This is a genomic window from Fibrobacter sp. (assembly GCA_024399065.1).
Lineage (GTDB): Bacteria > Fibrobacterota > Fibrobacteria > Fibrobacterales > Fibrobacteraceae > Fibrobacter.
Genome location: JAKSIB010000001.1, coordinates 1 through 57,671, shown reverse-complemented (window position 1 = coordinate 57,671; position 57,671 = coordinate 1). Strand labels below are relative to the sequence as shown.

Annotated in this window: 43 protein-coding genes (1 of these 43 running past the window's edge); 5 read left to right on the top strand and 38 right to left on the bottom strand. The window is 49.4% G+C overall.

Annotated elements, in window-relative coordinates:
* The 5 genes from MJZ25_00215 to MJZ25_00195 form a co-directional block, all read right to left on the bottom strand.
* On the bottom strand, positions 1–1,317 hold the 5' portion of the coding sequence (locus MJZ25_00215; protein MCQ2122590.1) for a hypothetical protein. 387 nt of this gene lie to the left of the window's left edge; the window shows 1,317 of its 1,704 coding nt (coding positions 1–1,317); its start codon is at positions 1,315–1,317; its stop codon lies beyond the left edge, outside the window.
* Positions 1,314–2,150 (bottom strand): TIGR02147 family protein, encoded by an 837-nt coding sequence (locus MJZ25_00210; GenBank protein MCQ2122589.1) that lies wholly within the window; start codon positions 2,148–2,150, stop codon positions 1,314–1,316. Before MJZ25_00210 ends, MJZ25_00215 begins: the two co-directional genes overlap by 4 nt.
* A gap of 46 nt (positions 2,151–2,196) precedes the next feature.
* On the bottom strand, positions 2,197–2,613 hold the full coding sequence (locus MJZ25_00205) for a hypothetical protein (GenBank protein ID MCQ2122588.1): 417 nt from the start codon (positions 2,611–2,613) through the stop codon (positions 2,197–2,199).
* Between the two features lie 4 nt (positions 2,614–2,617).
* Complete coding sequence (locus MJZ25_00200; protein ID MCQ2122587.1) at positions 2,618–3,946, bottom strand: GGDEF domain-containing protein; 1,329 nt, start codon at positions 3,944–3,946, stop codon at positions 2,618–2,620.
* A gap of 61 nt (positions 3,947–4,007) precedes the next feature.
* The gene (locus MJZ25_00195; GenBank protein MCQ2122586.1) at positions 4,008–5,027 is read right to left on the bottom strand and encodes a GDSL-type esterase/lipase family protein; all 1,020 of its coding nucleotides are present in this window, start codon (positions 5,025–5,027) and stop codon (positions 4,008–4,010) included.
* A gap of 143 nt (positions 5,028–5,170) precedes the next feature.
* On the opposite strand from MJZ25_00195, the gene MJZ25_00190 reads away from it, so the two are divergent.
* Positions 5,171–5,656 carry a hypothetical protein gene (locus MJZ25_00190; GenBank protein ID MCQ2122585.1) on the top strand — a complete coding sequence of 162 codons (486 nt, stop codon included), beginning with the start codon at positions 5,171–5,173 and terminating at the stop codon, positions 5,654–5,656.
* 45 nt (positions 5,657–5,701) lie between these two features.
* Here the strand turns inward: MJZ25_00190 and MJZ25_00185 are convergent, their stop codons facing one another.
* The 18 genes from MJZ25_00185 to MJZ25_00100 form a co-directional block, all read right to left on the bottom strand.
* Complete coding sequence (locus tag MJZ25_00185; protein ID MCQ2122584.1) at positions 5,702–7,585, bottom strand: hypothetical protein; 1,884 nt, start codon at positions 7,583–7,585, stop codon at positions 5,702–5,704.
* Positions 7,586–7,638: 53 nt separating this feature from the next.
* A complete protein-coding gene (locus MJZ25_00180; GenBank protein ID MCQ2122583.1) occupies positions 7,639–10,371 on the bottom strand; it encodes a 3'-5' exoribonuclease in 2,733 nt (910 codons plus the stop codon).
* Between the two features lie 17 nt (positions 10,372–10,388).
* On the bottom strand, positions 10,389–12,155 hold the full coding sequence (locus MJZ25_00175; GenBank protein ID MCQ2122582.1) for an Ig-like domain-containing protein: 1,767 nt from the start codon (positions 12,153–12,155) through the stop codon (positions 10,389–10,391).
* 7 nt (positions 12,156–12,162) lie between these two features.
* Positions 12,163–13,548 (bottom strand): signal peptidase I, encoded by a 1,386-nt coding sequence (gene lepB / locus MJZ25_00170; GenBank protein ID MCQ2122581.1) that lies wholly within the window; start codon positions 13,546–13,548, stop codon positions 12,163–12,165.
* A 15-nt stretch (positions 13,549–13,563) separates the two neighbouring features.
* Complete coding sequence (locus tag MJZ25_00165; protein ID MCQ2122580.1) at positions 13,564–14,283, bottom strand: LytTR family DNA-binding domain-containing protein; 720 nt, start codon at positions 14,281–14,283, stop codon at positions 13,564–13,566.
* 50 nt (positions 14,284–14,333) lie between these two features.
* Positions 14,334–14,831: a copper resistance protein NlpE N-terminal domain-containing protein gene (locus MJZ25_00160; GenBank protein MCQ2122579.1), complete on the bottom strand. Its 498-nt coding sequence runs from the start codon at positions 14,829–14,831 to the stop codon at positions 14,334–14,336.
* A 46-nt stretch (positions 14,832–14,877) separates the two neighbouring features.
* Entirely contained in the window at positions 14,878–15,786 is a 909-nt protein-coding gene (locus MJZ25_00155; protein ID MCQ2122578.1) for a formylglycine-generating enzyme family protein, read from the bottom strand.
* Positions 15,786–19,271 carry a hypothetical protein gene (locus MJZ25_00150; GenBank protein MCQ2122577.1) on the bottom strand — a complete coding sequence of 1,162 codons (3,486 nt, stop codon included), beginning with the start codon at positions 19,269–19,271 and terminating at the stop codon, positions 15,786–15,788. The genes MJZ25_00155 and MJZ25_00150 overlap by 1 nt, the downstream gene beginning before the upstream one ends.
* A gap of 20 nt (positions 19,272–19,291) precedes the next feature.
* Positions 19,292–20,026, bottom strand: coding sequence for a hypothetical protein (locus MJZ25_00145; GenBank protein MCQ2122576.1), 735 nt, complete (start codon positions 20,024–20,026; stop codon positions 19,292–19,294).
* 11 nt (positions 20,027–20,037) lie between these two features.
* Entirely contained in the window at positions 20,038–22,005 is a 1,968-nt protein-coding gene (locus tag MJZ25_00140) for a hypothetical protein (GenBank protein ID MCQ2122575.1), read from the bottom strand.
* A gap of 5 nt (positions 22,006–22,010) precedes the next feature.
* Positions 22,011–22,781, bottom strand: a complete 771-nt coding sequence (locus MJZ25_00135; GenBank protein MCQ2122574.1) for a PASTA domain-containing protein — start codon at positions 22,779–22,781, stop codon at positions 22,011–22,013.
* A gap of 8 nt (positions 22,782–22,789) precedes the next feature.
* Positions 22,790–23,500 carry a Crp/Fnr family transcriptional regulator gene (locus MJZ25_00130; GenBank protein ID MCQ2122573.1) on the bottom strand — a complete coding sequence of 237 codons (711 nt, stop codon included), beginning with the start codon at positions 23,498–23,500 and terminating at the stop codon, positions 22,790–22,792.
* Between the two features lie 27 nt (positions 23,501–23,527).
* Positions 23,528–24,832, bottom strand: a complete 1,305-nt coding sequence (locus MJZ25_00125; protein ID MCQ2122572.1) for an adenylosuccinate synthase — start codon at positions 24,830–24,832, stop codon at positions 23,528–23,530.
* A gap of 310 nt (positions 24,833–25,142) precedes the next feature.
* Positions 25,143–26,201 (bottom strand): hypothetical protein, encoded by a 1,059-nt coding sequence (locus tag MJZ25_00120; GenBank protein ID MCQ2122571.1) that lies wholly within the window; start codon positions 26,199–26,201, stop codon positions 25,143–25,145.
* Complete coding sequence (locus MJZ25_00115; protein MCQ2122570.1) at positions 26,201–27,184, bottom strand: MoxR family ATPase; 984 nt, start codon at positions 27,182–27,184, stop codon at positions 26,201–26,203. Before MJZ25_00115 ends, MJZ25_00120 begins: the two co-directional genes overlap by 1 nt.
* Positions 27,185–27,344: 160 nt before the next feature.
* Positions 27,345–28,256, bottom strand: a complete 912-nt coding sequence (locus MJZ25_00110; GenBank protein ID MCQ2122569.1) for a BatD family protein — start codon at positions 28,254–28,256, stop codon at positions 27,345–27,347.
* A 147-nt stretch (positions 28,257–28,403) separates the two neighbouring features.
* On the bottom strand, positions 28,404–29,858 hold the full coding sequence (locus MJZ25_00105) for a glycosyl hydrolase family 8 (GenBank protein MCQ2122568.1): 1,455 nt from the start codon (positions 29,856–29,858) through the stop codon (positions 28,404–28,406).
* 164 nt (positions 29,859–30,022) lie between these two features.
* A complete protein-coding gene (locus MJZ25_00100; protein ID MCQ2122567.1) occupies positions 30,023–30,928 on the bottom strand; it encodes a T9SS type A sorting domain-containing protein in 906 nt (301 codons plus the stop codon).
* Positions 30,929–31,352: 424 nt separating this feature from the next.
* On the opposite strand from MJZ25_00100, the gene MJZ25_00095 reads away from it, so the two are divergent.
* A complete protein-coding gene (locus MJZ25_00095; protein MCQ2122566.1) occupies positions 31,353–33,521 on the top strand; it encodes a cellulase family glycosylhydrolase in 2,169 nt (722 codons plus the stop codon).
* A gap of 450 nt (positions 33,522–33,971) precedes the next feature.
* Here MJZ25_00095 and MJZ25_00090 read toward each other — a convergent pair whose 3' ends face one another.
* Genes MJZ25_00090 through MJZ25_00065 form a run of 6 tightly spaced genes read right to left on the bottom strand, consistent with a single transcriptional unit; the run spans position 33,972 to position 43,645 of the window.
* Positions 33,972–35,030, bottom strand: coding sequence for a glycoside hydrolase family 18 protein (locus tag MJZ25_00090; protein MCQ2122565.1), 1,059 nt, complete (start codon positions 35,028–35,030; stop codon positions 33,972–33,974).
* A 14-nt stretch (positions 35,031–35,044) separates the two neighbouring features.
* Positions 35,045–35,908 carry a hypothetical protein gene (locus MJZ25_00085; GenBank protein MCQ2122564.1) on the bottom strand — a complete coding sequence of 288 codons (864 nt, stop codon included), beginning with the start codon at positions 35,906–35,908 and terminating at the stop codon, positions 35,045–35,047.
* Positions 35,909–35,919: 11 nt separating this feature from the next.
* Entirely contained in the window at positions 35,920–38,067 is a 2,148-nt protein-coding gene (locus tag MJZ25_00080; GenBank protein MCQ2122563.1) for a hypothetical protein, read from the bottom strand.
* A 15-nt stretch (positions 38,068–38,082) separates the two neighbouring features.
* A complete protein-coding gene (locus tag MJZ25_00075) occupies positions 38,083–40,344 on the bottom strand; it encodes a hypothetical protein (protein MCQ2122562.1) in 2,262 nt (753 codons plus the stop codon).
* A 14-nt stretch (positions 40,345–40,358) separates the two neighbouring features.
* Positions 40,359–42,893, bottom strand: a complete 2,535-nt coding sequence (locus MJZ25_00070; protein ID MCQ2122561.1) for a hypothetical protein — start codon at positions 42,891–42,893, stop codon at positions 40,359–40,361.
* 8 nt (positions 42,894–42,901) lie between these two features.
* Positions 42,902–43,645, bottom strand: coding sequence for a sugar-binding protein (locus MJZ25_00065; GenBank protein ID MCQ2122560.1), 744 nt, complete (start codon positions 43,643–43,645; stop codon positions 42,902–42,904).
* A 238-nt stretch (positions 43,646–43,883) separates the two neighbouring features.
* Between MJZ25_00065 and MJZ25_00060 the strand changes: the two genes are divergently transcribed.
* Positions 43,884–45,035: a glycoside hydrolase family 5 protein gene (locus tag MJZ25_00060; GenBank protein ID MCQ2122559.1), complete on the top strand. Its 1,152-nt coding sequence runs from the start codon at positions 43,884–43,886 to the stop codon at positions 45,033–45,035.
* Positions 45,036–45,063: 28 nt separating this feature from the next.
* Here MJZ25_00060 and lpxA read toward each other — a convergent pair whose 3' ends face one another.
* Positions 45,064–45,831 carry an acyl-ACP--UDP-N-acetylglucosamine O-acyltransferase gene (gene lpxA, locus MJZ25_00055; GenBank protein MCQ2122558.1) on the bottom strand — a complete coding sequence of 256 codons (768 nt, stop codon included), beginning with the start codon at positions 45,829–45,831 and terminating at the stop codon, positions 45,064–45,066.
* A 71-nt stretch (positions 45,832–45,902) separates the two neighbouring features.
* Here lpxA and MJZ25_00050 point away from each other — a divergent pair, with 71 nt between their 5' ends.
* Positions 45,903–47,006, top strand: a complete 1,104-nt coding sequence (locus MJZ25_00050; protein MCQ2122557.1) for a glycosyltransferase — start codon at positions 45,903–45,905, stop codon at positions 47,004–47,006.
* Between the two features lie 24 nt (positions 47,007–47,030).
* Here MJZ25_00050 and MJZ25_00045 read toward each other — a convergent pair whose 3' ends face one another.
* From MJZ25_00045 to MJZ25_00030, 4 genes are read right to left on the bottom strand one after another with little or no spacing between them, the layout of a single operon-like run.
* On the bottom strand, positions 47,031–48,317 hold the full coding sequence (locus tag MJZ25_00045) for a CCA tRNA nucleotidyltransferase (protein MCQ2122556.1): 1,287 nt from the start codon (positions 48,315–48,317) through the stop codon (positions 47,031–47,033).
* Positions 48,318–48,329: 12 nt separating this feature from the next.
* Positions 48,330–48,728, bottom strand: coding sequence for a hypothetical protein (locus MJZ25_00040; protein ID MCQ2122555.1), 399 nt, complete (start codon positions 48,726–48,728; stop codon positions 48,330–48,332).
* Positions 48,729–48,737: 9 nt separating this feature from the next.
* On the bottom strand, positions 48,738–50,810 hold the full coding sequence (locus tag MJZ25_00035) for a hypothetical protein (protein MCQ2122554.1): 2,073 nt from the start codon (positions 50,808–50,810) through the stop codon (positions 48,738–48,740).
* A gap of 18 nt (positions 50,811–50,828) precedes the next feature.
* The gene (locus MJZ25_00030) at positions 50,829–51,434 is read right to left on the bottom strand and encodes a sigma-70 family RNA polymerase sigma factor (GenBank protein MCQ2122553.1); all 606 of its coding nucleotides are present in this window, start codon (positions 51,432–51,434) and stop codon (positions 50,829–50,831) included.
* A 170-nt stretch (positions 51,435–51,604) separates the two neighbouring features.
* On the opposite strand from MJZ25_00030, the gene MJZ25_00025 reads away from it, so the two are divergent.
* The gene (locus tag MJZ25_00025) at positions 51,605–53,404 is read left to right on the top strand and encodes a thioredoxin family protein (GenBank protein ID MCQ2122552.1); all 1,800 of its coding nucleotides are present in this window, start codon (positions 51,605–51,607) and stop codon (positions 53,402–53,404) included.
* Positions 53,405–53,519: 115 nt separating this feature from the next.
* Here MJZ25_00025 and glgA read toward each other — a convergent pair whose 3' ends face one another.
* From glgA to MJZ25_00005, 4 genes are all read right to left on the bottom strand, one after another.
* Positions 53,520–54,749, bottom strand: a complete 1,230-nt coding sequence (gene glgA / locus MJZ25_00020) for a glycogen synthase (protein MCQ2122551.1) — start codon at positions 54,747–54,749, stop codon at positions 53,520–53,522.
* Positions 54,750–54,868: 119 nt separating this feature from the next.
* Positions 54,869–56,029 carry an alpha/beta hydrolase gene (locus MJZ25_00015; GenBank protein ID MCQ2122550.1) on the bottom strand — a complete coding sequence of 387 codons (1,161 nt, stop codon included), beginning with the start codon at positions 56,027–56,029 and terminating at the stop codon, positions 54,869–54,871.
* Positions 56,030–56,500: 471 nt separating this feature from the next.
* Positions 56,501–57,070, bottom strand: a complete 570-nt coding sequence (gene folE / locus MJZ25_00010) for a GTP cyclohydrolase I FolE (protein MCQ2122549.1) — start codon at positions 57,068–57,070, stop codon at positions 56,501–56,503.
* An 8-nt stretch (positions 57,071–57,078) separates the two neighbouring features.
* Positions 57,079–57,671, bottom strand: a 593-nt coding sequence (locus tag MJZ25_00005; GenBank protein MCQ2122548.1) for a GNAT family N-acetyltransferase, incomplete at its 5' end; no start/stop codon positions are given.

Sequence of the window (57,671 nt, the reverse complement as noted above, 5' to 3'; positions counted from 1 at the left end):
GTTGCCACGATCTTCATCCGATTCAAGATGGTCTGCAAGCTTATGATTCTTATCGTTTTGCTGAACGCCGGTTCCAAACTTGAAAGTAGTGCCCTTGTACAAGGTATCCACATCCATGTACCACAGTTCGTTATCTTGTTCGAAATCGTACAGCAACTTTGCCGGATTCAAGTAGCTCTTGCCTTCCTTCGGGGTCTTTACAGCCTGTTCAACAAAAGGCACACTATCCTTTGCATGAACGAAGTACAAGGTCAGGGAATCGTTGGCAGGAAGCGTGGGCAACACATAGGCGCCAAGGTCACTGGTCTTCACCAACACATCGAATCCATAGACTCCAACCCAGGCATAGTCTTCACCACTATCAAGTGTTACCTTGCTAGAAATGGTAGCGGAGGAGGACAGCTTGAGAGTGTCAATTTCCGTCAAGTCTTCTGCATCGTAGACTTCAGAGAAGGTGCCACTTCCGAGAGATACGGTAAGGCGATAGTCTCCAGACTCCGGCCACTCCATTGTGAATGCACCTTCATCATCAGTAACTACATCGGCAAGGACCAGGTTGTTCTGCAAAGCGAACTTTTCAACCATGGCGTCGACCTTGCGGAGAGCCACCTTTGCATTGGAGGCCGCAGAACCGTCAGCCTGCAGAACGACGATCTTCTTGCCAGAAGAATCCGTGGTATCCTTAGGAATTTCCACCTGGGTTCTGTAATCTTCGTATACAGATTCAGACGGTTCAAAGAAGACGCTCTTTTCATCCAGGACCTTGTCGTAGTCCTCGGACTTGAAGTACAGTTGGAGAGAATCGTTTGCCGGTACGTAGGGAATCACGAACACGCCGTTAGCGTCGGTAGGCACAAGAATATCTGTACCAAGGATACCCACCCAGACATTGTTGGATCCTTCCGGAATATCGACTTCACCCATCATCACAGCAGTGGAAACCAGGTTCAGGGAACCGAGGTCACTGGTTTCTACAGAGGGGTCCTTTTCAAGGGACATGACCTTGGAATAGGCGTAACCCTTATGAAGGATGGTCAAGCGGTAATCGCCATCTTCCTTCACATTCAGGTAGAAGTGGCCAGCACTGTCGGCAACAGTGTCTGCAACAATAATGGAATTTTCAACGGAGGCATCGTCAGCCATATGGTCCACAGCACGAACTGCAACCCTGGCAAAAGGAGCCACCTGGCCATCGGCCATGGCAATACCGTTGGTAGTAATGCTTCCCGGACCACCCGCAGATTCGGTAGGACCGCAAGCCCAGAACGCTCCAGCCAAGCCTAAGACCATAGGCAAAAGAAAATGTTTTTTCATCATTTCTTTTTCTCCTGAAGCGGTTTAGTGAATGCCAACGGGAAAAGCTGGACGTTTAACTGGAATACGGTGTTGTCACCGGAACCTTCCTGGGATAAACGTAGTAAATCCGAACGGAATTCTTCAATCTTTTCACGAATTAGCTGGATATCATCCATATTAAACGTCATGGTGACTGTGCTAATGTCGCGAAGGAAGGGTGCATGACGTTCCAGGGACTCGCCGGCGAGAGCGATGGTATCCTTCTGGAACTGACGGACCGCTGCAGAGCGCCAGTTTCCACCGGTACTTACGAAGGTGTCATTCACCTTCCAGAAGCCTTCACGGTCGGTAGAGATCATGTTGAGCTCATGCAGCAATTCAACAGCAGCCTTGGCCTCCTCCACGGTAATCTGAGGAGTGCAGCTTTCTGCAAGACCCTGGTAGTCGTCCTTGAACTTGCAAATACCGATAATGGAGCGGATAGCATTGTAGTACCAGTGACGATAGAATTCCAGTTCCTTCTTGGCCAGGTACTTCAAGGAAACGCCCTTGAGGGACTGCATCTTTTCGTAGTGCTGCAAAGCGTCGGCATCGGTCTTGGAACGTCCAAAAAGAACCATTTCGGTCCAGTAGGCGGTTTCCTTTTCGCCAAGTTCAAAAAATTCTGCAGTGGGCTTGATAAAATTAGTGGACAGGTGGATCTTGCCCTGGGACATTCTCAACAGGTTACCAGGATCCGCACCGATTTTCATAGCCATGTAACGCCAAGAAATAATAGACTTTCTCTGTTTAAAGTCATCAAATGCGTCTCTAAGCCATTCACGGTAATCGGTATATTCAAAAATCTGCTTCATACCTTCAAAAATAAGTCGTAACTTATTGTAAACACAGCGTTTAAGGCTAATCTCCGTTGTTGAACTTTACAACAACATTTCCCTGTCCATCACAGGTCGCAGACCAGTTACATTCAGGCAGTTTCGCAAGGGACAAATCCTCGCAAACCCCTTTAAATTCAAGGATTTCAGCGTTTTCGGCTTTTTGTCCAAAAACCACGTTGTAGGACAGATCCTCAATGGGAGAGGACTGAACGGGCTTCTCTGACATCAGACGGCTGGTGATTTTTATCACACATAAGTCTTTGTCGGTCATAGCGTTCTCGTCCTGACCAGGGGCGGCGGTCCAATGAATTTGCAGCGGACGATACTCCACTTCCAGTTCCTTTTTGGCGCACCCCGATATACAGCAAATGCCGACAACCAGCAAGGCTGCCGACATTAAGCTCCAAAGGTTCACGTTTAAGCGATCCCCTTGATTCATAAGACTAATGAGTCCGCTTGAAAGTAGCGCTCGTGACGCGGTTACGGCCATTTTCCTTGGAGGAGTAGAGGGCCTTGTCGGCACGTTCGAAGAGGCGCTTGGGATCTTCACCAGCAATCATTTCGGCAATACCGAAGGAGCAGGTTACCTTCTGCTGCTTGATAAGTTCGCCGTTTTCAATTGCCATGCGAAGCTTTTCAGCAAGGAACTGAGCATTCTGGATCGGCGTATCGCCACACAGGATCACGAATTCTTCACCACCCCAACGTACCAGGGCGTCGGTATTACGGATCTTGCCCTGAATAAGCTTGGTCAAGTTCACCAGAACTTCGTCACCCACGTTGTGACCATAGGAATCGTTGATCTGCTTGAAATGGTCGATATCCAAAATCACGAAGGAAACCGGGCTACCGTTCTTGCTCAGGTTTTCCTGTTCGCGCATGAGGATGCTGCTAAAGCCAGCGCGGTTCAAGCAACCAGTAAGCGGGTCTTCCTTACTGGACTTCTCGTATTCGCTCTTTTCGATTTCGAGAGCCAGCAAGTTCTTTTCCAACTCTTCACGCTTCTTCTTGTTGGCAGCACGTTCACGGCTGTAATCAAAGAAGCGGATAATCAAGATGATAAGGAAGGTGACAAACCACATGGCCACAAGGGAAGTGACCAGCTTTTCCTTGGCAATCTTCTTGCCCTTGAAGCAGAAACCCTTGATTTCCAAGGTGCCGTAGCCCAACGGAGCATTGGTACCAGTCTGAATTTCAATCAGGGGAACGTTGCTCAAGTCCACATGGGCCTTATGCACGTTAATTTCGTTCTGGGCAACCCACCAACCGGCAACGCGGAATTCCTTGGGAACGAACACTGCCGGATAGGTTTCTTCCAAGGGGAAGAATTCAATTTCATTGAACTTGAGGGAAGATTCGTCACCCTGGCGATAGATGGTGCTATCATAGCTGCGCATGTAAAGACGCACAGTACCTTCACCACGAGGCTTCACCCACACGAAGATGCTGTCATACTTGGAAAGATCCCTACCGCGGGTCTTGCCGTCGCCAAGGAAGATCTTGACGCCCACATACGGATAGGCATAACCTTCACGCAGTTCATAGTCTACGATAATGGAAGAGTCCGTGCGGGCCAACTGGACTGCAGAGGCTCCACCATCAGCGGAGTCCGTTTCTGCAATGACATAGGGATAATCGGACAGGTAAAGCGGTTCGATATTATCCAGGCCATTCTGGTACGCGAAAAGGGCTATGACTGTAACAGCCAAGAGCACAAAGATCAAGATATTCATCCTGAACAAGGCGTAAAGTTTCTCTAAAATCTTCGACATAGGTCAACAACCAGTAAATACTTTTGGTTTAATATATAAAATTAAGCCTAGAAACAACCTCTTAGCGGGACATCCAACGGCCCAAACGACCGATAATTGGCCTCAAAGTGTTAGCCAAATCAACCTGGGAACGTTCGCAGGGGTGACCATGGAGGGCCGTATTTTCCGTTCTTACCTCCACAAAGTCCAAATCATTGTGGCCAGAGGCCTTCTCTGCGTCAAAAACGGCCTTTACGGTAGGGGTCAAGTCGTCGTTGGGCCAAATCTTGGTAGAGACCAAAAGGAACTTGACTCCAGGATGAGCGTCACGTAATTTCTGGAGAAGCTCCGCGTAAGCCTTCTTGAAGGCAGCCTTGTCGCCATAGGGGGCATTGCCCTGGAAGTCATTGATGCCCAGGAACACCACGATAACCTGCGGGTGGAAATCATTGAAGTTCCACATGAGCTTGGTGGAATCTGCCCCCTGGCCCAAGTCGGAAGTAGCCTCACCGGGAACAGTGTACTGGTACAAACGAGGCACCAGCCATTCCGGAACTATGTTGTCATAGTTGCGGACCACTCCACGGCCGCTGAAGGCGTTCACCTGGAAATCTGCCTTGTAGCTATCAGCCAGCAGGAAGGCATAACTCTTGGAAGCGTTGGTAGCAATGAATACGTGATCATCGGGATCACCAACCTGGCCTTCTACGCCATAGCCCACGGTGAAGGAGTCTCCAATAAATTCGATACGGCGGTTAGAAGACTTGGGCGGATCCATGAACTTTCCCTTGGCGTCCAAGGAGATGCCATAAACCTTGGCACCACCCGGATTGCTTTCGCTGACCTTGATCAAGCGATAGCGATGAGATTCCCCATCACCAGCAGCCTTCACCTTCTGAACAGAGCGAGAGTCCGTCACAAAGACTGCAATCTGTTTTCCATCCTGATCTACTCGCCAACGAGCCTGGCCTTCAATATCAAATTCAAGATCACTGGCAACAGCGTTGAACTGAATCATTGCCGCCGGGGCACTTGTTCGACTATAGGAATCCGTATGTTCCCAACGACCATTAAAGGAAAACTGTTCTGTATGAACACCCATTGGACCTGCTCCAAAAGAAAATGAAGAAAAGACGGCGCAAGCCATCAATACCGAATGAAAAATCCCTGTCCCTTTCATACTTGGAATAATAGAAAAGCTTTGCGTTAACTTGTATTTTACAAAAGACTTTCTACATTATAAACATGGCTTTTAAGGGTTTTCATTTATTTGGAGTAATACCACTGGCAGCATATGGATTGCTACTGGGTGTTTCCTCCTTCGCAGAAGATCCTGCGGCACAAAACGTTGTTGAAAATCCTCCTAAGTTAGTCGCTCCCGCACCCGGTTCCGAAGGCGACACCCTGACAAAGGAAGACGCCCGCATGGCCCTCCTTATATACAAACTATTAGACAAGGATGGCAAGTTCAAGAAATACGACCTTGAACGCGGCGAAAAATTATTCCTGCAGAATTGCAGGCCGTGCCACGGAAACGACGGACGGCGCATAAACCTTGGCGGAACATTAGCCAACCCCATTTACATGGGAGAACGCGCCCGTAAAGACTTGCCTACTTTCTGGTACCAGATGAATTTCGGCGATGACGATCGCAACATGGAAGCCTACTACGACGAATTCACCGTAGACGAAATGGTGGATATCGCCGCCCACGCCCAAACCTTCGAATAAAAAAATAAAAGCAGGTTTCACCACCTGCTTTTACTGTAAAGGCCTTTACGATTCGGCGTTGCCGACAACCTTGACTTCCTGAATGAAATTCAAGTCAAGACTTTCTTTTTCATCCTTGCCACGAACCTGAATTTCAATGGTCTGGGGAGACTTCGCCAACTTCAGCGCCAGAACATGAAAGACGATTTCCGTTTCCTTTGCTCCGCGCTTGTTCGGATCCTTGACCTTGGCACCCACGAGAGTTCCCACAGTCTTTGCATAGCGAAGAACCTTCACCAGGTCAAAGGTGCTGAGCTTCTGGTAGTTACTGCCGTACTTTGTAGAATTCAAGGCGGTCTGCAAAGTATTTTCGTCGGCTTCGTCCTTAAGTTCATAGTCCGTAGACTTTGACTCGGGCCATGCAGCAACAAAGTCCTTGCGCCATTCTTCGGAAGGAGCGGCCAAACGGTCCGCAATATTACGTTCCACGTACGGACAGAAACCGAAGCTTTCCAAAATTTCAAAGGCGCGGGTTTCGCATTCCGGCTTCAAGATAAAACCGTAGTTGGGAATATACTCCTCGGTAAATTCCAGGAACTGAGGGAAATGGGAAAGATCCGAAAGAATCTTCACGTCCTCAATCTTGAGCAGGCGAACCGTCTGGACTTTTGCTCCGTAATAGGAAGCATTCCATTCATTGATGGTGGAAGCCACGTTTTCAGGAGGCTTAATCCAAGACTTAAAGTTTTCGATTTCAACCTCAGGCAAGCCGCACTTCAAACCACGAACATACGATTCCTTATCAAGAGTAAAGCGAAGGTACAGTTCGTCGTTTTCAACCTTGGCAAGGCATGCCAAGGTAAACAGCACTCGGGGAGAGGTTCCCGTAGAAGCGATCAACTCAAAGTTGGGCAAGCATGAAATATTCTGTTCGGGAATCGTCGCAATAGCCTTGGAAATCCAATCTGAACCAGACTGGGAAAGAGCGACTGCAGAAACCTTGCCATGGACCATCTGGAAATTCACAAGGCCAAGCAGCCAAAGTTCACGAAGAGGACGAGGCAAGTAATCCCACGCTACATCCCTGTTCTTTTCCTGCAGACGTGCCGTCGGGTCAAGAACCCACAACAAGTAGGATGCATCTATTACAGACTTCGGCTGAGCAAGTTCACTCAACAGCTGTGCGCAATGGGCACGGTCACCACGGAAACGTTCCTTGAGCCACCAGGACACAACATCCTGATGCAAGCGGAATCCATTCTTGCGGATATATTCCAGCGACTTTTCAGAAGGAACCAGATAAGAATCTTCCAGTTCCAGCCAACCGTTCACAACAAGGAAATTGAAAATCAGAGAAAGTTCATTTTCTGCAGCGCGTTCAGAAATCTGCTTTGCTGTTGCAAAGGAGTCTGCACAAATCTGGTAGCTACGACGATGAATGGTGCCATTGGAATTGACTTTCAATTCCTTTCGCATGGCGTAGGAGAGCACAAGACTAATGTGCCAGTCCAAAAGATTCTGGTAGGCACTATAGCCAGAGTTATTCTGCACTTCGACTTCAACAGGAATATCAAAACAGCCCATGAAATCGGCAAAACCAAAATACACTGCGTTATTTGCAGAGGCACCACGCCACAGAACATAGTCGCGGCACATGTTCAACAAGAAAGACTGCAATTCGCGATTCTTGCTTACGGGAATTGTCAAACGAAGTTCGTTGAAAGCAAGGCCACGAGAACCGCTATGATAAATCAAGTTGAGGCAACGACGCTGCCAGGATTCCATCTTGGAAAAAAGTTCAACCACACGTTTCTTATCAGAGTAATAAGAAAGGACTTCCGATTGAATCAATGCGTTATTAAGCAGGCCTTTAGGTCCAAAAGCCCTCACATGCGCAGCGCGCAGCAAAGGCTTAGACATTCCATCAAAAAACGTATTTAAATTAACCATGTAGCACCCTGAATAGGGTGCCAAATGTAGTAAAAAAACGTCCAGGGCTCAAGTTAAGCTTTAAGAAACTCAACAATGTCCGTAGTAGAATTTGCAACATTCTGCTTCATATTCCAAATTCTGGAGAACGTCTTACCGTAATGCTCGGTAACAACGCGATTATCCAAAATCAGAACCTTGCCAGAATCTTCTTCCGAACGAAGCAGACGGCCCAAGCCCTGGCGCAATTCCATATAGGCTTCCGGAACAAAGTAATCCTTAAAGGAATTCTTGCCTTCGTTCTTCATCTTGGAAGTAATACCCGCCACCAGCGGATCCACGGGATTGGGGAACGGAAGTTTCGGAATCACAAGAAGCTTCAGAGCATCCCCCGGGAAGTCGACACCTTCCCAAAGAGTCTGGCAGCCGAGGAGGCAAGCACCACGTTCACGACGGAACATAGCCACAAGGCCATCCAACGCACCATCCACATGCTGGCATAAAAGCAGTTTGTTCTTCTGAGCAAAAACCGGAGCCAGCGCAGCCTGAGCCTTCATCATAGCCGTAATGCTGGTAAACAACACCATGGTATTTTCAGCAACGTCCGGAAGGATCTCGCACAAAGTCGCATTCACGGCATCGTTATACTCCGGAGTAGAGGGTTTCGGCAAATGCTTCGTCACCATCACAGAGAGGCGTTCATCCTTACTTGCGGATTCCGTATAAACACGCACAAAGGGTTTCTTCTTTTCATCCAAAGTATCCAAGCCCATCTTCTGAACATAGTACGTCAAGTCACCCTGCACCGCAAGGGTTGCAGACGTAAAGGTAGCAGACTTGATCCACGGATAAAACTTTGCCTTAAGAACGTCACTGGAGTTCAACGGGCAGGCGTGCAACTTGATGGTATGAGGATTGAAAGGTTCCTCCATAAAGAACACCCAGTCTTCACGGCTAGCCTTGGTAAGGAACTCAAAGTCTGAAACGAATCTGGAAATTTCCGTCATTCGTCCATTCAAATTACTCAAAGCACCAAGTACAGATTCACTCATCTTGTCTGCAGACAACTTTGCAGTCAGTACATCGGCAGCCTTTTGAGATACAGCATACTGATCCAGGAATCCGTTAGGATCAGCATCATATTCAGCCATCACACCTGCCGTATAAGTAAATCCATTCTTGGAATTTTTCTGCTTTGCTAGTTTCTTCCCAATTTTCATAAAGAAACGGTGCAAGGATTTTTCCAATTCAGACAAAGCTTCAGTCAGGTTAGCACAAGCTTCCAGAACCTCAGTATTTTCAACAGGAACCAAGGCAGATAATTCCGCAATCAAGCCGTCCTGCTTACTACGGGACGGAACCATCGTCTTGATGGTGTTGCGCAAACTGAAGAAGGATATCACTCGGCCCAAGGACTGATTACTGATTTCCGGCAAGCGATGAGCTTCATCAAACACAATATGTTCGTACAACGGAAGCAAGGCAAATTCCAAAGACATGTCAGCAAAGAACAGAGAGTGGTTCACCAACAGCATATTGGAATTCATGGCGCGGCGCTTTGCGGCCAAGGCGGGGCACTTACCGTAATGAGGGCACTTTTCGCCAAGGCAGGATTTTGCGGAGCTGGCCATTTTAGACCAAAGCACGCGATTGCGGCCCTGGCTGAACGAAGAACTTTCATTGACGTCGCCAGAGGTTGTTGCAAATACCCACGGGATAATGGCCATGAAGGAATCACGTTCTTCAGGCAACAGTAAGTTTGCCGGGGCATTCAGAATTTCTTCGAACTTACGCAAGCACAGATAATTTTCACGGCCTTTCAAAATGGCCGGCTTCAACTTGCCCTGGTACAAATCCGCAATCATGGGAATATCGTGATTCCACAACTGTTCCTGCAAGGCCCTGGTAGCGGTGCTAATAACGACACGTTCGCCGGACACCGCCTTGTTTGCGGCAGACACCAAGTAGGCCAAGGATTTTCCGGAACCTGTAGGAGCTTCCAGAACACAGAGGCCACCCTTATGCATGTTGCGTTCCACAACAGAAGCAAAATCTTGCTGATTATGGCGGTATTTGAAATTCTCAATTTTCTTGGCAAGCAGGCCATCTTCCTTGAAGAATTCAGAAACACGGGGAGTCTTGCTCTTTTCAGGAACGTCTTCCAGAGGAACCACCGGCAACTTATATTCCGGCAAGTCAGAGGAATCTTCATTGGACGGCCAAACCATGGACCAATCAGATCCCACTGCGACCTTGGACAAAGCCTTCAACAACCAAGGATCTTCATTCTGGATTTTTTCCAGACACATCACAAAAAGACGGCCACAAGCATCAGCATCAGGCAAAGCGCGATGGGCACGACTGCGGGGGATATTCAATTCCTGCACCAAGGTATCCAAACGATGGTTAGGAATGTTCTGGTAGGCAATCCTGGAAACCGTCAGAGAATCCCAGACCGGGTGGTTTTCAAAACTGACACCGACCTTTGCAAAAGTCTGCTTCAGGAACTTGGAATCAAAATTTGCATTGTGGGCAACAATAGGCAAGTCTCCGATAAAGGAAAAAATCTTTCCCGCCACGGCAGAGAAAGGTTCCGCACTTCCCAAGTCACTCTTATAAATGCCAGTCAAGTTTTCAATAAAGGGACGAAGCTGTGCAGAAACGGGCTTTACCAAATAGTCCACAGATTCCCCAGGGACTCCGTCTTCAAAACGGACCAAGGCAACCTCGATTATTTCATCCTTTTCAAAATCAAGGCCTGTGGTTTCTAAGTCAATAGCCACAAAAGAGGGAATCTTACACATCATTATATCCTTTAAAAAATTTAATTCAACGCCGGAATCGTAGGAACCAATTGATCAAGCTTGTTGTCGCCATTTCCCAATTTCAACGTATCATTAATAGCTCGCCATGCGGAACCATAACGGAACGGATTTACAGAACCACCATTAGGAATAGTCTTTCCGCTTTCGGGATAGAAGTAGTCCATAAAGTAGTTTCCTTCCATAAGTCTATTGAACTTGAAAGATCCGCCAAGATCGCATGTTTCAACAAAATATGCATTGTTGGTTGCAGAACGCAGACGTACAATTGCACCTGCCTGCGCACCAGGAATCTGACCGCTTAAAGTTGCAAGCTTCAGTTTCGCCACAGTTTCAAACTTACTCAGGGATTTGTACTTCAGTTCCACCACGGTATCACGGACACCATTGCTATCGGCAGCCGCAAGAGTCGTATCCTTATACCCCATCAATACAGTAAAGGATGCGTCCATGGTCCACGGAGATTTTTTCTCGATGGCAAAGCGAACCGGATCCTGCTGGGAAACCTGCACCTCAGTGGTATCCTTGTTCATTGCGATGTAGAACGTATTTTCCAATGAATCCGTTTTCGGCTTGTTGAACAAAATCAAAATGGTATCTTCCGGGAAAATCACGTTTGACTTGGAAACAGCTTTTGCAGAGGTAGCCTTTGCCGGAAGCGTATCCCCTTCCATCTTTTTCCATTCCCAGTCAATTTCGTTACGGGTGGTATCCAATGTACGGAACAAGGAATCCTTACCTGCGGCGCAAATGAACTTGTACAGAACTTCGCTTTTGGGAGCGTCCTTAAAGTAGAACTGCGGTTTGCTGGAAGTCGGGCTTATGTAGACAAGATTTGGATAAATGTCTTCCTTTTCCGGAGAAACCAAGTGACAGTTATTAGTGTCGGCGAAAGCAGAATCAAAGTAAACGTTACGAGTAAAGCTCGCTTCCAACACGTTGGCGAAAGGCTGCGACACAGATTCCAGTTCCAGATGCGTCGTATCCATATCAGCAATGGGAATCCACATGGTATCGGTACTCTGTTCCGTCAGCACCAGATCCTGGGTCCAAATGCCAACCTGTTCCGTGGACAATTCAATTTTCTGGTTTCCGTTGCCATCGACAAAGGCAACAACACGATATGAGCCAGCCTTCAAACCCGTCAGGGTAAAGTTACCTGCGCTGTCTGCACGAGTCACGTACAGCGGAGGTTCCTTCAGCAGCATAGGCATCAGGTCCAAGGTCTTCGTAACGGAGTCACGATACTTAGCCAGATACTTGCGGGACTCGCGTTCCGGCCCCATCAGGAAAAGACCTACACTGGGGAACTGTTTCTTGTTGATCATGGTCTCATTTACAAGAACGCGACCCGACAAAGTCAAGGAATCAATTACCGCACCCGTAGAGAACACCACCTGGAACGGCTTCGACAAAGTATTTCCGCGAAGGTCCTTAATGCCCCCGGCAAAAGTCACCGTATATGTGGTACCCGTATCCAGTTCCGCACGGGAAGTCAGCACCAGGGATTTTCCGCTCACTTCAAAACGCAATTTCTTTTCAATGGGAGGAGAAATGGAAACAGCGCTTCTAGGAATAGCAGCATTAATCCATTCATCAAATTCCAACTTCACCAAAAGTTCGTTGGGATGATTCGTCGTATTGGGAGCCGGATACACAGCCGCGACACGAGGGGGCAACTTGTCCTCCGGACCTCCAGAGGGCGCCACCTGGGTCGCACAGGCCACCAAAAGCAGGCCCGCAACAAAAGCGCTTATAAACGACTTCACTCTCATACTAGATCAGCGGAATCACCTTGCCAATACGAGACCAGCGAATTCTAAAGGGGAGGCGCCACCAGGTAAACGGATTACCCAGAGAGAACGCACCATCTTCATTTTCAAATGAGAAGTAAATAACGAAAGCCTGAGCCTTGATATTACGCTGGGACACAAAACCCCAATAGCGGCTATCAGCAGAATTGTCTCGGTTGTCACCCATCATGAAATACTGCGGAGTCTTTACTACGTAGAAATCCATGGGCTTTCCACCAAGAGAAAGCTTACGACGAATTTCGAACTTTGAAGCCTGTTGAGGTGCAGCAGGAACTTCGGCAACAACACTGTCAGCAGTGCTGTCAACAACAGCAGATTCTGCAGCGGCTTCGACAGCGGCACTTTCTTCGCGGTTCAACATGGCCACGTTACCTTCCAAGTCCTGAAGCATGGAACCTTCAAAACCAATGTAGCTCACATTGCGAATCATGCCACCCTTTGCATGGGGGTCAATCATAGGCAAGTAAGCCATACGGGCAAGTTCTCTATAGTAGTTAAAGGACATTGCGCCAGAAATCGTATCACCCTGAACCAGGCGATGCTGAATCACCTGACGATTGCGACGGAACAGTTCGTTCATGGCAAGGCCACGGTCATTTTCCACCGGCATCTTGAAGTTTTCGAAATCATAGTTGTTGATTTCAACCCCATCCTTCCAGAGAGAAAGATCCAGTTCAACAGATTCATCCGGATTTTCCTGAGCGACAATGGAACGTAGCCACCAAAGCTGTTCCAGAGATACGGAATCCACATAAATGGTATCACCCACAGAAGGAACAACAAAAGTCTCGCGTTCATCTCGCGGAGACAAAGTTCTGCTCAAAGAAGTCCATTTGCCATGACTAGGCAAGGTATCCTGGCGAACTCCGTTCACGTAAAGGCGGCCGCGATGCACAGCAAGAGTATCACCACTAACACCAACGCAACGCTTGATATAATCCTTGGGACCATCAGCATAATGAACCAAATGAGGCTGACCATCTTCAGGATTGTGGTCCCAGTAGAAATTGCCGAACATCAATGCATTGAAAAGATGGGTGTAACGTTCCGGACTTCCATCGGGATATTCCGGATCACCAGGATAACGGAAAATCACCACATCACCAGGCTTCGGGTCAATGATGCTCGGGAACTTCTTATTGCTAAAGGGAACGGGAGAGCCATACGTAAACTTGAGACCAAGCAGGAAATCGCCTGTCTTCAAGGAGTCTTCCATAGAGCCACTAGGAATCTGGAAAGCCTGGAATACATACTGGATCACAACAATGCACAAGACAATCGGGACAACAATTCCGCTGAACAATCCTTTCAAAAAACTCTTCGTTGATTTTTTCTTTTCAGAATCCATCTCTACTCCGTACAATTAAAGATTTCGAAATTTCTTTATAGCATTACGACTGACTTGCAGCTGGGTCATATTCCTGTCCTTCAGGAATACGACCATTTTCCCCGTTTCCAGTTTTCTGCATTCTGCGATATAGTCGATAGCCACAATATGAGATCTATGAACTTTCACAAAATTCTTCGGGTCTAGTCTTTTTTCCAATTCAATAATTGGAGTGTCAATAACATACTGATTACTAGTCGTATAAACGGTCGTGTATTTTTCTTCGCTTTGGAAACGAATCACTTCGTCCAGATTGACAAAAATAATCCTATCGCCAATCTTGACTTGGAGGCGACGCATATACGAGCCATCCACGCTCACCAGACTGCGTAATTTTTCCAAATCAATATTCTGTGGCAAAGCCGGTTCACTTTCCGTAACAGGTAAGCGACGGCGAATTCTTTCAATGGACGCAGCCAAGCGTTCCGGTTCAACAGGTTTCAAGAGATAATCGACAGTATCCTCGTCAAAGGCCTTTACTGCAAAATCATCATAAGCCGTCGTGAACACAACCAGCGGAACTTCATCCTTTTTTAAGCCATGAAGAACATCAAAGCCGTCCATATCCGGCATTTGAACGTCCAGGAAAACCACATCTGGCATTAGTTCTCGAATCAGCTGAATTGCGGTCGCACCAGAAGAAGCTTCTCCAAGGATTTCGACTTCCTCAGAGAATTCTTCCAGCAAAGAGCGCATACGCCTCCGAGCTAAAGGCTCGTCATCGACTATCAGCACCGAAAACTTCATTAGTTTCCCGGCTCCGTTTTTGTTTCTGCGGCAGCCTTCTTGGCCGGAGATTTGAAAATACGGATTAGATCAGCATGAAGGCCATTCTCGTCTTCATAAACAGCGCCATTGCTTGTCAGATAGGACAATGTTCCCATGGAACCGCGTTTATAATTCCAATGAATGGAGTTTTCCGACAAGGAAACATTCACCGTACTGTCCGTTACAACATAGGTTCCGGAGAGCGTATCAATGGTCAGGGAGTCCTGAATCTTCGTCTGGACCACAACAACGGACATATCCTCGTTGAGGTTCATGCGGATCATCTTTGCGGAGCAGTCATCACAAGGCATTCGACCAGAATAAAGGCCGGGAAGTTCCTTAGGAAGTTCAATAGCAGGCAGTTCCGGAAGAGGTTCTTTCTTTTCTTCAGAACAAGCGGAAACAAACAGCGACACCATAGCAACAGGGGCCACCATTTTAAGGAAGGAATATACCTTGGAATTCAAATTCTTCATATTGCATAATTTAACAATTTGCAACTGAAGAGATTACTGTTTAAGCCTAAAATCCAGTAGAATGGACAACTCTGAAGCCAATCATTTGGGATTGCGTCGTGGGCAATTTTTTACCGCGTTCAGAAGATCCCATGGCAGAAACTTTATCGGACCATCCACCACCGCGAATCACTTTATATTCGCCAAAATCGGGGCCAACAGGATTTTGTTCACCAGCCACAGAATAAGCATCGTACCAGTCATTGACCCATTCCGCAACATTGCCGCCCATATCGTAGAGGCCATAGCCATTAGCGATATAGCTGGCGACCTTCACAGGACCGCTAGTTTGTGCGTAATACGCATATTCCGAGGCAGGTTGCGTTCCCCAATAGTAAGCAGATGTTGTCCCAGCTCTCGCTGCAATTTCCCATTCTGTTTCCGTGGGAAGACGAATAGCGTCAGCCTTATAGTCAATGCGCAAATCCTTTAAATCGCCGAATTTGTCTTTGCCGTCGTAGACATACGCAGTGTCCAAATTCAACAGTCTAGAAAAGGCGTTGCAGAACAAGATCGCATCGAACCAGGTCACATTGGCAACAGCAATACTATCGCCCTCCTTGTCCATATCCGGCAAGTTTTTCATCACCACGGAATAAAGCTTCTGTGTCACTTCAACTTCTGCGATTTCAAAAGAATCCACTTTGAAGACAGTGGATCCACGAGTCAATTTCATGGCAGGAATCTTTACGAATTTCACGAGAGAGTCGATATTCGCAAGAGCATTTTCGTTATCAACAGAATCAGCAGCACTTGAACTGGACTCTTTCGCAACGCTGCTGGAGGATTTCACCAGCGGGCCAGTGATGGTATCTAGTTCAACAGGATCACCGTCGGCAACGGAACAAGCGGCCGCCAAGCAGGCGACAAAGGAGCCCAGAATCAGCCCGACGAAATTGTCCCTGCAAAACCTCATTAGCGAATCACACCAACACGGTATAGTTTCTGCTTCTTCTTGCCATCAGCAAACTTCACCTGCAAGCGAGCAGTATAGACATCGGAACCCAGGGAAGTCAAATCCAGATTTTCAACGCGGTTGCGGCCACGAACCACATCCGCAACCGTCATCTTATAAACACAGAGACCCGTAATGTCATACAGTTCCAAGGTAGCAGAAGTTGCTTCGGCACCAATTTCAAACTGGGCCTTTGCCTTACCGCCACGAACCGGATTGGGGAACAGGAAGAATTCAGAAATTACGTTTTCAGCCTTTTCGGTCTTTACATCCTTCAAGGCGCTTGCGTCAAACCAACCGATACGTTCATTGCCGCCAGCAGGGAGAGTCCAGGCAAGAGCAGATTCCGATGAGGAGGACTTTGCCTTAGGTAAACGGAATGCCGATGCGTAATTCCTGTGGAACGCATAAAGTTCCGAGCCACTAGACTTCTTATCAGAAACAGCATTTGTCACGAAAATGCTCATGGGCTGCAGATCAGAAAGGGAATCGGCGTATTCAAAGCTACCAGCGGCGATGGGGAAACCATCCTTCACCTGAGAGCCCTTTCCTGTAAAGGCATACACCAGACCGTCGTTGCTGGGAACTAGAATTTCAGGAGCTTCGTCATCATTTACATTGACAATCAAGGGATCGCTGAAGAAACCGTAAATAGGAGAGCCTCGGCTAATCATGGCCGGGAAATTTTTCAAAGGCAAACCGAAACGATCCAAGGCGTAAACCAAGTTGTCACCAAGGAAAACAATTTCCGGATAACCATCATCATTTACATCACCCACAGCAATGCCAGATGTTTCATCCTTCAAGCCACTGGTTCCTGCTGCGCCACGCTTATAGTTCTTTTCTTTCCAAAAGGTTTTCATTCCCTTGTCATCGTCAGTCAAGGTGTTTGCAAACACAGTACCGCGGCTTCCCACAAAAATCACTTCCTCAGAGCCATCCTTGTCCATATCGGTGCAAGCCACTCTAAAGTGTTTATCATTAGCAGTGGACCCTTGTTTCAGAACCTTGGAGCCATCAATGGTGCGGACCATCCAATGGCCATTTTCGCCTACCATAACCAAAGAGGCCTTTTCATCCTTTCCGCAAACCGCCATATCCGTCGGAACAAACTTGTCAAAGTTCGCTGTTTCAAGGACTTTTCCAAAAACAATAGAATCAGCAGTCCATACAAATTCATCGGACTTGTTCATCTCAGCAATCTTCAAGGCGGTCTTTGTCATCACAAGAATCTTGTTGCCGTAAACAACTGGGCCTACCTTCGCACCTGAAAGTTTCAACACTTGCTTTTGCGGAATCATTCCGCCAATAAAGGAAGTGCGGACAAGGGCGTTCTTATGCAAACTGTAGGCAGCCTTGCCATCAGAAGCCATACCAACCAGAGCTCCATCGCTTTCACTTACACGATACAGCGGGACTTCAACAGCGGAATCCGTCTTTGACAAAACATTCTGTGTCACCACGGTATCTGCAGACAGCAAAGGTTCACCCAAGGCGGTAAACACCTGCAAAGAGCCATCTTCTGCACCAACAACAATGGCCTTGTCACCGTCGTTTTCAGTATCTTCAACGAACACAGCCCCGCGAACAGCAGAAGCAATACCGATGTTTCTCGGGAACTTCGAGTTTTCAAGACTTCCGTCATCAATGCTGATAGTCACCGTCATAATCGGAGCTACAAAGTTGATAACGCTATCGCCCATAAACGCATTGGAAGTTTTTTCTTCACGAGCATCCTTCGGAATGGACACGGAAATCTTAAGGCCAGTGTAGCCACCCTGAGTGGTCATGGTATTTGCATAACCCTTGGGGCCAATTACAGTGACCGTGTCAAACGTCTTGGTAGATGAGGTATCAGGCAAACGAAGGTGCGGCAACAAGTCCGTACCGGAGCCATAATCATAAGTATCTTCGCCCAAGGCATTCTTGAAAGTCTTGCCGATACTCAAAATACCGTCGGATTCCACCATAGAAATACCAAACTGGTGATCACGCAAAGTATCGCCGCCCCAGAAATTGGCGAGACCATATTCCAACGTTTCGCGAAGGTACCATTCATTCACCTTCCAGGTGACAATACCGCTTGCAGGAATGCCCGCGTCAAAGGAACTCACATCCAAAATAATGCCGCTAGCCTTCTTCTTATTGGCGTTGCATTTACTCTTCACGCAAACGCTGTCTTCAAAGACTAGATTCAGGCTATCTACCGGAACAGTCCTAATAGTCGTATCGCTAGACTCTACGGATTCGTTAAGAACAACACTTACAGTGCCATCCTTATTCCAGGAGCGCTGTCTGTTTTCAATCAACAGGTATTCCGATGCATTCAGAGGCACCTTCAAAATCTCAGTGCAAGGATTTTTGCCCGAGGCGTCAGCGCAAAATCCAGAACCAGCAGCAGCCACATCAACGGAAATCTTCTTTCCGGCAACAGGTCTAACTTCCTTTACAGAAGACCAGCCCATGTAGGCGCGTTCCCAGGCAGCCGGCATAGAGGGCAGGAATCCGTTTCCAGCATTGTAACCAGCAAAGTCCATCACATCGTAATAGCCCAGGCGGGAAATGCCCTTGACCACATCATAGGTGTAAGGCAAACCAAGTTCGCGACCAATCTGGTTCACCAGAATTCCATTGATGCCCCAGTTCAATCCATCCTGGGAAGCGGTCTCGCTCATGATCATGACGGAACGCAAAGTATCGATGGCGGCTTTTTCAAAAACAATGCCATTAACAATCTTGCGTACAGAATCCGAGGAAACCGTATCCAAGGTTGTGGAAACATTTTCAAGAGAGTCCGGCAAGTATTCCCAATCGGCTGGGCTGATATAAATATCCATGAAATCGGCCGGAGTGTCGGCGCCCTTGGTTCCCATGCTGCCACCATCCACAAGGCGGCTAGCACCAGCGTGGATAATCATGAAGGCGCGCTTCGTATTAGGATTCTTCGAAAGCGGAATACGGAAAGGAGATTCCCCCACATTGCGAGTAGTATCCGCAGCCATCACTGCGTCATAGACAAACTGCAAATAGTCACGGCTACGGGCTTCATCAAACTCAGCAGTTTTTTCACCCTTCATCTTGCTGGTACGGTTATAATCGATAATCGGCTTTTTCAGCTTATATACACTAGATTCTTCCGGGAAGATGCGGGACTTGATGACAAGTTTTCCGTTACTAGCGGTATTGAAATAGGCATTGGCAAAATCAAAATGTTTCTTCCAGTACGGCACACCATTGCGACGTCCCGGAGGATCCAGCTTGTAGGCTTCCTTCTTTTCCTTGTCTGAGTCAAAAGTACCATTACCTGTCGTCAAGGAATTGTCGGGATCTTCTTCAGCAAACTGGACTCGAATAGCAAAAACTTCCAAGGTGTCTGCACCAAAGGAATACACGCTGAGCAAAGTCAGCATCGCAAAAGCAACCAAGGTCTTGGAAAATATCTTCATACTTCCTCAATCTACAAAAATCAACCATCAACGGGCGAGAAGCTTCGAGGCACATTTAGGCGCCAAGTACCCAAACTAAAGGGCTTATTTCGGGTTACCTTCTTAATTCGAATAGTCAAGTAATCCACACCATCTCGCTGAAAAATTACGATAGAGGGAGTTTCCACTCCTTCAAAAGCCTTGTATTCCTTGAACAGCAATGTTTCCGGTTTTCCGTCACGGCCAGCCCTGGAAAGCCAAGCCACCACGGAATCCTTTTTTGCGTAGGAGAATGTACGGCCAGTCTTTTCCCTGGCATAAATCACCTGGTCCTTTTCTTCGACCACGTCAAAATTTTCCGGCAGGAGTTTTCCGCCAAAGAGATTCGCAACCTGATGAATATGCACCAGCGGCAACGAATTATCAGAGAACAGGCCCACCATGTAGCCGTTACCCTTCATGTAAAGTTTCTCTGTAGGGAATGTCATGGTCCAGCCTTCTTCCGTCCAAAGCAGGGAGGCTACACCGATACCCATGGGGCCCGTAAGTTCCATACGGTAACGTTTGCCGGGAACAGAAAAAAGGACCGCATCAAGATCCTGTGGCTTGCCGTCATTTCCCACAAGGGTCAAAACAAACTTTGCACGGAGACTATCCTGGGGAGCTTCAACTTTGGCCGCAGGGACATCATTCACCAACTCAGCCTTCTTACCGCCAGCGCAACCTGCAAGCATCGCTAGCGCAACAAGCATCAAGAAAAGAACACTTCTGCGCATAAGATACCCGCCTATTTCTTAGCGCCCTTGGAAGAGCCCTTCGAACCGGCTTCTTTCAGGAAGCGGAGCGCAGCAGGATTCTTGGGCCAGAACTTTAGCAATTTCTTGTAGGAGGCTGTCGCCTCGGCCTTCATGCCCAGGGCCTCCTGGATAGCGGCAAGATGTTCCCAATAGATATAGTCCTCGGTCATCTTTCCGTCCTTGACCAACAGCATCACTTCCAACGCTTCCGCATATCGGCCCTTGCGATACAAGCCCCATGCCTTGGAGTCAAGATATGCCTCAGATGTGGTCTCAGTCTTTTCAGCGGCAATTGCTTCCAGGACCATATTCAAGCCACGATCAACTTCTTCCGGGCTGCGGTTCAAGTCAATCAAAGTGTAGCCATAGTAGTTCAGAACTTCCGAGCGGTCCACCAAGGTGGCGCGGCTGGAATCCAGCAGGTATTCAAACTGAGCGAAGGACTCGTCATAACGCTTGAGGCGTTCAAGGTTTATGGCCCTCAACATGCGAATATCCATATCCGTGGAATCGGAGTTGAACAATTCCTCATAGAACGTCTGGGCCTTGTTCCTTTTTTCAAGAGCGAGAGCCTGCTTCACGGAATCCCCCGGGAACTTCTGACAGATTTCGCTAGCTTCGGTCACAAGGATTCGTGCGTAGACGCTGCGGAAAGTACGGTTATTCTTTTCAACGCCAAGAACCATTTTCTGGAGCGTAGCGGAATCCGCAATTCCCGCCATCGGAGTCCACTTGTCCCAAACGGCCATCACAGAATCCAGCATCCTGTAGGCCTTGTCATACATCTTTGCGGAGCCATACATCATGGCGAGCATAGCCTTTTCGCCACCCTTGGCCGCCTCATCAGCCTTTTCGGCATACGACACGGCATCCTTGACTCGGTTTTCGCTCATGGCGATGCTAGCCAATGCATGGTAGGCGTTGGTCACATAAACCGGCTGATCCTGCAACTGGTTGGCAGCCAATTGCAGATGAACCTTCGCGCTATCGGTTTTGCCATTGAGATGTTCGTAATGGCCCAGAAAATTCGTAAGCATAGGCGTACGAACTCCATCTTCGTAATACTTCTTGTTCAACATGGCGTAAGCTGCAGGACGATCATTTTCTGCAAGAGTCGTCATGAGAAGAACAATCATGGTTTCATCTTCACTGGTCGCTTCCGTCAATGTGTCCACGATGGCCATGACTTCGGGAATTCGTTTCTGGAAAACAAGTCCCTGAACCATCTGGGTCAGTAGCTTCTTGTCGCCAGTAGCTTCGTGCGCATTACCAAAAAGTTCAACAACGGCAGAATCCTTACCCTGGTCCAGAAGCAAGCCAAGCTGTCTCTGAAGCAACGACGGAATGTAATTCACCTGGGGTAGCAACTGTTCGTAAACGCGAACCAGTTCCTTGGTGTCCTTCACTGCCTCAAGGAACAAGCTGTAGTCGTACAGCAGGGACATGTCCTGATAGCGGGAGGAGTCAAGCGCTGCGTTAAAGTACTTGCGGCAGGAATCAGCAAGACCAGCCTTCACATACAAATGAGCGAGCAAACCCAACTGGGAGGCAGTCACCTTCCCCTTAAGTTTCTGGCCACGGGCAGCCTGTACCAAGGCCAAGGAGTCTGCGCCCTGTCCAGCGAGAATCTCGGCCATCTTGAAAGCGAGATAACGGCTGTAAGGATCGGATTCGGCAGCAAGCTGCCAATACATCTTTGCCAGGGAAGATTCACCGCGAAGTTCCAAGTCCATGGCGCGGACAAAGGATTCATGGGCTGCGTCAAGATTCTGAGGGAGCTTGGCTTCCACCGGTTGGGCAGCCATTTTCTCCATCTTCTTCATAACCGCTTCCGCAATAGCTGCAGAATCAGCGGATGTCAAAAAAGAGTCTTGCTTCTTTGCAGGATTGGAACTGCAGGCGTTAAGGAACAACGCCGCAACAACAATCACCAGCGAAAGAATCTTGACTCTTTTCAAATCAATTACTCAACAATAATGAAATTAATCTTGGTATCCGGCGGCAGGTAGTCACCATGCTTGGGAGAGGTTTCGATCACAGCACCCGGCTGCGGATTTTCCATATCTTCCGGAGCCTTGCGACGCTTGATCTTACCCACAACGAAACCCAATGCTTCCAGCTTCGGGTAGACGTTGTCGATCTGTTCGCCAGCAAAATCAGGGAGCAAGGTCTTACCGGTGGTCACACCAGCGGAAATCACCACCTTCACCGTATCGCCCACGCGGACCTTTTCCCCAGCGATAGGAATGGTACGGATCACGACACCGCGGGGAATGCTCTTGTGGGCGCCCTTGACGATTTCCCCCTGGACAAGGCCAGCGCGAGTCAAGGAGATAGTAGCCTGCTTCTGGCTCTTACCGCGAAGATCCGGAATTTCCACCTGGCGGAGGCCAAGGCTACGGGTCAGTTTTACAGTACGGCCAAGCTTTGCTGTACGGCCGGCAGCAGGCATCTGCACCAGAACCTTGCCGGAATCAATAGTCGCATTGTAACGGCCTTCTTCGAGCCATTCGAACTTGAAACCTGCCTCAGTCAAGGTGGCTTCAGCTTCAGCCTGGGCCATGCCTTCCAAGTTGGGCACTTCACCAGTGGATGCGAAGGCGCCAGAGAAAATCGGCATCAAGAGTTTGTCTACAGCCAGGGCCAAGACCACCAGCAGAACAACCCACAAAAGAAACGCCTTCAAGAAGGCGCTCTTACGGAACTTGTTAAAAAGAACCTTTACTTTGTTCATAATTACGATTAGCCCTTGGAGGCTTTTTCCTGAAGGACGTTTTCATCGAAGATGACGATGTCCTTACCGGTCATGGCAATGGCGTTAGCCTTCACCAGCATGGAGCAGATACGGCTGACGGTTTCGCGGGTAGTACCGGACATGTCAGCCAGCTGCTGCTGGGTGGGACGGTTGTGGATCACCACAACCATCTTGCCATTGTCTGTATGAATGCGAACGCCGCGTTCTTCCATCAAGTTCAGGAGGGTACCAGCCACACGGCCGCTAACGGACATAGTGGACAAGGAACCGATCTGCTTGTTGGCCTTACGGAGGCGCTTGCTCATTTCGCTAAGCAGGGCCATGGCGATTTCCGGAGTCTGGCGGATCAACTGCAGGAAAGACTCACGATGAATAATCATCATCTGTGCGTCAGTCACGGTGCGAACGGAGGCGGACCTGGGTTCGCCGTCGATCAAGCTCATTTCACCGAAGAAGTCACCACGTTCAAGGAAGGACAGGATAGTTTCGCGACCATCGACGCCGGTCATGTAGACCTGTACGGAGCCAGAGGCGATCAGATACAGAGCCTGCATCGAGTCGTCGCCTTCAAGCACCACGGTTTCGTCGCGATTGTAGTCCTGGACCACAATCAAGTTGGCCAACAGTCCCAGCTGTTCTTCGTTCAGCTCGGAAAACAATTCAACGCCTTTCAGCAATCCAACAATACTTGCGTCCATACTCTACCTGCTCCTATCCCTTGATAATTAGAGGCCCATACCCTTGGCGAGGCCAGCGTCAATCACAATGCTCTGATCGCGCTTTGCGCCAATGGAAATCATACCGATCTTCACGTCAACCAGTTCAGCCATGCGCTGCAGATACTTCTTAGCGTTTTCCGGCAGTTCGTCATAGCTCTTGCACTTGGTGGTGTCCTGCTTCCAACCCGGCATTTCTTCGTAAACCGGCACGCAGCGACCGACCTTGGACAGCTGGTTCGGGAAGCTTTCAAGCTTTTCGCCATCGCATTCGTAGTGGGTGCAGATCTTCACGGTATCGAAAGTATCCAGCACGTCCAGCTTGGTGATGGCCAAGTGGGTCAGACCGTTAACAACGGCAGCCTTGCGGACAACCGGAGCGTCGAACCAACCGCAGCGACGATTACGACCGGTGGTTGCACCGTATTCGTTACCGATCTTACGGAGGGTGTCGCCGGTTTCGTCCAAAAGTTCAGTGGGGAACGGACCGTTACCAACGCGGGTGGTGTAAGCCTTGACCACACCCCAAACTTCGTCCAGAGCAGTGGGGCCGATGCCTGCGCCGCAGCTTGCGTAGCCAGCAACAGTGTTGCTGGAGGTCACGAACGGGTAAGTACCCTGGTCAACGTCAAGAATGGTACCCTGGGCACCTTCGAACACCAAGCGCTTGCCAGCCTTCACAGCCTTGTAAAGCAATTCGCTCACGTCGCAAACGAAGGGCTTGATCTTCTGACCGAGTTCCAAGTAGTCCTTGATAACAACTTCCGGATCGATGGGATCGACGTCGTACATTGCCTTAAATTCTTCGTTGTGAACCTTGGCCATAGCTTCGACGCGGGGGCGCAGTTCACGTTCATCCATGAGGTCACCAACGCGGACACCGATACGGTTCACCTTGTCGCTATAGCAGGGGCCGATACCACGACCGGTGGTACCGATAGCAGCCTTACCAGCCTTCTTTTCCTTGGCCTTGTCCAAGGTAGAGTGGTACGGGAGAACAACGTGAGCGTTGTTAGCGATGAACAAGCGACCTTCCGGGTTGATGCCCTTGGTGTGCAAATCAGCAATTTCAGCCAGGGTCTGGATCGGGTCGAGAACCACGCCGTTACCAATGACGCAGAGCTTGTCATTGTGCATGATGCCGGACGGAATCAGGTGGAACACGAACTTCTGGTCGCCAACTTCCACAGTATGACCAGCATTTGCACCGCCCTGGAAACGCACGATGATGTCTGCGTCCAGAGTCAAGAAGTCAACAACCTTGGCCTTACCTTCGTCACCCCACTGGGAGCCGATAACAACACGATTTGCCATATATCCTTCGTTTTTTTTGACCCACGGGCGAAACCGGAACGGCAGTCCGCAAGTCGATTCTATGTTAAACTGGAAATAAGCTACCCAGGGAGTTTCCCTGAGCCCTTTTTCGCCTTAAAGATAACAAAGCCCCCGCCAATGTGAGGTTACTCACGTCCAAAACACCCAAAATCAAGTGGATTTTTGGCCTTTTTTAGAAAAAGGGGCGAGCCCTCCCCTGTCTCCAGCCGTTTTTCACGGCCTCTTCTGAGTCGCCATAAAGAAAAATCCCTCGCCATAAGGCAAGGGATTCAAACTTCGGCGGGCTTAGTTAACCCAGGTACGTCTGCAGGAACTTCTTCTGGTATTCCGCATCCTCGTAAAACCAATGGCCGTCCACCAGACTCTGGTTCTGCCACTCGATAGCCTTCATGAAGTTTTCTGCATTGCACAAGGCGTCAAACTTCGCGTCAAGTTCCTCCACGGAAGCCGCCGCAGGAACAAGCTGGGCCTCGGGAGCATAACCGTAGGGGCTATTCTCGAAATTACTGCCCATGAACACGGCGCCAAGAGCCGCAGCCTCCTTCAATTTCAAGTCGCTTTTGGCCCTGTTGAAATTGATGTCGCAAAGAGGCGCCAGGTAAAAGTCCGGGCGGTAGCTCGCCACCGTAGCCGGGAACTGCATCATCTTCGTGAAAGGAATGCTGGTGTACTTGCCTTCCAATCCCTTTAGGAACTCGGGCTCACCAAAGACGTAGAAGTCGATGGAACCATCCTCGATACGCTTGCGAAGCCACGGCACCCACGGGCCGGCAAAATCCCCAGGATCCTTTTCGGAGCTGTGGCCTGCAGAACCAGCATACATAACCTTGGGTTTTCCGCTAAACGCAGCAGTCCTCTTGAACCGGCCGAAAAGGGAACTGGATACCGCATTGGGCATCACCGTAGCCTTCACGCTAACGTCAAGAAAAAGACGTTTTGCCAGATATTCCGTAGAGCAGATCACCCTATCGAACTTAGGCAGAATCGTCTTCAGACGATCCTTGATAATCTGTTCCACATTGGGGACACTCTTGGCGTGATCCTTGATAATCGGGCTCAGTTCCCACTGAAGATCGTCAATATCCGTTACCAGCTTAAAGCCGCATTCGCGCTTGATCTGCGCATACATAGCCACCATGTTCATCTTGGCAGGGCTAGTGGGGCGCTGGATCACCACAATGCTTGTATGCTTCAGGATATCCTTGTTGGTACAGGGAATCTGAGTGACTGACGGGAAAACCATCTGCTCGTTAGGACTCATGTACTGCATAAAAGGAAGTATGCAGCGCACCCAGTCGGACTGAGCAAGGTCACTGGGATGAATAATTACATGAGGCCTATCATTCATTACGGTACCTCGACGGAATCCAGAATCTTCTGGACAACAGTTTCGGCGGTAATTTCTTCTGCTTCAGCCTCGTAGCTCAGGATGATACGGTGACGCAGCACTTCCATTGCAACAGCCTTCACGTCTTCAGGAGTGACGTAAGCACGGCCCTGGATGAAAGCGTGTGCCTTTGCAGCTTGGGCAAGACCGATGGAAGCACGAGGAGATGCACCCACTTCGATGAAGCCGACCAAGTCGGAACGTTTGATGCTACCCGGATCGCGGGTGGCCAGCACCAGGTTCACGATATATTCGCGGACGCGTTCATCCACATAAACCTGTTTTACAAGTTCACGAGCCTTCAGGATATCTTCCTTCGTTGCAACCGCGTTGGGCTGACGGAGACCAGCACCTGCAACCGCGTCAAGAATACGCATTTCGTCGGCCTTGTTCGGGTAGGAAACCTTCACCTTCAAAAGGAAACGGTCCACCTGGGCTTCGGGCAGCGGGTAGGTACCTTCCTGTTCAATGGGGTTCTGGGTTGCCAAAACCAGGAAGGGTTCATCCAGCTTGAAAGTTTCGTCACCGATGGTGATGTGACGTTCCTGCATAGCTTCCAGCAATGCGCTCTGCACCTTGGAAGGAGCACGGTTGATTTCGTCAGCCAGCACCAGGTTGGTGAACAGAGGGCCCTTGCGGGTTTCAAACTTTGCCTCGCGGGCATTATAGATGGTGGTACCCAGAAGGTCAGCCGGCAAAAGGTCCGGAGTAAACTGGATACGCTTGAAGTCCAGGGAAACGGCATCGGCGAAAGCCTTCACCGCGGTAGTCTTTGCAAGGCCCGGAAGACCTTCCAGCAGAACGTGGCCATCGGCCAAGATGCCTGTCAAAATACTTTCCACCATGGCCTTCTGGCCAATGACGGTATCTTCAACTTCACGCAACAAATTCTGGCAGAAAGCACTCTGCTGACGAATCTTTTCAGAAAGTTCCTGAATATCCATTTGATGTTATCCTTTAAATTTCAACACACTGAATTTAATAAAAAATCAAATAAAAAACCAACAGACACAATTACGAGTTACAAGTTACGAGATTTATAATCGCCCCGAAGACGCCTGGCTTTCTCTCATAATTCGTAATTCATACTTTGTAATTGGAATTTTATTCCTCTTCAATTCCCATCAGCTTCATGGCGGCCTTCCAGGATTCCCTGTTCTCGAAGGCGTCTTGCTTTCCGCCTCCATAACGGGCATCGGCGAACTTCTCCAGCAAAGCATCCCAGCCTTCCAAGTCGCCCTGCTTCAGCAAGACCTCAAGTTTGACTTTGTCCGCATCAAGGCTGAAACGTTCCGCTGCGTAAGCCTTGCAAACCTTTTCCAGATCCAGCAGCCATTCGCGGCAATCCGCCGTATTGATTCGGCGCTTCAGCACCAGCATCTGCTCGCGAAGTTCGTCTACAGCCGCATTCTTGGCCGCTGTAGCAGCCCTAGCAGCAGCCCTACGCTTCATTCGCAAAAGGCCTGCAACAACCACACAAATGGCGACCACAGCTCCCACCGCAAAGGGAACTACACTTACCGGCGGATTTACACGCACAGGGACGCTATCGCTGCGCAAATCCAAGGGCCTGCCCAGCTGGGTGGGAATTTCAAAACGCATGGCAGGCACATTCAAGTCGCCCGTGTCCTGTGCCACAATCTTGTATGTAAAAGTGATAGAAGCCATTTCCTGGCCATCCTTCACCATACGGGCGGATTCCTGGGAAACAGAAACCTGGTCCAGACCCTTAGCCGTAGCAGAACTCATGGGCATAATCAAGAGTACACTACTATTCACGTTCCAGGAAATGGTAACAGGGAATTCAAAAGTATCGCCGACGGTGACCGCCAAAGGCTGAACAACCCCAGCGGCATCTTTTACGCCCGAGGTAATATGAATGCCCAGCTGTTCGGGAGACGGCATCTGGATTTCATCAAGGTTCTCCGCCGCAACAAGGCTGTCTGCGTTATCTACAGAATCAACATCATTGACAATTGCAGCAGGATTAAGCATGCTCAAAGAATCGTTTTCCATGATTTCAAAATATAAAAAAAGCCTCCCGGCAAAAACCAGGAGACTTTTTAAATCCACGGGAACGCATCCCGAGAGTACACACTGTGTTCATGACGAAAACTCGCCTGAACACAGGCACACTGTCGATAAACGAGGCGTACGTCCTAGTTAGAACGGACGGACAAACTTACCGTTCAGCAAGGAGCTATACAAAGCCTGCAGAATATCGGTGAAGTAGCTTGTGCCGTTGTTACCCAGCGTGGTTGCGTTAACAAGCTGCGTACAAGCGTTAAGCCAAGTCTGATTTGTACCAAGACCAGTTGCGCACCATGCAGCAAGCCACTGGGCAGGAACAGAAGTATTCTTGTCATAGTCGCTCTTTGCCGGATCCCAGGAATACTGGATTGCAAGAGCCACGCTAGACGGATCGCCACCAGACTTAGCAACAATGAAGTTGTTCAAGCCTGTGAGGATTGCAAGAGCGCGCGGATCCTGGAACCAATAGTAGTCCCAAGCAATACGCCAAGGAATACGCACAGATTCCTTATTGAAGGTATGCCAGGTGTAAGTAGCTTCAGTCTTGCCAGCGGCACCATTAGGCGGATTGACTGCGATACCTGCGCCATTGCTCCAGTCGGGGAACACGCCTGTACCGAGAGACTGAACCTTAGCCATGTAGGCATACATTGCGTCAAGAACACCAGCCCAGTTGTGAGTGGGGTCCACCATGGCAAACAAGCGAAGAGCCACAGGAGAGAAGTAGCTCAAGTTGTATGTCGGGTCGGAATCATGCCACATATCCGTATCGCCAGACATCAGGAGCAGCAAGTTCGGTTCAACTTCCCAGTCCCAAATATCCTTGACGATAACCAATGCGTCAGCCAGGTAGAGATTTGCAATATCGGGTGCTACAGCAAGGTTCTTGAAATACTGCAAAATCAAGGATGTTGCAATATCAAGGTCTGCGTCAGTTGCACTGGAAATGTCGATCTTGTCGTACATGAAGCTCTTGGTAATCCAAGGAGTCAAGTTCACACCATGGTAGGCACGGTATGCACGGCTGTAGTTCCACAGACGGTTGAACGCATCATAGTCTTCGTTGACAAGAGTCAGCAACATGCCGTAGCCAATACCTTCAGACACAGTGCAAGCACGGTACTTCATAGCGCTTTTTGCAGTGCCTTCGTTCTGGCACTGGACTCTGTACATACCAGTAGACTGGACAGACCAGATAACACGTCCCGCAGGCAGATAGGCTGGTTCAAATACAGAACTGAAGTCTGCGGCAAAATCCGGATAATAGACCATTTCGTCTTCCATGTTCACATAATGGAAGGGCTTCCAGGAATCGTATGTTGCCTTGGCGTAAAGAGGGCTGGCAGTCGGAGCCAATGCCGGATATGTAGTGACAGTAGGCGTGCCGCCAACATTTCCACCACCAACATCGCCGCCACCGACGTTTCCACCACCGACATCACCACCAACATCCGGGTTCGGCGGAAGAACTTCCGTACCAGCCGGATTGGAAGGAGTGTCGGATTTACTATCACAAGCAGTAAGGCCGAACATTGCGCACAAAGCAATGGGCAGAATTGAAGGAGCTAAAAATTTCTTGATTTGCATAATAGCCTCTTGTTATTTTTTCCCAAATATATATTCTAAAACCTTGTTTTCCCAATTCCCCATCAAAATATTTCCAATCGTGTAATCTTCATCATCTTTTAGTAAAAACAAAAAAGGGCTGCGGAAACCGCAACCCTTTTTTAAAGTTATTTACCGAGGTAAAATTACTTCACCATGATCTGCTGAGAAAGGCCTTCTGCGCGAACCATGTAAACGCCAGCCTGAACCTTGGAGAGATCCATGGACTTCACAGAGGAAGCAGCCATGACAACCTGACCCTGGAGGTTAACGATTTCTGCCTTAGCAACGGTCTTGCCGAAGGAGAGGGTACGGCCAGAGAGCTGAGCCTTCAAAGAAGCCTTAGCAGCCTTAGCGGAGATAGCCTGGGTCAGCTTGCAGCCGCCATTGTATGCACCGAAGGACATGATGTTGAAGTTACCGGTAGAGCCAGTCTTAGCCTGAATCTTCATCTTGAGAGCGACGAGCTTAGCTGCAGCTGCGGCACCAGTAATCTTACCAGAACCCCAACCAGCCTGCTTGAATTCAGACCATGCAACGTTAGCAACCTTACCGGTAGCAGACTTAGCAAGAGCAGCAGCCGGGTTGTCCCAACCGATTTCTGCGTCACCTGCGTCACCGAGGCCCATTTCGAGGGATGCAGCAGCGTCAGAGGAGTAACCAATGCAGATACCGCCCATGTCGGTAGCGTCAGTGGGAACAGCGACACCACTGTCGTCTTCACCAGCGATATTGAAACCGATACCTACGAACGGGTCATAAGTAAGGGTACCCTTATCGAGCTTGTAAACACCGCAAACACCCTGGCAGTATTCGATAACCGGGTCCATAGCAGTGGTAGAGTAGTCGTTACCGAGGGGAACCGGCCATTCGATAGAGGAAGCACCGCCATCGGAGTCGTCAGCATAGCTGAACCAGTAACCGGAAGTTTCGGTACCAGCGTCGAGTTCGGTAGTGATCTGATAGAGGCTTTCATCACCGCTCCAGGTAACGAAAGCGAAAGCGGAAGCAGCTGCCATGAGGGCAGAAGCACCAAGAATAGACTTTTTCATAATTCTCTCTCTTGTTTATTGTGATTGCCCAGAATGGGCGGTTTGGAACCTAATATATCTTTTTTTTTAAGCCTGCGAGCATTTTTTTTCTTTTTTTTTGGTGTACATCACAAAAACTCAGTCTTTTTTTAACAAACCCCCTGAAAAACAAATGTTTTTTAACAAAAGTTTACATTAAGGACGTTTTTCAGCCATCCTCCACACAACCCGTAAATGTTATCCCCGTCACAATTGATACATAGGAAACTTTTTTATTACTATACAACGGGATTGAATTCCATAAAATAAATCTAGTTTTAAGGTCAAAATTCGTATTCAATGGTATACGCTTTTTGCCTTGACGGAAAAAGACTTACAATTGAATATTATTATTTTAGAAGGTAAACCTAGGGATTAGGGTTTTCAAAAAGGGAATATTATGAAAATGAGAAAATTACTCCCCTGCCTGATGGCGCTCGCCGCCATCCCGGCATTCGCTAGCGCCTCCACAGCAGTCGCCAAGAAGGTCGGCCCCGTAAGCCATTATGGCGCTCTCGGCTCTGCCAATGGCAAGGTCATCGGTACCAAGAACAATCAGCCCGCAATTCTTCGCGGCATGAGCTGGTTCTGGTCCGACGCAACAGGCCTGCCCTACTATTCCAGCACCGTTCTCGACTGGGCAACCGACAACCTCAAGATTGACGTCATCCGTTTCGCCCTTGGTATCAACTACTACGGCACTGACAACACCAACAAGCTTTCCAACGGCTACTCCTATATGAGCGCCCCCGATGGTTATAAGGTCACCATCGACCAGATGATCGAAGCTGCCATCGAAAACGACATCTATATCATTATTGACTGGCATAGCCATCAGGCTAACTCCGAAGTCTCCGCAGCAAAGGCTTTCTTTGCAGAAATGGCTCAGAAGTACGGCAAGATTCCTAACGTCATCTTTGAAATCTTCAACGAACCCACCGGTAGCTGGAGCGAAGTTGCCAACTACGCAAACCAGGTCATCCCGGGCATCCGTGCTGCTTCTGAAAACCTTGTCATCGTTGGTAACCCTGGTTGGTCTTCCCAGCCCAACGCAGCCAGCGGCCTGACCTACAGCAACCTGGCCTACTCTCTGCACTTCTATGCAGCATCCCATCCCGTCTCTGGCTACGGTGCCAACGCAACCCAGGCTATGAACGCAGGCAAGGCAGTGTTTGCTACCGAATACGGTACCGTGAACTATGATGGTGCTGGCTCTCCTAACGCTTCCGCAACCCAGGCCTGGTTCGACTTCATGGACCAGAACATGATCAGTAGCTGTAACTGGAGTCTCCGTCAGGTTCAGACCACCGAAAACGGTACCGTCAAGAACGAAACCTCCGCATTCTTCGACGGCAACGTTGAACTCAAGAGCAAGGCTCTTCTCGACGCAGCAAAGACCAGTACTTCTGGCGCCATCGTCAAGCAGTACCTGGTTGGCAAGGGCCGTACCTGGGCCGACTCCCTGGTCAAGGGCAAGAACACCGGTACTTGCGCATTCAAGGCTGCCGTTGTGAGCGAACTTAGCGGTTCTGCTGCAACCACTCTTAAGAGCGGCTGTACCTACACTTCCAGCAACACAAACGTCATTGACAACTCCGGTGCAATCAAGGGCGCTGGCTTTGCAGTCATGACCGGTAACGACGGCTCCCAGTCTGTCATCACCGTCTCTGGCGTTCCCGCACAGACCGTTCCCAACTTCCAGGATCTTACCTGTAACTATGGCGGCACCTGCTCTACCAACAGAACTCTGCTTTACTCCGGTGGCACCAACAAGGAATGGGTCATTTCTACCGACACCAAGACTCTTGAAGGATCCACCTTCACTCTCACGTCTCTCAACCCGGACATCATTGCTGTCAAGACAGCAACTTGCACCCACGCTTCCTGCTCCAACACACAGAAGGGCAAGCAAGTGCTGATGTATGAATTCAAGAAATTCGGTAGCGCCAAGATCGTTGCTAGCGCTCCTGCAGTCACTGGCTACAAAGCCGTCCAGGATACTATCACCGTTACCTACGAAAAGGGTCCGAACAAGATGACCAACAACTTCAAGAACACAGTCCTCCCCTTTGGCGGCGTTGCTGAAAAGTTGGTTCCGGATACTACCATGTATCACACTCCGGTCACTTACACCTTCAACGGTAAGGAATCTTCTTCCTACGTCATCAAGCAGGGTAACGCACTCTATGCTGGCACACAGAACGCAATCGTCCGTGTTACTGCAAACGCCCCGGAAACTGACCTCTATCAGGAATTCCACATGACCATCACCGTCGGCGTGGGCGACACCACTCAGGCTGTGAACAAGGGCGAATTGGCAATCAATACCATTTCTACCCGCGCAGACCTGCCGCTTCGCGCAACCGTCTCCAACACCCAGTTGTTGGTCTCTAGCGACATCGCAGGCGACGTCGATGTGAACATCTTCTCCGTCAACGGCCAGAAGGTCATGGGCATGACTGTCAAGGAAAATGCAGCGCTGACTCTCGCTCATATTCCTCAGGGTTCCTACCTGATCGTTATCAGCCAGGGCGCACGCCAGCTGAACGTCAAGTGGAACAAGACCGCCAAGTAATTCCTAGGAAAATCCTTCTAAACTTTAAGACCGTTCCCTTCGGGGAGCGGTCTTTTTTTGTGCAGATTAATTACTCCTAAAAGATTGAATTCTAGCATTAGCAAAACAGCCTTTGTTCAAGGACAAAAGGTAAGCAGTCCTCTTCGACGCAGCGCTATTCCGGGACAATAACAAACTTGCAGGATACACCTATACATCAGGGCCACGACACAATAAGAACCGAAGTAAGGCTCAGAATCTTACGCCCCTAGAGAACAAGCTAGATTCCACGAAACTCGTCACATCCCTGTTATGGACAGCAGCACAAGCTTCTTCCAGAATAGCATACGACTTCGTGGCGACTGAAACTAGACAATGAACAAGCCAATGGACACATAAAAAAGAGGACCGCCAAAGCAGTCCTCTTTTTAGTTTCTAGGCAATACCGCAGGAAACCCTGCGAATCGCTAATTACTTTTTCTTCTTGGGCTTGTAGTCAACGCCAGGACGGAGTTCCAGGCCGATGGTCACCAGGAGGGAGACGATCGGTTCGTGGTGATCCTGAGAGAGGTCATAGACAGCGACGCCGCCCATGCCGTCAGCCTTAACCTGCTGAGCAACAGCCTTCATGGAAGGAATACCCATGAACACGATGGTTTCTGCATCGCTTACAGCAACTTCAGACTTGGAAGCTTCATCGAAGGTAACCTTGTATTCCGGAGAATCGAACTTGCCCATCAATTCAGCATAGGTCACGTAACCTTCGTTACCGCTACCCACACCCTGGTGAGAAGTGCCGAGGCCCTGTGCGCCAGTCCAGGTCTTGCCATAGAGGAAGATAACCGGAACCAGAAGGTCCTTGTTAACGCCTGCACCGGCAACCATATCCAAAGCTTCCTTCACAGAGGTTGCACCCTGGTTCGGGACAACTTCAGAGCTTTCTTCGGTCATCTGGTCAGCCATGAACACGTCAACATAAGCGAGACGGTTCAAAGCGTCTGCCTTGTAAGCATCCATACCGGCTGCAGGATAAATCACTGCGGTAACGGTAGAACCACTAAGGCCATCAACGAGAGCGTTAACGACCTTGGCATAGTCTTCTGCATCGTCTGCAGTAACGTTCTGCCAGTCAAGTTCAACGCCGTCGCCACCGTTTTCAGTGAGCCAGCTACCAACGTTGGAAACGAAAGCAGAGAGAGCTTCGTCAGAAGATGCGATTGCCTTCAAGTTACCTTCAGCTTCCATGCCGCCAACGGAAACGATAAGCTTCACGTTGTTTTCCTTGGACATCTGAGCCAGAGTCTTGAAGTTTTCAGCATCGTTTTCATCGGCGAAAGCGAGAGAGCCATCTTCGCTAGGAGCCAGGCCAACATAGTGAATGTCAGTCACGGTATTGTAGCGAATATCCTTCGGGTAAAACTGGGAATACTGGCTCCAGTACGGGTAGAAACCCACAACCTTGTCTGCGGCAGCGTTTGCCATAGCAAAAGCGCCAAGAGCAAGGGTCAAAGCAATGGACTTAATATTCATATTATAACCTCGTCCTAGTCAATTTCCTTAAGTTTACCATTATCATCGCAATAAAGCTTAGTTGCCGGATATTCCGGAATAGCGATATCCTTTGCTGCTTCGCTTTCAGTGCAACGACGGTATGCCCAGCCATGGAGCTTGCCGAACAAAGCGTACTGGTAGCTGATTGCGAAAGTATCCACAGGAACAGCCTTCAAAGCAGCCAGGTCATCTTCAGTGTCCCAGAAGTTGAACAGACGGAGTCTAGTCATCTTGTTAGGAGCAATAGCGCCTTCGACAGTCTTGGGAGAAGTCTTAACACCCTTGACGGCATAAGTCGTATCGCTGATAACGACGGACTTGTCCTTACCTTCTTCACAGGGTTCGTCGATCATTGCATGAACAACGGAGATTACAGGAGGTTTAACCTTGTTGTTATAGACAATCTTCTTGTCTACGTTGCAAAGGTTCAAGGTGAGGACCTTGGAAGAATCCAAGGTTCTAGTACCTTCAGCGGAATCCTTCACATAGGCATAGACTTCAACGGCCACAGTGTCTTCAACTTCCTTGGAAGACATATCTTCTTCGTAATCGGCTTCAGAATAGCCACCGACATACGGATCCAGATAGAGTTCCTTCAAGGTTTCTGCGTTAGCGTCGAAAGCGTTGATATCGGCGGTCTTTGCTTCAGCGTCGATAGTCAGAGCCTTGTTGTAGTCGTTAACGTAATCCTTAAGCTGCAGGTAACGCAGACCAGGATGAATAGCCATGTATTCGTCATTGCTGAAATCAGCCGGAAGGTTTTCGCTATAAGCTTCTTCTTCGCTGATATCCATGGAGGAGCAGCCAAACATTGCGGCAGCAGCTGCAACAGAGAACAAAAGTTTAAAGTTTTTCATTGCAACACCTCTTAGAAGTTGACCGTTACATCGGCAATGATAACGTTCTTGTCAATGGAAAGTTCGTCGTTCGGCATACCCGGGACCAAGGAGCCCAAGGTCAGCTTGTCGCCCAACATACCATACTGAACAGATACGTAGGAGTTGGGAGTAATCTTTACGCGCGGACCAGCAAGCAACAAGGTTTCTTCGGTCTTATAGATTCTTGCATCACCGATAACCAGCGGCTTGCCAAATTCCTTAGCAGAAGAATGGAAACCACCGATGAGGGATACAGGACCGTAGATATCCAAGGAGAGACCGGCCATCATGCGGTTTGTTGCACGCTTGAGGAAGGCGCTTTCTTCGGTATGATCATAGGAGAGTTGCATCTTGATCTTGCGTTCAAGAACCGGGATGAAGCGGCCGATGTCAAGGGAGAGACCGATGCCGTAACGCATGTAGTCGTTGGATTCCTGAACGTTGTCGCCGTTAGCATCCAAGACTGCAACACCGTTGTCGTCGTAAGAGTCTGCTGCAGATTCGTTCATCATAGCAAAGACTGCGTTAACTTCAAGAGCGTCGTTCCAGGAGAAGTTCAGGTTCATCATCAAACCACTGCGATCCGGAGTGGAAAGGCCATAAGGCATTTCCATGTTGGAAGACGGATCCATGTTGAGGAGAGCCTTCTGAATTTCATAGCGCTTCATCACGTCGGCCTTGTAGCCGTTACGGTAGAAGTGAGCGTTCTTGTAGTTGTTGTACAAACGAGAGTAGAGGTAGGACTTGTTTTCACCTTCGGAAGACAAGGCATTCTTACTTTCGGTGCTCAGCAAGTTGCTTGCGTTCAACGGATTGGAATTATATACTGCGAAGTACATGTTTTCCAAGCTGGACATGCCAAAGTTGTTCACAAGGTTTGTATAGACATCGTTGCTGTAGAATGCGTTGGCATTCAAGATGGTTGCAGAACCGCGGTAAACCGGGCTGGAAGCCATTTCAGACCAGAAGTCCTTATCGTTCTGCACGTAGGTAACCTTCAAGTCGCTCTTAATACCGGCGAGGTCCACAGTAGCGTAGGGCTGCACATAGAAAGCAGTACCGCTATTGTCAGCAACCTTCTCCTGCTTTGCCACAGTTTCGTAGGAAGTCTGAACCTGAATATAGGTTGCAGAGTCACCTTCGATTTCAGTCGGCATCACAGCGTACTTCTTCTTATCGGCATGGATAAGGAATTCTCTTTCGTTAGCCCAGGAGGACATTGCAAATTCGCCATTCAAACCGACGGTGAACGGCAAGCTCGGCAAGAGAGTCTTGCTGTCGAAGCCGAGTTCCACAGAGAGAACGGAATTGTCTTCGATGGAAACGGTATCACCGTCCTGCAAACGAGTGCGGATGCCCAACTGACGGTCAAATACATCGGTGTAGTTCACGCCGAGCTTTGCGCCAAAGGCTTCAGCACCAGCACGCAAACCGTAGAAGTAACGGTCGGCGTAGTCGAAGTCAAAGAACACCTGGTCAGCCTTCTTAGCGGCATTACGCATACGGGCGCCAGTGACCTGAGCATGGATATCGCTCAAGGGACCAACCTGGCCGCTATGGTAATCCACATTCAAACCCTGCATCAGGCGAGCAGAAGTGGTATCCAGGTTGCGCTGAGCCAAAGCTTCAACGCGCTTCTGGGCAAAGACTTCAGGTTCCTGAAGGAGCAGCTGCTGCGGGGTGTACAAGGTATACGGGGTGTAACCGACACGCATATAGCCCAAGTTAAAGTCTACATGCTTATTCAGGATCTTGCCGTCGTAAGAGAACCAGTGACCAATAACCGGGTTATTATTTTCATCGTAAGCACTCTGCCAATCCTTGTGAAGGCGGAGTTCTGCGCGGATTTCAGTTTCGGCACTCGGACGTGCGGTAAAAACAAGGTTTGCATCACTGAATGCCTGGCTTTCCTGAGTCGGAGAGTCTGCATGATACATATCAGAGTTGGACATGGAAGTAAGAACACCAGCCTTTGCGGTACCGTTGATCTTAAGTCCAAGAACGGCTGCGTTCAGGGAGTCCAGCTTTTCAAGCAGGGATTTCTGCTGCACCTGAACGTCTTCTTCAGCGAATGCTGTAGTGGAGAGCAGAAGTGCAGAAGCAAGACCGAAAATAGAAAGATTCTTATTAAACATCATATTCGCACCCTCCCATTAAAATTCCACATTAAGGGAAGCTTCGAGGATAGACTGAGAGAACTCATGCTTGAAAGTTCCACCAGCATCCTTGTTTACGTCGTAGTAGTTGGGCAAGGTGATTGCGTTCTCTGCAGAACCAGCTGCAACTACATTGGAGGTATTATACTCATTAGCAACGGAAATCATACCGTAGTTAATGGCGAGCCATGCGTGAGGAGCAATGTTGTAGTCGAGACCGACCATCCACTGCATCTGATTGCCCTTCATGAGAGGAGCAAGCTGACCAGACTGAGCCTGGGCAAAGTCGCTAAATTCGGTATTGATCATCTGGAAGCCAAGGTTTACACCAAGGCGAGGCAGGTACTGAACATACACGCCTGCGTTGATGAAGTCACTCTTGAGTTCAGAAGTGCCATCGAGCTGACCCTGGGTTGCCCAGCCGTCGGTTTCCATGGTACGTTCAGAGTGCTTATAGGAACCAGAAATTTCGAGGGGCTTGCTGAAGCCGAGAATCTTGAAGACATCGACCTTAGCACCGGCGCCGAATTCCATAAAGGTTGCAGACTTGAAGCTCAATTCAACCGGAGCGCCAAGGGCGTCAACAGACTGGACGCTCAGCGGGGTAACATGCTGGAAGACGCTGACCAAACCCTGAACTTCTGCGAAGTCCTTGAAGTTTGCGGTCAGCACGCCGCGACCACCCACGCGGTTTGCAGTAGCAAGGCCATTGGGCAAGGCAAGCTGCAAGGCCGGATCAGACAAGGTTTCGAGGAGAGCCAACTGAGCCTTGGAATAGACGTTGGTAGTCCAGGAATTCTTGTTGTACGGAGCTACGTCGTAGCTGTAGTCGTCATGACCCTTGAATGCGTTGTCGTCGGTACCCATGGTGGTTGCCACCGGGGAGAACTTCGGAGCAAAGTTATAAAGAGCATCGAAGGAAGAATAGAGCGGAGCATTAACACCATACTTTGCAGTCTGATGAACTTCGCCGTCAATATTCTGCTGATCCTTGTCAGAGTTCATAATTCGCTGAGCAAAGAAGGAAGGGGACTGAGCAAGATTGTTAAACCAATCCTTATCGTTGTAAACAACGTCTACAGCGAGGTTTACACCCCAGGAATCAGTCTTGTAACCAACGTTTGCATCAACCAAGAGGGCCATGCCACTTACACTTTCTTCATTGCGAGTCATGTAAGGAAGACCTTCAGTGTTCAAAGCGAAGTTTCCGTTACCATCCAAAGCCCATGCAGAATCATAGACTGCATCGTTGGAAAGGGCGACTTCAGCCATCAAGTCAAGCACAAGGTTCTTGTTGTTCAGGATGCCAGCAATATCGCCACCGGCACGAACACTTGCGACCATAGTCTTCTGCGGATCACTTTCGTAGGGGTTGATAGCCTGCATTTCGTACGGTTCCGTAGTCACTTCATCCGGATGGCGGTAAGTGTAGGAACGGGAATCTTCGTTGTCGAAGATGTACATTGCAGTTGCGCCCAAGTAAGCGGATCTGTTAAGCGGCAACCATTCGAGGTTAGCGGAAGCCAACCACTTATCCATATTGGATGCCTGAGAAGAACCCGGAACGGTATCGTTCGGAAGGATGTTACCTTCTGCACCACCAAGGTCCAGAACAGAAGTGCGGTTCAAGCGAGCAAAGATGCCTTCAGCACGAACTTCACCAGGAACAGCGCCAAGATTCTGGCGGAACTGGAGGTTCACACCCTGCAGGTTACGCTGGTTGCCTTCAAGCATCTGCTGCTGCTGGGCCATGTAGCGCTGACGGGCGAAAATCTGAGCTTCGTACATGATATCGACACCCGGAGTGAACAAGGTCAGCGGAGAATACTGCTGACGGAAGTCACCCACGATCCAGTGGAAGTTGTTGCCGATATTGCCCTGGATGTCAATCCAAGGTACGGAAATCGTCTTTGCTGCGGCAGCGAAGTATTCCTGCATGCCAGCGCCCAAACGGAGAGTCATGTTTGCGCGAACGTTTTCGAAAGGACGGAAACCGAAGTTAATGTCGGCATCAACAAATTCATCCTTTTCCACGTTCGGAAGCTTATTCAGACCGGTAGGATCCTGTTCTGTGCTAAAGGAAGTGGACTGAGCTACGGCACGGATGCTTCCGGTAACTTCAAGGCCACGCTTAGCATTGATGGAGTCAACCTTGCTTTCCAACAGTTCCTGGTTCTCTGCGACAGAAGCAGCAGAGGCGACTGCAGAAGCTGTAAGGAGAGCAGCAAAAGTCTTTTTCATATTCATAGTCTTTTTCATTTCAGCACCCCCGATTAGAACCAAGCCTTAACTTCGGCGGAAATGTAGTGAGAATGCCAATCATTAGCAGAAATAACTTCATCGGAATGAGTCATGAACTTGTAACGGGCATGCAGACCGACGCGGTCAGAGAAGTCCCAATCAAAGCCGATACCCAGAGCGGTTTCCAAGTAGTTGATCGGAGCCTTTCTCTGGAAGCTCTTGGAGTAGTTGTCGTAAAGGACACCCTTCTTGATGGTGGAGTAGTATGCTTCGGAAACGTAAGCATTTTCTGCACGGAAGGTTTCAAGACCCAGGATACCAACCATGTGGAAGGTCGGAGTCACAGCAACAGACGGTTCAAACTGACCGAAGAAGCTCCACAACAGCATGTCATCCTGCTTTTCGCTAAAGGCGAGCGGAGTGAAGGAAGTGGAAACACCGGAGAGAGCAGCATAACCAGTCATCATGATAGTGCGATCGGTACCGAACCAGCCGCCAATATCATAACCACCCATGAAGGAGAGGTAGGAAGACCACTTGGCGTGAGACGGAACTTCACCCTTCTGGATCTGGTCAGCACTTTCGTATGCAACGAAGGATTCCCACATTTCCCAGGTACCACCATAGAGACCACCCTGCTGACGATACTGCTTGATGCCTTCGCCAGAAGGAATCATAGTACCAGTACGGGCAATGTAGCCAGAACCATCGGCATTACCGGAGTCAGCAATGAAGAGCGGCTTATGCTTGGTCCAGGAATTGGAGCTTTCCCAAATGCTACGGCCATTCAAGCGATAGTTAAAGGAAATCACATCCTGACCTTCTTCGACCTGACGGTGCTGACCGTACTGGACGTCAAAGTAACCGCGGTTGAAGGTGGGTTCCAACTTGAAGTTGATACCAGCCATGTTGGGGCTGTAACGCATGGAACCACCATTCAGGTAGAATTCATCCTTGCGCCATGCAGCGAAACGAGACGGGTTGGTCAAGGAATACGGAGAGTAGAATTCCTTCGGCAAGTAGATGGCTTCCACAGTCATCGGCCAGCCTTCAATGTACTTGCTCTGAGCCTTGACATAGACACCAACCTGCGGTTTGTTCATGCTCTTATGGTAAGCGTCGGCGAGGTAACCAGAAGACGGGTTGTTTTCGTTATAGCCGGCAGCATCAGTTACACGGTCGAATCTTACAGAGTCGGTCATGCTGACGCCCACATCAGCCATCACATAGAGTTTCGGGGTGATGTTACCCTTGAAGTCAATAGAAGCGGTATGGGAATTCAGGATAGTCGGACCGACCTTGGAGTAGTTGATCCACTGGTTACGGAATTCATCCTCATAGATAATGTCGTTGTCAAATACGACACCCATGTAGTTCAAACCAACGGTTAAGTTGTCCGCAATCTTTTCCTTTGCAAGACGACCGCTGTAGACAGAACCACGGAAGTCGTAACCACCGGACATTTCAAGTTCACCAGGCTGACCACCGTAGATGCGGAGACCATCACGGGTAGCGATGTCTGCATCAGCCGGCTGAGACAAGAGGAACTGAGCCTTCAAGTCGAACGGCAACTGGTAGACGTTTGCGAAGACACCACCGAAGGAACGGTTGGTCCAGAATGCACGGCCACCTTCCTTGACAGGCTTAAAGACCTTTTCCTTATAGTAGGTACTTACAGTCTTTTCATCTTCGAACAATTCATACTGCCAAGCGAAACGCGGGTTGGTTTCACGTTCCCACATGGTAAGCGGAGAGGAGTTTGCCCAGATAACACCACCTGCAGTGACGTATGCACCGAAGACACCAGCACGGATGTCAACGCCGAAGTTCATTTCTTCGTTGATGGTTGCTGCATAGTAGTCGGTGGAGTGGTCAAACTGAACACGTTCGTCGTGAGTCGGGACGTCTGTCGGCTGGCTACCGAGGTAGTTGGTATAAAGACCAGACAGATCGAACGGCAAGGACAGGTTAGTCCACAAGGTCATGTAGGAGTTGGGCATAGCCACAATGTTCACGTTCAAGACAGCGTCCACTGCAGTGCGAGCCAAGTCGTTACGGACATAGGGGCTCGGTTCAGAGTAATGGAAGTTCTTGAGGCGGAAGGCCATGTAACCGGAGACTGCCAGGGGCAGATCGTCCTTACCCATGAGGGTGGATTCCATGTTTTCCACAAGACCATCGGTATTGTCTTCAACAGCAGCAATCTGAGCTGCGGGAGCCATTGTTGCAGGAGCACCGACCACAGGTGCCGGACCCTTCACAGAACCGGTGCTTGCCAGTTCCTTCTTGGGAGCTTCTTCAGCAGGAGCGGCTGCGGGAGCTTCTTCAACAGTGGAAACTTCTTCAACAGGAGCAACATCTTCTGCAGGTACGGAGTCTTCAGCAGAAGCAACATCCTCTGCAGGAGCTGCTTCTTCTACAGCTTCTTCAGCAGGAGCAGCCTCTTCAGTTGCTTCTACAGAACTTTCCGCTGCAACGGATTCGTCCTGGACAGTTTCATCCTCGTACTGGGCAAGAGCCAGAGACGAGCAGAGCAAAGTCGTAGCAATTATGGGTAATTTACGCATAAAACCTCTTAAATCTCGTTACGGAACGGATAGTTGGACGGACCTTCGTAGGCCTTGCCCTGCTTCTTAATGACGATATCGTCAAGCCAAACCTTGAAGGATTCGTTCTCGTCCTTACGAACTTCGATACGGAAACCCTTGAAGTTGGACCAGCTGAAAGGCAACATAACTTCGCGAGTGTTCTTGGCATCCCAGTACACACCGGTCTTACCAAAGAGCTTCAAAGGAATGCTGAAGCGCTTCCATTCTGTAGTAATTTCACCAAGGCTCTTGGAACGGAGCTTGACCTGCATGGATTCACCACCAGTCTTGACACCGTCGTCAACGAGCACGAACAAGGCGTTTTCGCCGCCCTGGGCGCCCTTGATCCAGAACTCGAGGACGCCTTCCTCGTAGTACGGTTCGAGGTTCACAGAACCTGCAATACAGATAGCCACACCGGAGTAGTCACTTGCGATAAGTTCAATTTCCATGGAAAGAGCACCTTCCATAGCAAACTTGTCGGTGAGAACCGGTTCCGGGTTTTCACGGGGATACTGGTAGGTATAGCCACCGCCACGAGGAATAGCTTCACGCATGACCACGGACACGACGTCCTTGTCCGGGCGGAAGGGCTTAGCCTGCTTAGTTTCAAAACGGGACTGGTCACGGTCGCGGTAGTCGCTAAACCCATAGCCAGCAAAAGAGAATGATGCCATCAGGAGTACGCCAAGGGCGCACAACCAACTTGCTTTATGCGGATTTGCTTTCATAATATCAAAAAGTCTCCAAATTCGGATATGCTACAATATAAATTGTTTTTTTAGTAGACGGAAAAGCGGCGTTCCAAAAAAGTTGCCATATATCACCATAACTCCCTTATTTTTCAGTAATTTAGCGCTTTTAGGCTGTTTTCTTCGGTATACACATTATTTTTTCAATACAGAACACCTTTCACTATAAAAAGTGTAATTTATCTTTGTAAACAACAATTTTACCTTTGAGGGCAAAATGAAAAGATTATTCCCGTTAGCACTTATTTTCAGCCTCGGTCTGATGGCTTGTGACCAAGGTGGCGGAAACCACACTCTTGCACAAAATCCGGAAGATCAGCCTGACACCACCAGGGTCGCGGTTCCCGTCGACTACTCCCTGGGTCGTGCAATGAACAAGCGTCTCGGCAAGGGTATCAATCTCGGCAACTCTTGGGATTCCAAGGGCAACAGTCTGGATTGCAGCTGGGGCAACTGCATTGAAGATGACGATTTCGCCGTCATCAAGGCTACCGGCTTCAACTCCGTACGCCTCCCGGTACGCTGGCAGTTCGACTCCGACTACAGCACTCATACGGTAGATGCAGAACGCCTGGCCGGCGTCAAGGAAGACATCAAGCTCGCTTTGGCCCAGGGGCTTGCAGTTATTGTCAACTTCCACCACTACGACGAATTGAACGATGCCTGCGGTAACTACGTAACAAATCCGCAAGCCTTCATTGACGAAAAGATGCACTTCCTTTCTCTCTGGAATCAAGTTTCAAAGGAAATGGAAGAATTCCCCGACAGCATGGTCGTTCTAGAAATCATTAACGAACCTACCTGTAAGTTCGCAAACCTTGTCGCCGAATTCGAATTGGACGCATACAAGGTCATCCGTGCAAACGCTCCCGGCAAGACTATCATGTTTGAAGCCTACCAGGCAGCAAAATTCGGCGAACTCGGTATGCTCGAATTGCCGGAAGACGGAAACATCATCTACACTGGCCACTATTACGAGCCCTATACATACTCTCACCAAGGCCACTCCTACAACTGCAGAGGCGACGAAGTATACGACGTGACTGCAGCCGCAGACTTTAGAAAGTACGTTGCCTTGGCACAAAAGCTCTACCCGGACGTAAACGGCGGACACGTTCCTATGAACATGAGTGAATTCGGTATTTCCGGTGGTGGTGACTTCGCCAACACATCAAAGTGCAACAACACTTACAACACCTTGCCGTCCGCAAAGATGAAGGCAAGATGGGCCAAGGAAGTCATCAAGATCGTGGAAGATTACGACATTTCCTGGCAGTACTGGGGATTCACTAAGGTTGGTGGTTTCGAAGCCTACAGCCGAAATGATGATTCTTGGTACGAAGGTTTCCCCGCAGCATTCGGTCTGTAGGATGCAAGAACGGGGTTAACCCCAGAATTTACGGGCGGATGATCGTGCCGCCCCAATGTTCATCGAAGAAGGCTTGGAACAATGGTTCCGGGCCTTTTTTCAGTTCCTCGATGACTTCAGCCATGGGGCGCTTGCCGCGGTAAAGTTCGCGGAAAGCCTTTTCAAAAAATTCAATACGTTCCTGGGGGAATTCCTCGGGATGGAGGCGCAAGGCGTGAAGGTTCAAGGCGCCGAAGCGTATCGGGGAACCGAAGGCCTTGCTGCAGGGCGGAACATCCTTGTCCACCTTGTAGGTTCCGCCCACGAAAGCGTAGGCGCCCACCTGATTGCGCTGCTGGATGGCGGTAACGCCACCGATAGTAGCAAATTCACCAATGCGAACATGGCCACCTAGCTGGCAGCCGTTGGCGATGACCACCCCACGGCCAATTTGACAATCATGCCCCACGTGAGAGTAAGCCATAATTAATACTTTGTCTGCAACGCGAGTACAGCCACCACCTTGAACAGTGCCACGGTTCAAAGTACAGTATTCACGGATGGTGCAGTTCTCCCCCACCTCAAGGCGGGTCGGTTCCCCGGCATACTTTAGATCCTGGGGAGGAGCGCCAAGAACAGCCCCGTCGAAAACACGTGTATTGGCGCCGATTTTTACACCGCCATAGACATGGACTCGGCTTTCCAATCGGACTCCCTCGCCAATTTCAGCCCCCTCGTCCACAAGACACCACGGGCCGATAAAGGTCGATTCGTGAACTTTTGCAGAGGGGTGAACAAATGCGGAAGGGTGAATCATGCCTTGAAAAGTAGCAAAAATGGATATAGTCAAGTCTAACGGACAGCCCTTTTTTCTAATTTTGGTTCACCATGGGTGGAATTCTCATTGCATGTTTAACGGCGATTTATACGCTTTTGTTCCTATTCTTCATTATAGGACTTATCCGCACGCGCCGTTACAAAGGTCCTAAGGCCACCCCCAGCGTATCCGTTGTGGTGCCCATGCGCAATGAAGAGGAATTCGCCCAGAGAACTTTGGAAGCCCTGGCCGAACAAGATTACGCCGGCGAATGGGAAGTCATTTGCGTAGACGACCGTTCCACCGACCGCACCAAGGAAATTCTCGAGAACTTCGCCAAGGACCATCCCAAGTTCCGCGTTCTTAGCCTCCCCCAGGACTTGCCCCAAATCGCAAGCCCCAAGAAGCGTGCCTTGGAAAGTGCATTCAAGATTGCCAAGAACGAAATCCTTTTGACCATGGATGCCGACTGCATTCCACGCAAGAGCTGGATTACCTCCATGGCTGGCCGCTTTGTGGACGGAATCTGCATCGTGCAAGGTCCGAAACAGAACAACGGCAGCCGCACCATGCCCCACCTTTTCCAGAAGTTGGAAACCTTGGGATACACCGCCATGGAAGGGGCCGGATTCAGCTGGGGTCACCCCATTGTGGCTAGCGCCGCATGCCTCGCCTACAAAAAGGAACTTTTCTTCGAAGTGGGCGGATTCGGCGACCTGATCAATTTAAGTAGCGGTGACGACGACATGCTCATCCACAAGATGATGAAAATCCCCGGCACCAAGGTCTGCTACAACCTGGACAAGGACGCTGTTATTGAAACCGCCCCTGTGGACACCTGGAAGCAATTGTTCAACCAGCGCGCCCGCTGGAGCAGCAACGGCACCAGCTACGAAAGCAAGGCCTACATCTTCCTGCTGACCTTGATTTACACCTACTACATCTGGATGTTCATCAGTCCGTGGTGCGTATTGCTTCTGGATTGTCCTTGGCAGTGGTGCGTATTCTCCATCCTGCCGAAGATTATCGTGGACTTTGTGTTCCTGAGCATCGCCGCAGCAAAGCTCCACGCCAAACGCCAGATGTTCGCTTTCATCCCTACCGAACTGATTCAAATTCCGATGATCGTGTTCTGCGTTCCCGCAGGCATCACCGGCTTGTTCCGCTGGAAATAAAAATCCAAGAGGCGGAGCGTTTCCCTATGCGGAAAGTTCTGCCTTAGCCCAGGCAAGGGCAGCGTCGGCGTTCGTCAATTCGCCATCCAGCTGGAGTTCGAAACTCTTCTTGATAATCTCGCCCATCTGCTTGCCCGGCTTTACACCGAGATCAATAAGCATTTTTCCTGTGAGGAAAGGCTGCGGAGCGACGTTAAGAACGCCAAGGGATTCCGCGGCGCCCCAAAGGTCTTCCGCGAAGGAGGCGGACTTGAACTGAGTTTTCGGGGTGGATTTTACCAGCAAGGCCAAAAGCTTCAATCCATCCAGACGAACCGCAAGGCGGCGCAGCACTGGAGCCGCCGGAACCGTTTCATAATTCAGTTCGCTGTAGCATTTCAGAATTTCAGGGACCTTGCGCACCAGATGAATTTCATTTGTAATGCGGGCAAGGAACTTGTTGGCAAGCGCCTTCACATCTTCACAACCGTTACCTGGGAAAGCATTTCCAGAAAGCAACGCGGCAAAGGCTAGTTCCGCGGCTTCTTCATCCGTCAAGCCCTTTCTGCAGCCAACCATGGCGTCAAGAAGTTCACCGGAGGTATTCACTTCAGGAAAGTACTCATCCAGTTTAATGTCAATGAAAGCCTTCAAACCGAGAGACGGCTTACCCGGCTTCAAAAGCCATTTCTTGAATTCTTCGAAAAGACGTTCAATGCTCAAGTCATCCAGCGAAAGGGTGCGGCACATCTCCACTGTTTCTGGAGCAAGGTTCAAGGCGAATCGGCTGGCAAACTGAACACCGCGAAGAATACGCAAGGAATCTTCCGCAAAAGCAGGCCCCACATGACGCAAGCAGCGAGACTTCAAGTCATCAATGCCACCGTAAGGATCGCAAAGCTTCAAGTCGGGCAGTTCCATACCCATGGCATTAATCGTAAAGTCACGGCGTAGGGCGGCTTCCTTGAAACTAAGCTTAGCATCGGTCTTTACCACAAACCCTTTATGGCCATAGCCCACCTTGCTTTCTGTACGGGGAAACGAAAAGTCCAGTGACTCACCCTTCATAGAAAGATGGATGACACCAAAAGCCTTTCCTACCAAATTTGTCTTACCATATTTGGACAAAATAGGAAGCAACTGATCCTGTTCAAGATCGTAAACTTCGACATCGTAGTCGCGGCAATTTTTTCCAAGAAGCGCATCGCGAACCCAGCCACCCACCAGATAGGCACGGCCACCGGCTGCAATAATATCGTCTGCAATTTTCAGCAGGCGCTTCGGAAGTTCCGGTTCAAAATTTTCACCAGCAAGAGTTTGCACAATAGCCATCAATAAGCCCTATTACTGGAAGTTGGAAGCATCGTCGGCAGATGTATCGGGACTAGCCTCCCCATTCTTGTTGGAATAGCGGTCGTAAATACTTTCGGTTTTCACGCCAGACGAATCCTGCAATGCTTCGGAAACAGAAACTTCCCTGGCAGAATCTCCAGAAGTTGTATCACTTGCAGCATAGCGATCGTAAATGCTTTGGCGGGAGGCCGCATCGGCTCCCCTCTTCTGGGCTTCCTCATCGCGGCAGGTCCTAAGTTCCTCTTCCATATAGGCACGCTGGTCCGGAGAATAAGTCATGGTATTCAAACGGTATTCGATTTCTTCACATACCAAACCCTGGCGTTCGCCTGCACAGGACACCAGGGAAAGCACTAAGGCAACAACGCAAAATCCAAAAAACTTATTCATAAAAACCTTCTAGTGGATGATAATGAATTTTCCCTTCTTCGACTTGGAAGGAGTATTCACAACGTAATAATAGACTCCGGGAGCAACAAAACGTTGGTCTCGACCCTTTCCGTACCATTCCAGCTTACCACCAACAATCTCGTCATTACTAAAGGAGCGGATCAATGCGCCACCCTTGTTGTAAATGCTTACCGTCGCATTTTCTGCAATGTTTGCAATTGTGAAGTAACCATGAATTTTAGGTCTAAACGGAATAGGGAATGCCTTTACATCAACATCGGCAGAATCCGTCATATTTTTCTTTGCACTCAAGAAATCATTGCGTCTATAGCAGGAGGCGCCGTTCTCATGAGCAAAGCAGCCTACGCCCAGAACAGGGTCGATGGCAACATCACGAACATCATCCTTGAACAAGCCGTTCTTTGTCGTGAAACGGATAACGGAAAGCGTGTCTGGAGATTTTCCCTTCTGCGACAATCTGTAAACGCCCTGGTTAGAAGTTCCCGTCCACAGGTTACCATGAGCATCAGCTTCGATGGACGAGAAGTCCGCGCCGCGCAAGCCATTAATGGACAACGGAGAATACAGGGTATCCTGTTCATCGTCGTAATAGAACAGGTTTGTAGAAGAAACCATCCAGATACGCTTGCCTATAGAATCATAGGCAACGTCAACAATCGGAGGTGTAACGCCGCCAATCGTTCTCACGGAGTCAATTACGATTTCATTGCCTCGAGACTTTGGGGAGCGGAAACGGATAATATCAAAGCTACCATTGTCAGAACCAAGACCTTCCTTGGCTCCCATGTACACGACCCAGGAACCATTTTCGTCAATGGTAGAATACATCGGTCCACCCGTAGAGAACACAGAGTCAACCTGAGCGCAGTGGACTTCGCCCTTCTTCGTGAAATAGGCCAAGGTATAGCCGCCTCGCTTTTCAGCAGGTCCTATAACCGCAGTAAGGAATCCAGAACCGTCGGGAGCCGGAGTGGAGCCAATAGCAATCGTCCAACCTGCGGCAAAATTTTCGTAGCAGTAGTTGTCCTTAGACAAGAAGGAATGTTCCACGGAACCCGCATTCTGAGAAAGAATGAAGAAACCCAGCCCCCAGACATGGAAGAAGGAAGTTCCATCGGGCAATATAGAAAGTACCTTTAACCGGTGGTCCTTTGTAGCACCATCACTACCCTTTCCACCAAAGAACGGGGAGACGTTCCAAATACTGCCATCGCTTACGGCGATTTTTCCTTTTACGGACGCACCTAGGAAACCGCCCCTGGGCATTGCAGCTATTTCATAAAGGCCTTCCAGCTGGAAATCTTTTTGATAGGCAAGATTTTCAACTTCACCATCTTTTTCAAAGTCGATGCTGTAGTCGGTTATTTTATACTTGCCTTTCTTGGTAGAAATGGTCCACAAGGAATCACGCAGCTTCAAATCCTTGTTGTCCTTGTAATCGTCCACCAAATCCCATGATTCAGGATCAGCTAGGCGGGTATCAGAACGAATACCGTCCCAGTCCATTAGACGCGCGTACACCTCATCATTCTTAAGGCGAACATACAGCGAATCATTATGAACGGCAACACGGACAATACCATCCGTAGCAAGCTTTCTTGGGCCGACTCGGTTTATGGTCAGGATAGAGGAAGCGGATTCAATGTCAAAGAATGCCAAACGATCTTCAAAGCCAATCACAAGAAGAGCGCCTGCGCCTACAGTCGCACCGGGAACTGCACGAGCCGAATTTTGCACATAGGATCGGTTCAGTACCTGCCACGCCCTTTTCGCCTCGTGAAAAACCGCAACCTGTCCAAATTCCGAAATGGCAAAAATTCCAATTCCCGTAGATGCAATGGCGTAAATTTCAGAAGTTTCCAGACCATCTTCAGAATGGTAGGTCACATCCTCCTTCGGGGTTCTATAGCGGACGCCTCCGGCAGTGGCAAGAAGCACTCCGTTTTCATAGGGCACACCGTCTCGTATAGGATAAGGATACGAGAAGGACCACCAGACATCAAATGCGGCAGCCTCCGAAACACAAAGAAGAATAGCGATGATATACGAGAAAAACTTCACACTGAAAAATTACGAAATTTACCCAGCCTTTGTTAGCAACTTTTTCAAAATAAGCGTCAGAGCATCGTTCTTTTCAAGAAAATTGTTGATGTCCCTCCTTTTTTTCTGCATTTTCAAAAATGCTTTCTGTCTTCTTTTCGTAAAGCCTCGTCTTGAGACCTGTTGTGAAACGCAAGCCTCATCCAAGGATACCCCTTCCAAGAAAGTCAATTCAACGGAAGCTCTTTCACGGGCATTCAGTTCCGACATGAGGAAATACAATTCTTTTTCAGCATCCGCTTGCCCTGCCTCGTCATTGAAATGCACCGAGGCACTGGCAGGAATTACATCGTAGGGGATTCCATTCTCGGCTAGGCAAGAAAAGGAAGTTTCCCGGAACCGACGACGAAACTGATCGCAATAGGCATTCTTTACGACCACCGAAAACCAGCAAGCCATCGGTTCATCCAAATTCAAGGAATGCGCCGATTTGCAGAATTTTAAGGCGACATCTTGAAAAAGGTCCTTCGCAACCTCAATGGAATTACTCCTCCGAGAGCAAAGTTTATAGATTTGTGTTGCGTTTTCCTTCCAAACGCGTTCTAGTTTTTGATTTAGTTCTGTTAAAATTCCTTGTTTAGGCATATAGTAAACACGAGAATTTTGACAGCGGTCTTTCAGTTGGGTTCTAATTTATGAAAATGAACACGAAAAAACAGACCTTAAAAAATTTTGCAAACAACTGTTTGCAAAATGCATTGATGTTGGCTTTTTTTCTTATCCTACCCTTGACAACCTATGCGCAGGAATTCAACATGAACAGCATGCCTCCTCCGGACATGTGGATGGATTATTCTACCGGCGCGCTGAGCAAGGATTCCAAGCTGATTGTGAACATCGTCATTCCTGACAACTGGCATGTAAACGCCAATGTCGCTGCCGATGAATTTCTGAAGCCTTCCTCCATTGATGTGGAGGCACAAGGTATCAAGTTCGGCGAACCCAAGTGGCCTACCGCCATCAAGGAATACAGCGAAGCCCTGGATTTGGAGAACCTGGTATTCCGCGGAAACTTCCAGGTGGAACTTCCCATTGAATCTGTCGAAGATGGCTACGATAGTACCACTACCAAGGTGACATTCCATTACCAGGCCTGCGACAATTCCATCTGCCTCGCTCCTGCAGAAAAGACTATTGACATCAAGGGCATGAGCCTTGGTTCCGTAAAAAAAAACGATGGTGAGAAATTCGCCATAGCTTTCGATGATGAAGCTAAGGAAAATACAGACTCAACCGCCGCGACCGTCGCGACAACTCCAGCAAGTTCTGAAGCCGAGCCCGTAACAAATGAAGAGAACGGTCCCGCCGCCGGCACGCTTGCCCTATTGCTGTTCGCCTTGCTCGGCGGTGCAATCCTGAACTTGATGCCCTGCGTGTTGCCGGTACTTTCCCTCAAGCTCTTCAGCCTCATCAAGCAGGCTGGCGAAAGCCGCGGTAGACTTCTCGCATTAGGCGTTAGCACTGCAGCAGGCATCCTCGTCAGTTTCTGGGTGCTGGCAGCCATCATCACCATCATCAAGATCGGCGGCGGCAATGCAGGCTGGGGCATGCAATTCCAAAGCGCAGGCTTTATCGCCTTTATGGTGGTGATCCTTTCCGCATTCGCCATGAGTTTCTTCGGCGTATTCGAAGTATGGCTTCCCTGGGGCGCCACCACCAAGATGGACGCCGCCGGTCAAAAGTCTGGCCTTGTTGGCGCCTTCTTCACAGGCGCATTGCTGGTACTCTTGAGCACCCCCTGCTCCGCACCCTTCCTCGGTACCGCCATGGGCTTCGCCTTTACCGCTAGCGCCCCGGTGCTGTTTCTGTTCTTTACTGCCGCAGGCCTGGGACTTGCAGCCCCCTACCTTTTAGTCAGTGCCTTCCCTAGTATGCTCAAGGTTTTGCCCAAGCCGGGCGCCTGGATGGTGAAGCTGCAGAAGATAATGGGCGCATTGCTTTTGGCAACCGTCGTATGGCTCCTCTGGATTGTAAATGAACAAGCCGGCGGCGTAGGCGTCGGTATCTTCGCAGTTGTCGCAGTACTTTCCATCGCAGCAAGCGTAGCCTTGGGCAAGATCGCCCCGCCAGGCGTCGCCTTCATTCGCGAAATCGGCGTAGCTGTTGGCGCCGCAGCGGTCTTATTTATTGCATGGTTCGGAATTCTCGCTCCACGCTACGAAGCTGAAGTGCAGTTCCGCTTTGACGCCCGCATGGCGGAACAGATGACGGAAGACGGTTGGTACCGTTACAGCCCCGCCCTCATTGAAGAAATGGCAAAGGCCGGACGCACCGTATTCATCGATGTTTCCGCCGACTGGTGCATTACCTGTAAGGCTAACGAGGCCGCCGTCCTGAACCGCGAAGACTTTACCCGCGCCATGGATAGCCTGAACGTAGCCCGCGTGAAAGCTGACTGGACCCGCGAAACTCCCGACGTGAACGCCCTCCTCCGCAGCCTAGGAAAATCCGGCGTGCCCGCCTATGCCATCTACCCCAAGGGTGACGCAGGCAAGCAAATCGTTCTGCCGGAACTTCTGACCACAGGCGCCATCGTGGAAAAGATTACAAAGTAATCCTAGTGGACGCGCAGATTTAAATTCGCTGTCTTTATAAAATCCGCATTAGAAAAGGCCCGCAAAATTGCGGACCTTTTTCTTATGCTTTCAAAATGCAAAGCGCTGAAAAAAATTAGCGTTTGCCTTCCTTCTTGTATCTCTCAATGCATTCCTGATAGAATTCGTAGGTCTGCTGGGCAATAGCCTTCCAGCTGAATACGTCTATCGCGCGCTTACGGCTTACTTCGCCCATCTTCTTTGCCATTTCGGGGTTTGCCAGAATAGTGTTCAGCTTGTTGGCGAAATCAGTCTGGAAAGCCTTCGGGTCGGCCGGTTCAAAATTGGTTTCAGAAACAGGCTTCAGGGGAACCAGGAAGCCAGTTTCGCCGTCCACGATGATTTCCGGAATGCCGCCCACAGCGCTACCCACAACAGGAGTACCGCAGCTCATGGCTTCCAGGTTGATGATGCCGAAAGGTTCATAGAGGGACGGAGTTGCAAAGACGGTAGCGTGGCTGTAGAGCACGCGGAGTTCCTCATGCGGAACCGGTTCCTGAATCCAGATAACGCCTTCGCGGGTCTTCTGGACTTCTTCGATGAGGGCCTTGCATTCGTCTGCAAGTTCCTGGGTGTCGGGAGCGCCTGCGCAAAGAACCACCTGAGCGTTCTTGTCGATCTGCGGGATAGCCTGGATCAGCTGGCTGATACCCTTCTGGCGGGTAATACGGCCCACGAACAGAACAAAAGGCTTATTCGGATCGACGCCCCACTTTTCGAGGATGCCGTTGCTGAAGGTCGGTGCATAGAAGTCCGGATCAATACCGTTATAAATCACCTTCACGCGATCTTCGGGAACGCCGTAAAGCTTCATTACGTCGCGCTTCATGCCCTGGCTCACAGCGATAACGCCATCAGCAGCTTCATAAGCAGTCTTTTCAATCCAGCAGCTCATGGCATAGCCGCCGTCACCCAGCTGTTCAGCCTTCCACGGACGGTGGGGTTCCAAGGAGTGGGTGGTAAGAATCAGCGGGCACTGCAGCAGGCGGGAAGCGAGAACGCCGCCAAAGTGGCTGTACCAGGTATGGCAATGGATAACGTCGATGTCATCCATGGTAGCAGCCCACTGGAGGTTAATATCCAGGGGCTTGAAAATCTTCTGGAAGCGGTCATCCTTCGGGTTCAGGCCCAGCTTACGGCTGAAACCAATTGCACGAATATTGTCGGCGTCATCGTTCTGCACGCCAAAGCAGCGGGCTTCCACATGGCAAAGCTTTGCCAATTCCTGAGTCAAAAACTTAACGTGAATACCGGCACCGCCATAGATTTCCGGCGGGAACTCGTTAGTAAGGATAGCTGCGTTCATAAATGTCTCCTAGAGGCGGAAATTCACCCGCCCTACGCTCTAATATATAACAAAAAAGATCCCTCGGCGTTCACCGAGAGATCTTAGGAGTGTGTTATGTAGGAATTCTAACTAACGGATTAGAAGTTCTTGCACTGACCCTTCCAGTTACCCTTAGCGCCCTGCCAAGTGTAAACCGGACCGTCGATATACTTACCGGTGGAACCGACAAAGTCTGCCTTACGGAAGTCTTCGCCGCCCAGGTGCCAACGCATCCAAGCAACAGTAGCAGCCTGACCATCCCACGGACCAGAACCATGGCCGTAGTTGTTGTTTTCCATACGGATCAAGCAAGCGGGAACCTTAACATCGCGGTTGTTGTAGTCGTTCTGTGCGTTCGGAGCTTCAGAACCAACTTCACCGTAGACGAGTGCGATAGTCTTGCCCATGCCGGTGGGAACCTGCTTTGCACCGTTACCACTGAAATCACCACTGTTATTCATGATAGCGGTAATGACACGCTTGTCCTTGATAAGAGCCTGTTCAGATTCAAGGCCGCCCATAGAGTGGCCAGAGCAACCAACCTTGGTGAAGTCAAGCTTGTTGTAAAGCGGGCCATTGGAATCCTTAGCCTTCTGTTCCAACCAGTTCAAAGCAGCAATTGCCTTGGAGCCATCACCAGGAGAGCTGCTAACAGCAATGACAACGAAGCCATGAGATGCGAGACGCTTGATCATGCCCGGATAATCTCCCGGAGGAGTGCCGCCACCCGGGCCCCAAACAACGATGCCGTGCTTCTGGGTGTCAGAAAGACGCTTCGGGTAGGAAAGAATTGCTCCACCATCCGGACCGGTGCGTTCAAGATATTCAACTTCCATATAGTCCTTATTTTCGTCGGTATCCGTTGCAAGGAAGATACCCTTCGGAGCTGCGGAAGAAGAAGACGGAATAACCTTTTCGGAAGAGCTGGACTTCGGAGCTGCAACACTGGAGCTGGAAGCAGCAACAGGCTTTTCACTAGAGCTGGAGATACCAGCAACGGGGCCAGCAATTTCACTGGAACTAGAAACGCCGGCAACGGGGCCAGCAATTTCGCTAGAGCTGGAGATACCAGCAATCGGGCCAGCAATTTCGCTGGAACTGGAAACACCTACATCAGGTGTGCCAGTTACATCACTAGAACTGGAAAGTTCGCCAATCGGATTCTGATCGGGGTTTGCGGGATTGGATTCATCACCGCAATTCACAAGAGCCAAAGCAGCCGCCACAACAACAGCCATCTTCAGAAATTTGGATTTCATTTAACTACTCCTTGTTTGTTTTACCCATACGCCAATAAATTAATTTGCGTAGCCCGCAATATTCCAAACCGCAATACAGTTGCTATGGACAATATGTCAAGAAAGTTAATTTGTATGCAACAAAGAAAATTTTACTACAACATCCAAACTTCAATCGTTGTAATTACAACGCATGCAAATGGACAAAAAACTTTTAACACAGCAAATTCTGTATACACAGGGATTTTTTTACAGTATACAGTACCGCGCCAGAAAATTTTTACACACTCAACGTTGTAATTACAAGACGGGCTGTCAATAATTTTTGGCCGTTGTAAAGCCCTTTTTTCGCACCAAAAATGAAATTCTTTTTTTCAAAAAATTTGAAAAAACTTGTATACAAAGATGCCCTGTATACACACAAGAAAAAAATCCTCGGCTATCACCGAGGATTTTCCATTATCAAAACCAGCTTTTCTACTTGGCAGAAATTTAGCGCAAGCGATCGTTTATGCTGGCCAAGAATTCTGCGCGGGTCTTTTCGTCAGTCTTAAAGCAACCCAAAAGCTGGGTGGTCACCATGGTGGCGCCCGGTTTCTTGATACCGCGCATGGTCATACACATATGGCTTGCTTCCAAAAGCACTGCGACGCCCTTAGGCTTCAATTCCTTCTGGATCAGTTCCGCAATCTGACGGGTCATGCGTTCCTGAATCTGGGGGAAGCGGGCATAGAACTCCACAACGCGAGGAATCTTGGAAAGGCCCACCACGCAATCGCCCGGAATGTAGGCCACATGGGCCTTACCAGTAAAAGGCAGGAAATGATGTTCGCACATGCTGGCGAAGGGAATGTTAGGCACCACGATCATTTCGTCATACTTTTCATGGAAGCGGGTCTTGAGAATATCCTCGGCCTTCTGTTCACCAGTGAGGCTACTCATGACTTCGGCATACATCTTTGCAACGCGCTTCGGAGTTTCTAGCAAACCTTCACGGTTCACATCTTCGCCCATGCCTTCAAGAATCATCTTGAAGCCGTCTTCCATTTTCTTAAAATCCATTGCCATAATTACTTTTCCAGCGGGAGCATCAAGATACGGGACTTGCGCTTATGATTGTAGTGATCGCGCTTGGACTTGGGAAGTTCTTCCACAGTACCATCCACAAATCCGAAATGGTAGAACCAGTCCAGAGCCTGGGTGGTCAGGAGGAACAACTTCTTGTAGCCCTTCATACGGCCCACTTCAATCAGGTGGCGAACGATAGCGTCGCCAATACCGGACTTGCGGTAGTTGGCGCTGACAGCGATGCCGGCCACTTCTGCAAAACCGTCCTCGAATTCATGGAGGGCGCCACAGCCGTGAATGCTGTTATCGATGCTGTACACCACGTAGTCCTTGAGCTTTTCGGAAATGCTTTCCTGGGTACGGGGCACAAGGAATCCCTTGTCGATGTAGTCCTGCATAATACGCAGAATATCGGGAATATCGTCCATGGTTGCCGGGCGGATACTGGAATACTGGTTGGCGTACACCATGGTACCGTCACCGCGGGCGGAAAACACTTCCTGAAGCAAGCTACCCTGGAATTCACCGCTAAGCAAATGGACACGGTTGGCGCCGGCCTTGCAGGCGTGAATGGCGTTCATCAGGTAGTCCATCT

Coding starts and splice junctions, on each gene's coding strand:
- MJZ25_00210 (MCQ2122589.1), bottom strand. CDS start 2,150: ATGAAGCAGATTTTTGAATATACCGATTACCGTGAATGGCTTAGAGAC.
- MJZ25_00205 (MCQ2122588.1), bottom strand. CDS start 2,613: ATGAATCAAGGGGATCGCTTAAACGTGAACCTTTGGAGCTTAATGTCG.
- MJZ25_00200 (MCQ2122587.1), bottom strand. CDS start 3,946: ATGTCGAAGATTTTAGAGAAACTTTACGCCTTGTTCAGGATGAATATC.
- MJZ25_00195 (MCQ2122586.1), bottom strand. CDS start 5,027: ATGGGTGTTCATACAGAACAGTTTTCCTTTAATGGTCGTTGGGAACAT.
- MJZ25_00190 (MCQ2122585.1), top strand. CDS start 5,171: ATGGCTTTTAAGGGTTTTCATTTATTTGGAGTAATACCACTGGCAGCA.
- MJZ25_00185 (MCQ2122584.1), bottom strand. CDS start 7,585: ATGGTTAATTTAAATACGTTTTTTGATGGAATGTCTAAGCCTTTGCTG.
- MJZ25_00180 (MCQ2122583.1), bottom strand. CDS start 10,371: ATGATGTGTAAGATTCCCTCTTTTGTGGCTATTGACTTAGAAACCACA.
- lepB (MCQ2122581.1), bottom strand. CDS start 13,548: ATGGATTCTGAAAAGAAAAAATCAACGAAGAGTTTTTTGAAAGGATTG.
- MJZ25_00165 (MCQ2122580.1), bottom strand. CDS start 14,283: ATGCGCTCTTTGCTGGAAGAATTCTCTGAGGAAGTCGAAATCCTTGGA.
- MJZ25_00160 (MCQ2122579.1), bottom strand. CDS start 14,831: ATGAAGAATTTGAATTCCAAGGTATATTCCTTCCTTAAAATGGTGGCC.
- MJZ25_00155 (MCQ2122578.1), bottom strand. CDS start 15,786: ATGAGGTTTTGCAGGGACAATTTCGTCGGGCTGATTCTGGGCTCCTTT.
- MJZ25_00150 (MCQ2122577.1), bottom strand. CDS start 19,271: ATGAAGATATTTTCCAAGACCTTGGTTGCTTTTGCGATGCTGACTTTG.
- MJZ25_00145 (MCQ2122576.1), bottom strand. CDS start 20,026: ATGCGCAGAAGTGTTCTTTTCTTGATGCTTGTTGCGCTAGCGATGCTT.
- MJZ25_00135 (MCQ2122574.1), bottom strand. CDS start 22,781: ATGAACAAAGTAAAGGTTCTTTTTAACAAGTTCCGTAAGAGCGCCTTC.
- MJZ25_00130 (MCQ2122573.1), bottom strand. CDS start 23,500: ATGGACGCAAGTATTGTTGGATTGCTGAAAGGCGTTGAATTGTTTTCC.
- MJZ25_00125 (MCQ2122572.1), bottom strand. CDS start 24,832: ATGGCAAATCGTGTTGTTATCGGCTCCCAGTGGGGTGACGAAGGTAAG.
- MJZ25_00120 (MCQ2122571.1), bottom strand. CDS start 26,201: ATGAATGATAGGCCTCATGTAATTATTCATCCCAGTGACCTTGCTCAG.
- MJZ25_00115 (MCQ2122570.1), bottom strand. CDS start 27,184: ATGGATATTCAGGAACTTTCTGAAAAGATTCGTCAGCAGAGTGCTTTC.
- MJZ25_00110 (MCQ2122569.1), bottom strand. CDS start 28,256: ATGGAAAACGATTCTTTGAGCATGCTTAATCCTGCTGCAATTGTCAAT.
- MJZ25_00105 (MCQ2122568.1), bottom strand. CDS start 29,858: ATGCAAATCAAGAAATTTTTAGCTCCTTCAATTCTGCCCATTGCTTTG.
- MJZ25_00100 (MCQ2122567.1), bottom strand. CDS start 30,928: ATGAAAAAGTCTATTCTTGGTGCTTCTGCCCTCATGGCAGCTGCTTCC.
- MJZ25_00095 (MCQ2122566.1), top strand. CDS start 31,353: ATGAGAAAATTACTCCCCTGCCTGATGGCGCTCGCCGCCATCCCGGCA.
- MJZ25_00090 (MCQ2122565.1), bottom strand. CDS start 35,030: ATGAATATTAAGTCCATTGCTTTGACCCTTGCTCTTGGCGCTTTTGCT.
- MJZ25_00085 (MCQ2122564.1), bottom strand. CDS start 35,908: ATGAAAAACTTTAAACTTTTGTTCTCTGTTGCAGCTGCTGCCGCAATG.
- MJZ25_00080 (MCQ2122563.1), bottom strand. CDS start 38,067: ATGATGTTTAATAAGAATCTTTCTATTTTCGGTCTTGCTTCTGCACTT.
- MJZ25_00075 (MCQ2122562.1), bottom strand. CDS start 40,344: ATGAAAAAGACTATGAATATGAAAAAGACTTTTGCTGCTCTCCTTACA.
- MJZ25_00070 (MCQ2122561.1), bottom strand. CDS start 42,893: ATGCGTAAATTACCCATAATTGCTACGACTTTGCTCTGCTCGTCTCTG.
- MJZ25_00065 (MCQ2122560.1), bottom strand. CDS start 43,645: ATGAAAGCAAATCCGCATAAAGCAAGTTGGTTGTGCGCCCTTGGCGTA.
- MJZ25_00060 (MCQ2122559.1), top strand. CDS start 43,884: ATGAAAAGATTATTCCCGTTAGCACTTATTTTCAGCCTCGGTCTGATG.
- lpxA (MCQ2122558.1), bottom strand. CDS start 45,831: ATGATTCACCCTTCCGCATTTGTTCACCCCTCTGCAAAAGTTCACGAA.
- MJZ25_00050 (MCQ2122557.1), top strand. CDS start 45,903: ATGGGTGGAATTCTCATTGCATGTTTAACGGCGATTTATACGCTTTTG.
- MJZ25_00045 (MCQ2122556.1), bottom strand. CDS start 48,317: ATGGCTATTGTGCAAACTCTTGCTGGTGAAAATTTTGAACCGGAACTT.
- MJZ25_00040 (MCQ2122555.1), bottom strand. CDS start 48,728: ATGAATAAGTTTTTTGGATTTTGCGTTGTTGCCTTAGTGCTTTCCCTG.
- MJZ25_00030 (MCQ2122553.1), bottom strand. CDS start 51,434: ATGCCTAAACAAGGAATTTTAACAGAACTAAATCAAAAACTAGAACGC.
- MJZ25_00025 (MCQ2122552.1), top strand. CDS start 51,605: ATGAACAGCATGCCTCCTCCGGACATGTGGATGGATTATTCTACCGGC.
- glgA (MCQ2122551.1), bottom strand. CDS start 54,749: ATGAACGCAGCTATCCTTACTAACGAGTTCCCGCCGGAAATCTATGGC.
- MJZ25_00015 (MCQ2122550.1), bottom strand. CDS start 56,029: ATGAAATCCAAATTTCTGAAGATGGCTGTTGTTGTGGCGGCTGCTTTG.
- folE (MCQ2122549.1), bottom strand. CDS start 57,070: ATGGATTTTAAGAAAATGGAAGACGGCTTCAAGATGATTCTTGAAGGC.